Source organism: Variovorax sp. WDL1, from assembly GCF_001541225.1.
Taxonomy (GTDB): domain Bacteria; phylum Pseudomonadota; class Gammaproteobacteria; order Burkholderiales; family Burkholderiaceae_C; genus Variovorax.
In genome coordinates this window covers 1-50,432 of the sequence record NZ_LMTS01000025.1, presented here as the reverse complement: position 1 = coordinate 50,432, position 50,432 = coordinate 1, and the positions used below count along the sequence as shown (strand labels likewise).

Sequence of the window (50,432 nt, the reverse complement as noted above, 5' to 3'; positions counted from 1 at the left end):
CCCCCCCTGCCGTTGTTGCGGCTGCCCGCTCCCCCGAGGCGCCGGTCGCCGTCGCCCAAGCAGAGCCCCCCGTGAACATCGCGCTTGCCGCCCAGATGACCGAAGCATTGAATGCCGCTCCGACCACACTTCTGCCGTCTCCCGGAGCCCGCATCGGTGACACGGAAGATTTCGTCTACACGCAGGCCGTCGCGCTGAACAAGCCTTCGGCGCGCTCCGTCGCGCAAAGCATCGCGAACCGCTTCCACCTTCGCCTGGTCTGGGCAGCGCCGGAGATGACCCTACGCGGTCCTGTCACGTTGCTCGGCAACTCGGCCGAAGAAGACATGACGCTCCTCAAGAAGGCCATGGGCGTCTATTCGCCTGTGTCGCTTGACATCCCGACAGGACAAGGCGTCCTGATGGCGGTCGCCCAATCGGGTAGCGATTATCCGAACCTCGCAGCCAAGGCTATCTTGCCTGCGGCGCCCGGGAATACAGACCCCGCCGGGACTCACGTCGTTGCTGGCGGCAGCGTGGTCGGTCAGGTCCTCGGAGGTACAGGCGCGCAGCCGGTTGCAGCTGGCGCGCCGAGCGCCACGGATTCACCGGTTGCCGCAGTCGCCGCACTTGAACTCGTGGTCAACGAAGGTGAACCGCTGGAGGTCGCCATCGTCCGGTTCGCCCGTACCAACGGCTACACCATGGAATGGAAGGTCGACGGCGGCTTTGAGGCCAAGCGGTCGCTTACCTACAAGGGTGCCTCGGTTCGCGAGGTCCTCGCCAACGTCCTGCCGCCGCTTGGCGTGTCGGCAGACATCTACAAACAAGAGTCACACATCGTCGTTCGGCCTGCTGACGCGGCACTCGACTTCTAAGGAGCACCATTCATGTCGAAACGACTTCTCATCGCTGCTGCAGTTGCCACCCTCATCTCGGGCTGCGCGACGCCCTTCGCTACGCAGCAGCAGGCCAAGGACATCACGGACGCACGCGCTGCCGCCGCCGTGAAGGACTTCGTGAAGCAGGGGGCCAGCGGAAGCGTGCGCGAAATCACCGAGCCGCTGAACGATTTCCGTCGCACGGAAGCCCCTGCCAAGCGTGGCGACGTCTACGTGAAGGCGGCCAGCACGCCGTTCGCGCCTCTGGTGAGCGAGCTGTCGAAGAAGCTCGGCTACTCCGTCGCCTACGGCGAGGGCGTCGACCCCATGCGCAAGGTGACCGTGGACTTCAACGGCTCCTTCAGCGAAGACGCCATCCGCACCACCGCGTTCCTTGCGGGTTACGCCGCAGTCTTCGACCGCGACAACCGTACGCTGTACATCGCGGAGAACGCCACCTACAACTTCCGCCTTCCTTCGGCCGTCTTCAAGAGCCTGCAGGCCCAGTACAACGTGGGCGGTGACCCCGCGAATTCCTCCGCCTCGACGAGCGGTGCCTCGGGCGGCAGCGGCGGTGGCGGCAGCGCCGGCGGAACTTCGCTGAAGGCCGAATTCACCATCGCCGGCAAGGAAGGAACCGACGGCAAGGCGCTGATTAAGTTCATGTCCGACATGGCCGGCAAGAATGCCGAGGTGCTGGTGACGGACCAGGGCGTGGTGTCCGTGAAGGGCAACGCCCAGGCGCTACGCCGCATGAGCGACTTCATCAAGAACTTCGCGCGCGACGCCATGACCCAGGTGGAAATCGAAGCCTCGGTCATCGAGGTCTCACTCACCAAGGACTTCAGCCTCGGCATCCAGTGGGGCCGCGTGCTGAACGGCGCCAGCCGCGGCATGTTTGCCGGGGGCAGCTCCGACCTCGCCTCCGCTGCGGTCAAGGCCGCCGGCGGCGACATGAGCTCGCTCATTGGCTCCGCCGCGTCGGCCGCAGCCCAGGGAAGCCTCGGCGGCTACCGCACGACCGCCAGCTCGGCTGCCATCATCAATTCGCTGATGCAGTTCACCGATGTCAACATCGTGTCGCAGCCGAAGCTCGTGTCGCTGAACAACAACCCGGCGACGTACTTCGACGGTACGCAGATTCCTTACTTGGGCAGCGTCCAGCAGACGAACAACACCACGACGGGCGGCTCCACCGGCGCGCCGACGGTGTCTGGCTCCGTCTCGTTCGCCATCGACGGCGTGAGCTTCTCGGCGGTGCCTTCGGTCGTGAACAAGAGCTCGGTGCAAATCACCTTGCTGCCGGTGCTGTCGTCGGTCGGTTCGTTTTCGAACTTCCTGAACGGCACGCTGACGGCCCCAACGCAGTCAAACAAGCAGACCTACATGCGCGTTGTGGCCGAAAGCGGCAAGACGCTGATTCTGGGCGGTATTCGCTACAACAAGGACGTGAAGGACACGAGCATCGCGTCTACGACCGGCCAGAAGAGCACCTCGAAGGAGGTCGTCATCCTGCTGCGCGCCAACGTGATTCCTCCGACCGACAACGACATCATCATGAGCGAATCGCTCTAACAGGGGCGCCGCATGCTTCTTAACATCAGGAAGAAAACGCCGGAGGGGCTGAAGGCGGTCCCTCCGCCGGACAAGGACTTCTCGCTCTTCGTCGCCAAGTCGAAGACCGCCGACGGTGCGGAGAGCGTTTCTGAGGTGCTCGTGCCGCTGCGCGGCTCGGACGACGGCAGCCGGGGGCTCTTCATTCGCAACCCGAAGGAGGTGGTGGACGCCTCCGTGCGCGTCGAGCCTGCGCTGGATGTGCCGTTCACGGACACCAAGCCGACGAGCTCGCCTGGCCCGGCCTTTGAGGAGCCCACGAAGCCTGCGGGCCTGGGCCTGAAGTTGAAGGCCGCAGCGGCTCGGAAGCCCGTCGAGGAAACGTTCGAAGCAGAACCGCCGGTGGTGGCCGAGGGGGGGGGTCAACCGGACGCTGCGCCTCAGGCACCCGCGGCTCCCTCGGAAAGGGGCGCAGACCGAACTGATTCTGAGGTGGCGCAATCCGCTGCGCGTACGAGCCTTCAGGCGCGCTTCGCCAACAAGAAGGAACCGGCGACGGTGGCCGCGGCTCTACCAGGCGCAACTAAGAAGTCGTTTTTTGGTTTCGGCGGCAAGAAGGCCGGCGGGGCCAAGCCTCCAAAGGCCTCCACGAGCTCTGAGGGTGGCGCCCCTGCGAAAGCCGAAAGGTCGGCAGAGAAGGGCGACAGCGCCGGCAGGCCGGCAAAGCCCGCCAAACAGCCCCAAGCGCCCCGAAAGGTCCGCCAATCAAGGGGCGCCTTCCACCTGGTACTCGCACGTGAGGACGGCACCCGCGCGTGCTTCCATGTCTCGGCGCAAGGCCTGCTCGATGTGCCTGAAGGCGACGTGAAGGAAGCGGCAAGCCTCACCGCACAGGACGTCCGCTTCGCGGTGGGCCCGAAGACGACCTACCGGCAGGGCAGCGACCTGGCGCTCTCCGAAGGCGTTGGCGAGTCGGTGCGCATCATTAACGCTGCCAAGCAACTGGGGGCCATCTACGCGACATCGGTGGAGCGGCTGGAAGAGCTGTCCATGCGCGTCGGCCCAGGCCTGCTGCTGGTGGAGCGTGCGATGGTTCGCCGCGAGGTGCCGAAGGGCGCCCACATCGTCTTCATCCTGCTGGAAGATGCGGAGAGCGGCCGCAAGGTTGCAATCCTCTACTACCGCAGCGTGGACGGCGAGTTCAGCGCGCCTCAGGTCACGTTCAATCCTACGAACCTGGCCTTCACCCTGGCGCAGTTCCAGTCGGCACGCGGCCTGAGCCCGGATTCGCAGACGGTCCAGCTCTCCAATGCGGACCTGGTCGCGCAGTCTGGCGAGCTCCAGCTCTACCCGGCTGAGGCCGAGTGGAACGGCATCTCTGTCAGTTCGCTCTTGAATGGCGCCGTCATGGTCGCTGCCGCTGCGGCCATCGGTACCGCCGGTTATGCCGCGGTGCTCAAGACCGGCTTGGCCAGTACGAAGTCGTCCATTTCGTTTTCTCAGAAGAAGGCAGATGCCTTCGACCGAAAGAACCAGACGCTGATTGCAAGCTCACTGGTCAGTTTTGGCAAAAGCCAGTCGCTAGATATTGCTCGTCTCTCAGAACGTGCAGCTGCGATTTGGGCTCCTCGCTCCACCTTGGTGGTCGATGCGACCGCTGCGCGCGAAACCTATGTGGTGTCGATGCCCCTGACCACTGGCGGCTTCGTGAACAACAAGCCCAGCGCGCTCAGCGAACTGCGAAACGAAGAGATTCAACAGCTTCTGAAGCTCACCCCTCCAGAAGAGTGCACGAAAACAATGCCCGGGGTGAGCGGAGGTGTCAATGTCATCCAAGTCACAGTCAACTGCGAAACTCCTGTTGGTAGCGCTGGTCGCTATCGCAGCGACTAGCGGCTACTACGTCAAGCAGTGGTCGCAGGAGGCCGAGTCCGCAAAATCGCGCCTCGCATCCGTGCAACGCGCCGCGAAGGAAGCCGAGCGCGCCCATCAGGAGCTCAGCAGTCAACTCACGCCCGACACGTCTTCGAAGTCGCTCCAGGACGCGGTCACCGCGGTGATGCTTGACGTCTACAACCGTCGGCTGCCTCACGCAGTCACTGTGGCGTCCGTCGCGCCGGGCAAGTTTGCCGCGAGCGGCAGCATGTCGCCGCTGGACACGCTCACCGAAGTCATTCCTGGCACCAAGGTGCAGAGCATGCGGGTCAATATTCGCGGCACCTACTCGGACTACCTGGGCCTGCTGCGCTACATCAAGGACATGCAGGCACATCCGCTGAGCGTCGTGCACCTGAAGGTCCAGGACCAGGCCTACGAACTCGGGCTTCGCGTCTACGGCGACCTGACCCCCGCTCCCTGAGCCGAAACCAGAAACCATGGCAAAACCCTCTCCCTTCGACTTCCTCTCCGGCTCGCGCAGCAAGACGTCCGTACTCTCCCCCGCCAGGCCGGCGCACGCCGCCTCGCGCCCCCGGGAGCCCGAGCACGTCGTGCCTCCGGCCTCGTCGCGCGAGGAGGCTCCCGCGCGCACGGTTCGCGCCGCTGAACCCGTGGTCGTGAACACCGCACAAGTGCTGCCCCTACCGGCGCTCGAGACTGGCCGAGCGGTGGCATTGCGCCCCCAACATGCGCCACGCACGGACGAAATCTTCTCCAAGAAGTCGCTGGAGAAGATTCTGCTGGGCATGGGTGTCAAGCAGTCGCACGTCGACATCGCGCTCAACCGCGCGAGCGAAACCAAGGAGTCCCTAGCGCAAATCATGCGCGACTTCGGCTTTCTCACCGGGGAGCGCGTGGCCGAGGCCGTGAGCCTGCAGACAGGCTTCGAGTACTTCGGTGCCGAGAAGGTCGACGACATCAAGGCAGAGGACCTCGCTGGCCTCGAATTGACGGACTTCAAGAAGTTCGTCCCGGTCGGTCGCCGGCCGGACGGTACGCTGATGGTCGCTGTCCCCGACGCCGACACTGTCAACGCTGCACTGAACTCCTTCTACCAGGAGTCTCGCGCAGAGGTGGTGGTGGCCAGCGAGCACACCATCCAGAACGTCTATCGGAAGTTCTTCGCAAACACGGCTGAGGCCTTCGACCTGGCGGTCAAGGAGTACACAGAGAAGAGCGCCCTCTCGCGGCGTCAGGACGAAGACGACTCGACCCTTGGGTTGATTCGCACCATCTACTTCTCGTTGCTGCGCCATGCGTGCTATTCCGGTGCCTCCGACCTCTACCTGTACCAGTCGGAACACGTGGGCATCGTGCGCCTGAAGGTGAACGGTGTCGGCCAAATATTTCGCACCATCGACATCTCGATGTACAAGCGGTTGCTGACCAAGATGGTCCAGGACAACACCAAGGCGGAAGAGCTGCGGCTGCGTCCGAAGGAAACCGTCGTCGAGTTCACCGACGAGGACAAGAAGGAACACCACGACATCGCATCGCGCTTCGGCTTCCGCCTGGAGCTTGCCCAGTCCCGCGGCATCAACAGTGCCGTCATCCGGATTCTTGACAAGAACTCCGCCGCCACGGACCTGTCTCGGCTGCCCTTCGACGACCAAACCCGCAAGGCGCTGTCTCGCGTGTCCCGCACAGCCACAGGATTCTTCCTGGTGACGGGCCCGACCGGCTCAGGGAAGACCACCTCCCTCTACGCGCTGCTAAAGGACATCGATGCCGTCGAGCGCAGCATCCAGTCCATCGAAAACCCAATTGAGTACAAGCACGGGCTCTGGCTGCAATTCGAAGTGCGCAAGGACGCATCGAACGAAGGGGACGAGTACAACGTCTGGCTCAAGGCGCTCCTTCGGAACGCGCCCGACGTGATTCTGGTGGGCGAAGTCCGGGACAAGGAAGTCGCATCCATCTGTATGGATGCGGCCAATACTGGCCACTTGGTGTTCGCCACGCTGCACACGAACAGCGCGGTGTCGGCTCTGGCGCGCCTGAAGGCACTGCAGGTCGACTCGAATCTGCTGGGCGCCTCCTTGCTGGGCATCCTGGCGCAGCGGCTGGTCCAGACGCTGTGCGACGCCTGCGCCGTGCCCGACGACACGGTCGAAACGCACGAACTGCTGGCAGACGCGAGCTACCTCGGGAACATGGCGAAGAATCCTCGCCGCGCCGGCCGGGGCTGCCCTCACTGCAACTTCACCGGATTCCGTGGGCGCCGGATGGTCTATGAGCTTCTCGAAATGTCCCCAGCGGTGCGTGAGCTGGTAGAGCAGGGCGCAACGCCCACCGCTGTGGCGCGGGCGGGCCTTCCTGAGAGCAAGTCGATGTGGGCCTGCGGCCTGGGGCTCGTTGCCCAGGGCATCACCAGTCGCGAGGAACTCGAACGCGTTGCCAACAAGAGCGTTTAAGCCACAGCGCTAGACGTCAACCAACACATCGGCTTTCGACTCAATGGAACGCGCATACAACTACACGGCTAAGAACGGGCGGGGGATGGTCCTCAACGGGATGGTGCACGCAGCCAGCAAGCCGCTCGCTTACGCTCGTCTCAAGCGGGCTGGCTTCAAGCCACTGCGCGTGACGCTCAACGCTGGAGGCACCATCAAGGGCGTCTTCAGCAAAGAGTTCGACACCCAGGAGCTTGCCCGCTTCTACATCACGCTGGGCCGCCGCATCCAGAACGGCAAATCGTTGGGCGATGGCCTTGAGTCGGCCATCGACTATGTGAGCGACCCGCGCCTGCGTCAGGCCGTGATGATTATGCGGCAGGCGATGATTGACGGTCAGTCCGAGCACCAGGCAATGCTGGCCGCCGGGTTTCCCCGCCGGGATTGCCTTTCCATCAAGTCGACCGCCGAGGCGGGCAAGGCGGCCACGTCCTTCATCTCGCTAGGCGAGGAAATCCAGCGCACGGATGCCATCCGTCGCTCGGTGAGCTCGACGTTCCGCATCCCGAAGGTGATGGCGGTCTTCATGGTTCTCTTCATCTGGGCTGCCATCGTATTCATGGCCCCGATGACGTTGACCTTCCTGAAGCAGACCGGACTGCGGTTGAGCTTCTCGCCCTTCATCGCCAACTACTTTGAATTCGTGAAGTTGTTCAATGGTGGGCTGCCCCGACACACGACCACGACGGTTATCTCGTCGTGCTTGTACTTCGGCGCCTTCGCAGGCATCGCATACTTCCTGAGGTCGCAGACCTTCAAGGACATGCTCGACCGCATCGAGTCGCTGCGTACGCTATCCGTGAAGTCGGACCACGCCGCACTTTGGAACAGCTTCGTGCTGCTCTATGACGCGGCGATTCCTGCGAAAGAGGCGGCGGTCATCGTTGGCGACTCGGCAAAGCGTCTGGACTCCAAGCGCGCCTTTCACAAGATGGGCAAGCTCATCGACGCGGGCCGGCCGCTGGACGACGCCGTGACCAATGCGGGGTTCCCGCCGGTCGTCATGAACGGTATCAAGGCCGCAGTGTCCTCGGGCTCCATCGTGCAGGGCATGACAGAGATGGCCAAGAACCTCGAGGAAGACGTTCGAGTGATGACCGACCTGCTGCAAGAAAACGTCAAGTTGCTGTCGGTGTTGTTCGTCGGCTTGGGCCTGCTGCTGGTCTTTGTGATGACCTACTATCCCATGATGGCCTCGGTAATGTCGAACCTATAACGCCATAGGTTTCAGCCTAATAGCACTGTCAAGTAGACATCCCGCGCCTTATCGTGAGCTTTGTCAAGGCCCCTCGTTGGGGCCTTTGTCCGTGCGCTGCGCATGAGGGCGTGTTTCGAGCAGCTATTGCAAAAAAGCGGCCAGCTTGCCCTGATTTCTGAGGCGTGGTTGCTAGACGTCAGGTGCGAGTCCTGCGTGAGAGCGCGAGGCGAGTGCAAAGGTGCTCCAGCGTGCGGGCCTGATAGCCCGTGATTGCGGATGCATAAAAGTTCTTCCCTACACCACAGGCCTACATCGGTCTAAGGATTACCCTCCATGAAAACCCCCCGCAATCGTTCGCTGCGCCAGCGCGGCTTCTCCCTCATCGAAGCGCTGGTCGTGCTTACGATTCTCACCATCATGGCCTTGCTTGCGGCCAGCGCATTCGACGGCGCGCGCACGAAGGCACAGGCCATGCTGAACCTGGGCAAGCAGATTGGCGAAGCCAACATCAAGCTGAAGCTCGACACCGGCTGCTACGTCAAGAACGCAAAGGCTCTGTTCGACCCCGTCGCCGCCGCGGTTCCCGCGAACAACTACTGCGCGCGCACCTTCGGTACCAACTGGACGAGTGCCTACATGGCCAAGTACCCGACGGATACCACCACGGGCGCCATCAAGTTCGACAAGCTTGGCTCTGAAGTCACTGCATCGTTCCCTGATGCGCCCGAATCGGTCGTCATCAGCGGGACCACGTGGAAGCGCTACTACGTGCGCTTCTCGAACGTTCCGGTCGACGTCGTGCGCCAAGGCCTGAACGAGTGCAACGGCAACCCGGAATCGAAGGGCGACTTTTCCACGGACAAGTGCCGCACCGACGTGAACCTGTCCTCGGACACCCCGGGCACGTTCGACATCCTGTTCGACGAAACCCGCTAATCCAAGCCGGGAAGGACGCCATCATGAGCAGGCTGCGGCCCGTGCGCCAAGAGGGCTTCGGCCTGCTCGTGTTCGTCTTGATGGCGAGCGTGGTGGCCCTGTCCATCGTTCTGGGCTACTCCGGCCTGCTTACTCGCGAGGAAGCCAATCGACGCCCCGCCAAGATGCAGGCCCTGCTCGAGCAGTACAAGACCCAGGTCATGGGCCTGTACCAGCAGCACGCGACCGAGCTGGACAATCCGTCGGCCGGAAACGGCGTCACGTTCGGAGACATCTTCGCAGGCGCCAACATCCCCGTACGGCACGGGCTGAGTGGCGCCATGTCGAACCTACTGCCTGGCGAGTCGGGGTTGCTCTACCGGCGTATTGTGCTCTTCTATCCAAGCGAGACGGACGAGACGAATCCTCCCGACCTGGCGAGCTTCGCCGCGACTGGCGAATTCAAGTCATGCACAGACGAGTCGCTGCCGTGCAGCCCCCGGCAGTTCATCACGATGGACTCCCGCGACATCCATCGGGCGGCCCTACTGGAGACGCAGCGCCGCCTGGAGCGTGTGGCCCTGAAGGCGCAGGCCTTCTTCAAGGCACGCATGCTGCAGGACGCCGAGAAGAACATCTCGGTCAACTACTTCCGCACGCCTTTCGGTCCGTCGGGCCCGGGCGTGGCCGGAAATCCCTGCCTGACCGACGAGAGCATTGACCTTGCGAACCCGAGCTTGCGAGCAATCAACGAGCTTCAGTGCCTCGACACGTACCGCCCGCTGGTGTCCCTGGTCGGCAGCACGTGGGTGCCCCAGACCAATCTCCCTCTGGTCCTCGGCTTGGCCTCAGATGAGCTCGTGTCCGGATGGGGAGCACCCATCGAAGCCTCGAGTTGGCAGGACAGCGAGACCAGCGAACCGCCTTTCACGATGGTGTTCCGCGCGCCCAACCCCTTTGGGGGCTACGTGACCATGCGTGCCATCCAGCAAATCTAAACCACCCCTCTGATGCTCTCCGAACTCATTCAGCAAGCCGCCGCCGAGCCGCAGGTTACCGACATCATCCTGAAGGAAGGAGACCCCATGTGGGTTCGTCTCCAGGGCGAGGTGGTGCGCTCCGAATCGTCCAAGGTGACGCGGGACCAGATGCAGACGCTGCTGAAGAAGCACCAGCAGCATATCGGCGTTCCCGCCGAAAACATCCAGAGTGTTTTGGAGGAGAAAGCAGGGGACCTCGACTTCGCCATCAAGGTTGGCCAGTTCCGCTTCCGATGCAACCTGTATCTGACCAACGGTCGCCGCCTGGCGGTCGCAATGCGACGCCTGCCGGACAAGGCACCGCCGTTGGCGCAGCTTGGCCTGCCCGACGGCTACATGAAGCGCCTGCTTACGCAATCGAAGGGGCTGCTGCTCGTGACGGGCGCCACCGGCTCGGGCAAGACCACCACGCTCGCATCGACCGTCGACTTCCTGAACGAGTCAAAGTCCGCCCACATCATCACGCTGGAAGACCCGGTGGAGTACCTTCTCACCTCGGAGTCCTGCCTCGTCGACCAGCGCCAGATTGGCCGCGACACCAATTCGTTCTCCAACGGCTTGCGCGCTGCCCTGCGCGAAGACCCCGACATTCTGCTCATCGGTGAGCTGCGTGACTTTGAGACCATCAAGACCGCGCTGGCGGCAGCGACCACGGGCCACCTGGTGCTCGGCTCGCTTCACACCAACTCGGCACGCCAAAGTGTGGAGCGGCTCACCAGTGAGTTCGGCGCCGAGCGCCGCGACTGGGCCCACATGGTGCTCTCCCAGGCGTTGCTTGGCTGCGTGACCCAGACCCTCGTTCCCCGTGCGGACGGGAAGGGCCGTGTGCTTGCCGCCGAGCTGATGATTTGCACGCCCGACATCAAGACTGCCATCCGAGATGGCAAGACGTCCGCCATCTTCAACCACATGGACACCGGCTCCTCGTTCGGCCAGGTGCTCCTGAACACGACGCTGCGCAACTTCGTTCGGTCGGGGGTCATCACGGCAGATGAGGCGCTATACGCCTCCTACGACCCCGCAAACCTTCGAAAGGAGCTTGGCCTTGCTTAAGTCAACCCTCGGCGCCCGTCGCCAGCGAGGCTTCTCGCTCCCCGAGGTGCTCATCGCGCTTTCGGTCATCACCATCGTCTCGTTCATGGTCATCGGAGCCGTGGGCCCCTGGCTCGGCTTGAAGCAGAACATCGACAACGACCGCCGTATGCAGGACATTCGACAGGGCCTTCAGGCCGTGTACGAGACGCGTGCGTACGAAGCCGAGACGCTCCCGGCCGGCCAGTTCTTCGGCCTGGTGACCAGCACCATCGACGGCGCCGGCAACTGTAATCTGCAATCAAGCGCATTCCGCCAGCTCAATACGCTCATCAGCGACGCAGGGGCCCAGGCCGCGAAAGACGGCTACGGAAACGCATGGTGCGTATTCGTCTCCGGACAACTCCAGAAGCCCGGGGATGGCACAACGCTCTACTACCGCAACATCTCCATCGTCTCCGCGGGCTCGGACAGCCTTTTGGCGCCGGGCACGCGGATGGCTGCGGATGGTTTGATGAACTACAGCGGCGACGATGTCGGCATCACCGTCTCTGGCTACGACGTGCAGTACCCGAAGCTGAAAGAAACGCTGCGCCGGATGTCTCGCGTCGCCACATCTTATGAAGCGTACTTCAGCATGCGCTTCCTGTCCTATGCGGACCGCGACATCACGCGCGACTACTTCAGCCAGCGGTATGACGCCTCGAGCGCTGTCGCCAGCACGGAAGGCGGCTGGGCGAACGCGGACGCGCTACTGGCAAACATCGGCGTGAGCGCCAGTGACGCCTTCACCGCGTGGGAGCGCAACAACAACATCATCGTCGCGAACTACGACGAGCAGCTCGGCAGCCAGCGCGTTCGCTCACCCGCCACGACAGGTACGGGCATCTTGCCTTACACGGCAATCCTGGCGGCCCGGGTCCCTGCGCCGGCTGGCGTAGACCTCTACGTGACCCGCGTGGCAGTCGGCAATTACTAAACCCATTCGCTATAGCTGCGAGCAAACGGAAAATCTCATGACCAAACCTCTCATCCTCGCCCTGGCCCTGGCTGGCTTGTCCTCGGTAGCGTTCGCTCAGGCGCCTGCGAAGGCCCCCGATGCGCCCGCCGCCATCGCGGCGCCCGCTGCAACCCCTGCTTCGGCAGTTGCGGTGGCGCCAGCAGCCCCGACCCTGTCCTCGTTGACCGCGGGCGCGGTGGCCACGTTGGGTGCAGTGCCTTCGCAAGCCCCCGTGGCATTGCCGGGCACCTCCTCGGACCAAGCTGGCAGCTTCGTCAATCCGTTCAACGGCAAGCCGCTGTCGACCGAGCAGCTGCAGCGTGAGCTCGAGGTAGCGCGCTACCGCTCCCAGCTGCTGGAAGAGCGGTTGAAGCAGACGAGCACGGAAGCAGAAATCAAAAACGTCCCGATTCGCAAGGGTGTGGAAGCCGCTCAGGCATTGACGCAGACCAAAAAGGAAGAACTCCAGCTGCGGGATGTCGAGCAGTCCATGAAGCCGCAGCCCAAGCCTTCGGCACAGGAGCAATCTGGCGAGCCAAAGCCGGTCAAGAAGTCGGCAAAGGCGCTCGCCAAGGAAAAGGCAGAGGCCGAAGCTGCTGCGCGTCGCGCAGCGGAGATTCAAGCCGCCCAGGCCGCGGCGATTCCTCCGGCAACCTTGCTGTCGGTCATCTCGGTCGGTGGCAAGAACTCGGTCGTGCTCGACATCCGCGGGAACGTGGCTACCATCGCTGACGGCGAGATGAGCCCCGCAGGCCCGGTGAAGGTCATCAACACGCAGAGCGCCAACGTCGGCGGCCGCACGCTCAAGGTTCACGACCAGACCATCGGCCGCTTCGTGGTGTCCGACGCCAAGAAGGACCCCGTGCTACTGGGTGCGGGCATGCCGGTGGGCGGTGCTTCCTTCAATCCCGGGTCCAACGTGACCGCGCTGCCGCCGTCCATTCCGGCCAACAAGGCCGCGACGCTGCCGCCGCCCCCGCTGCCGGCCGGCTTGATGAACACGACGAACGCCAACAAGACCATGCCGTCGGTCGCCCTCCAGTAAGCGCTCGTACATCGCTCGCCGACACTGCTCTCGCCCGTTGCGCAAACCCTAACGGGCGTTGTCTTATGAGTGCGGCGTCGCTGATTCCTACACGGGGCACCCAAAGCCCGTCAGACACTCGAAGGAATCATGGAACTCTGCCTCATCTGGGCGCAAGCCCGAAGTCGAGCCATCGGTAAAGCCGGCACGCTGCCGTGGCGCGCGCCGGCCGACCTCAAGCACTTCAAGGACCTGACCGGCGGATACCCGGTCATCATGGGGCGCAAGACGTGGGAGTCGCTGCCGATGCACCCCTTGCCAGGCCGGCTGAACATCGTGGTCACCAGCAAACCGCTCCAGCACGAAGGCGGCTTCGCCTGCAGCAGCCTCGAAGACGCGCTTGCGCTGGCGGGTACCTCCCGCCCCGCCAAGGTCTTCGTCATCGGTGGCCAGGCGTTGTACGAGCGAGCGATTCGGGTTGCGGATACGCTTTACGTCACACAAGTCGACACAAACGTTATAGATGCCGATGCATTCGGCCCTCCTATAGACGCGAGTGTGTTTCAGCTCGATGCTCAAGTCGCGGTCAAGGACGGCAGCTTGAACCTGGTCTTCGAGACCTATCGACGGCAGCGCAACCCCCGCTGACCCTGCTTAAGCGCCCGGATTGACGTCCGGGTGCTTTTTTGCGTCCTGGAAATGCAAAACGCCGCCCGAGGGCGGCGTTCGAGGCGGGAGCTAGAGCTCAGGCGGCCACGGCGTTCATGGCATCGTTGGCGACTCGATTGGAGCGGCGTTCGACCAGCGCCACTTCGACAGCAGCGGTCAACTGCTTGCTCACGTACCCGGAGCAGTTCTTGTACATGCCGGTTTCGAAGCGGGCGGCAGCCTCGCGCACCAGCTTGTTCACGGAAGGCAAACCACCAGGAACCGCACGGCAGGCCTGGGTGACCAGGAGGGGGTTCAGGGAAACCGTGGTCACGCGGCCGTCGCTGCGCTTGACGCGGAACAGTTTGTAGAAGTACGTGGTTTTCGGCTGTTGCTTGGTGGTGGCTGCTGCAGTCATGTGATTCCTTCGGCGGTTGGGGTTGGGCCTAAAACGAGTGACAGTCGAATTCTGTCAGTGTTACGAATTATACGAGCACTGTCAGTATCAGTCAAGCGGCTAGTGGTATCGCTCGGACGTGTAGGCACCGCTGCACATAAACGATTCAGCTATACGGTGATGCCGCCTTTAAGCCCCGACACCACCTATGCGCCCCAAGCTCCTTAAAAGTTTCATCGTCGTCCTGCTGTTCTGGTTCCTCTTCTCCACCGTCTGGTGGACCCTGGCCTCGCCAGAGACGAACTACAAGGCCTTGGTCGCCCTGCAGAAGCTCCTGCCCTTCATCAACCTGAAGGTCCCGGCGGAAATCTCCATCATGGGGGCCTGGCGGGTGCAAATCTCGGTGCTCGCATACTGGACCGCTCCCATCCTGTTGGGGTCTGCCATGTTCGGAGCTGTTGGCCTGGGCCTGGTATGGACGCAGGCGGCGCGCCAGAGCAAGGAACGGGCAGAGCGGGAAGCGGGTTCGGGCTCCTTCCGCGAGGTCACTATCACCCGCGGCGAGCTCCCGCTGCCCAAGACCTGGCCGCGCGATGAATTGGACTTGGGCGCCGACGACGACTCGGCGCTGTCGCGCATGACGGAAAAAGAGCGTGTGCTGCTCGGCGACGTCCTCGGGACGCTTTCGGCGCACCCTGACGCATACCCCGGAGAAGGCGTGAGGGTCAGCCTTCTCGAGCACGCCCTCAACCTTGCCTCCAAGGCCTTGACCCATCGCCGGTACCCTGGCCTGTCGGCAGTGGTCGCAGCAGCCCACGAGCTCGGGAAAATTGAGGCGTACGTGAAGCGTGGCGATACCTGGACGGCCATCAAGGACCATGACCGCGAGGCCTCCCGCATCCTCGGTACGCTGACCTCGTGGTGGGCCCTGCCGGAAGCTGACCGCAATGCGGTGATGATGGCCGTCAAGTTCCACAGCCGCCCGCGCCAGATTCCTGATGTCAACGGCGACCCTGCCATCTACCGGCAAGCGCGCGAAATCCTGGATGCAGCCGATGGCGCCCAGGCTGAAGCCCTGACCGAGCAGAAGACCCAGACCCTGGAGAAGCTCGAGTTGCCGGACCTCATCCTGGAGGGCTTCCTCCAGGCGCTTCCGCAACTCTCGTTCCAGAGCCGCGGCTTGCCCAAGGGCGTGCAGGCCGTCGCCTGGAAAGTGAAGAACCGCGTCTACATGCTTGAAATCAAGCTGCGCGACACCGTGCTCGCGAAGCTGCCACAGGAAGTGCGCGGCGCACTTGCCCCCAATCCGAAGGAGCGCAGCCGCCTCCAGCCATTCACCCTGGCACTCTTGAAGGCCCTGGACGAAAAGGGTTGGCTCGTGCGCAAGCACGAGAGTACGAAGCTTGAGGTCAAGGAGGCGCTGTGGAACGTCAAGGCAGGCAAGCTGGAGTTCAAGGGCGTCATCATCATCGACGTGCCTGAGGAGTACATGACGCAGCTCCCGAAGGAGGACAGCATGTACGACGTTGCCATCTCCGGGACGCTCTTCACGCCATCGGCTTCTACAAACGCCGCGACCGTCGCAGGGACCGCCATCTCGAAGGGGGACCTGCTGGGCAGCGTGCTCAAGCCAGCTACGCCGAGAGAAAAGCCGCCTGCGCCGCCGGCCGAGGTTTAAACGCCTGTGCCTAGAACTATGAACCTCGCCCCTCTCTACCGATGAAAAAACTTCACCTTGCCGTCGCGGCGCTGCTGGCCACCGCCTCCGGCGTTGCGCTCGCACAGTCCGCACCAAATCCCTTCGCGCGCCCCGTGGAGCCCGCGCAGCCGGCCCCCGTGGTGGAGCAGTCGCAACCGGGAATGCCGCTGGCCACGCCGGGCGTCGTTCAGGCACCCGTACCGGCTGCGCCGGCAATGCCCATCGTGCTTTCCAAACCCACCATTGAAGAAGAAGTGGACGCAAGTCGAGTCGGCACGGTAAACGGCCTGCGCATCTACCGCGGCACCAACACGTACGTGTTCGAGAAGGCCGCTGACAAGGAACTCATCCGCAGAGTCTCCAACCCGGCCGCGCAGGTTGGCGCTCCCGCCGCGACCGTCGGGGCTCCGGTTCCGATGCCCGCGGCGCCCACTCCGCGCGACCTGCCGTCCAGCGTCGGCAAGCCTGCCCCGAAGAAATAAGGAACCCTTGAAAATGAACAAGACCCTGCGACTCGTCGCCGTGGCCGCAGCCGTCATGCTGGCGGGCTGCTCCACCATCACCCCCAAGGATTTTCCTGAGGACCTTCCGAATACCTCGCTGAAGGCGGAGCAGGCCATGTCCATCTCGGAGGGCTGGGACGCGGCACCGGTGGTGAAGGAGGGGAAGGCGTCCATCGTCATCATGACGCCGTTCTCCCTCCCGCCTGAAGTCAAGAACCGCAAGGTGCAGCTGAGCCTCGAGCCGGGTGCAACCGTCAAGGACGTGGTCGCCGTGCTGGGCGAGATGGGCGTTCCCATTCTGATTTCGGATGAACAGGCCGCCGGCAAGAGCTTCTACATGCCGCGCTTCAACGGCACCCTCGGCCAGCTGCTGAGCGCCATCGGTCGCGCAACGGATGTCTGGTTCACCTGGAACGAAGGCGCCGTCCTTGTCTCGAGCACCGAGCGCATCGCCGTGAGCGTCCCCCAGGACAACACCTTCGGTGAGGTGCTGGTCAAAGGCCTGGACGCCATTGGCATCAAGGAGCGTGCGGTTACGTGGCAAGCCGGCATGGCCTCGCTGGACGTCACCCCTTCGCAGTACCGCAAGGTTCGCCACTACCTCGGCCGCATGACGGACAACTCGGCCTTCGTGACGCTGCAGGTGGCGGTGGTGAACGTGACCCTGAACCAGAACGCCAAGCAGGGCGTGGACTGGGAGAAGCTCCAGCTGGCGGCACTGACTGGCGGCAACGTCCAGGATATCCAGGCCTGGCAGAAAGCGCTCAACCTGAACCAGCCCACGACCGGCACCGGCATCAACGGACAAACCGGCACAACCGGGACCAACGGCACGACCGGAGCGACCGGCACGACGGGCACGACGGGCACGACCGGCAACGCCGTCGCCGATGCAGCCAACGCTGTGGGCAGCATCGCAGGCGCAGTGTCCCAGGCAGGCTTCGCTGGCGGCGCTCTGCAAGGCCTCATCTTCACGCAGCGCTTCAACTTCTCCGGGATGTTCAACTTCCTGCAAACGTACGGCAACGCCGAGACCAAGCAGAACGTCCTGCTGAAGACGGTGGCCGGCAACAAGGTCGAGTTCAAGTCGCTCACCCAGATTCCCTACGTGAAGGAAATCGGCGTGACGCAATCGACCGGCGCGAACAACAACACCGCGCTGGGCTCGACGCAGACGGAGAAGGCTGACGACGGCATCACCGTCGAAATGACGCCGACCTATGACTCGGCTGCCAACACGGTGACGGTGGACATGAAGCTTGCCATCAAGGCCGTGATTGCCTTCAACGAGCTGTCCGCGGGCAACCAGCTCGGCAAGCTGACCCAGCCGACGACGGCGGAACGCAGCTTCAACGATATCCTGCGCATGCGCCCCGGCCAGACCGTGGTCGTCGGCGGCCTGGCCTACGACTCTATTTCGAACAGCTTCGGCTCACCCCTGTTCCTGCAGGGCACCAAGGCTGAATCGCAGACCCTGAAGCTGGACCGCCAGAGCATGTTCATCGTCGTGCGCTCGAGCGTGGTTCGCATCGGCCAGCTCGTCGAGGAGTCGGAGCCTGGCATGGAGGACTACCTCGAGCTCGCGCCCGGCAAGGCCAACCCGACCGCCGCCGAGAAGCGCAAGGCCGGCGGCCGCCTGAACGCGGGCAAGGCGGAGTAAGGACGCAGATGAACAACCTCCAAGAATCCCCCGCCCCGAAGCAACCTTCGGAGCCTTCGTTCGATGAGGAGTGGCGCGAGAGCGACTTCCTCCCCACGGGAGAGCAGCCGGTGAGCCAGGCCCTGGAGCCCATCGCAGAGGAGGCGACCGCCCAGGCCGCAGACGCGCTGCCGGTCATGAAGCCGAGGAAGCGCTTCTTCGGCAGCCGCATGAAGTCCGCCGTGAGCGAAGACCCGACCGCCGCGTCCCCGGGCGAGCCAACGACCGTGCTGCGCTCGGCTCCCATTCGAATCCTCATCGGCTACCTGCCGGAGGTCCGCGAGCGTGACGCCCGCGAGTACGCGCTCGGCGTGGCGGAAAAGCACTTCGACCAGCCGGCCATGGCTTTCTACGACGCCTTCAAGCTCGGGGACGGCTACGCCTACGAAGTGCACGAAGGCGGCGACGGCGTCGCCTACCTGCCGCAAATCATCAAGTACTTCGACAGCCTCGGCCCCTATCGCGCGGACGAGCCGGCGAAGGTGACCATCCGCACGGGCACGCGCCTCGTCGAAGTGGAGCGCCAGGCCACGGGACTGTCGGCCATTCTTCTGCCGGAATCGTCCACGAAGGAACCGACCGCCTGGCTGGCGCCGCGCGAGCGCATGTCGCCTGCCCTGAACCAGCGAACTCGTTTTCTGGTGCTGGGCGCCGTGTTCTTCGTGACCGGCTTCTTTGCCCTGGTGGGCTCCATGGTGACGCGATACCAGCCGTACGACGCACCGGTAGCCTCCGCCGTGAGCCGCGTGAACTATGACGACCTGCCAATCTCGCGCTGGCCGCGCCTGCAGTCCTTGCAGCCGAACTCGTACGTTGCAAAGGTGGAGTACGCCGACAAGCGATGGAAGGCGCTTGATATTCGGGACGCCCGGATGACGCAGGCTGCGCCCGTCGGTGCGCCGCCCCCGCCGCAGGTGGCGCCGCCAGCTCCAGACCTTACGCCGCCTCCCGCTCCCCCTACGACTCCCGCCGGGCAATAAGGACCGATACATGTCTCCAGAACAAAAACGCAAGTTCAACACCGCGGCTGGCTCGACGTTCATCGCCATCGGCGTGTTCGCATGGGCGCTGACCTCCTATTTTGCGGTGACCCCGAGCCAGGCACGCCCCGCGCCGACCTATAGCGGAGCAGTCGTCGACCTACAGTCGTGCGCGGGCACTCTACGCAGCCTGGGCTACAGGGATGTCGCCATGAAAGGCGATGACATCATCATCTTCGAAGAACTCTCCGACGCCCCGAAGGAGCAGTTGGAGCGCGCCACGCTGGCAGCCACCGTGTGCAAGCTCGAGATGAAGTCGTTCTGCATGGGAGAGGCCTGTGCGCGCCCTGGGATGAGCTTGACCGTGGCCCGTCCGCAGGCCATGAGAGAAGCGGCAAAGGCGAAGCCTGACGCGGCTGCAGCGGCCGCGAACCCGGGACCCGCGGCCTCCGGGTCGAAGTTGATGCCTCCAAAGGCGTTGCCCAAATCTTAAGACAACGGCCCGCACTAGCGGGCCTTTTCAATCCGATTGGGGCTGTACGCAAATAGGCCTCAACCATATAAAAACTGATATTCGTTTCTTAGTCGACTTTCTATACGGAGTATCAGCAGGCTGCGAGTGACGCATGTGCGTCAACCGACCGGCTGGTGAATTTTCCACTCCATCAAGGATTCGACACCATGTTCTCCCTCATCATCACCATCATCTCCATCGCTCTGGTCGCTGCTCTGGCTCTCGCCACCATCTACTACGGCGGTACCGCCTTTAACAAGGGTGCCGCTGAAGCCAAGGCCTCGCAGTTCATCAACGAAGGCCAGCAGCTGAATGGCGCTTCGCAACTGGCCAAGACCGACGTCGAAGCCGGCACGCTCGTGGCTGCCCCGGCCACCATCGACGACCTAGCACCGGCATACCTGGCGCAAGTCCCCGGCACCTGGGCGTCGGCCGACATGACTCTCGCAACCTCGGTCGTGCCCAGCAAGAAGGTGTGCGACGCCATCAACGTGAAGGCAGGCCTGCCGGAAGCCGGCCCGGCCGACGCAGCCGAAGAAGCAGCCAAGGCCTTCTTCTGCAAGGGCGACGGCGCTGCAACTCCGGTGTACACCATCACCTACAAGCTGTAATCGCATGCGGGGCATGCCCCGCACACGTACAGCGCACAGAAGCGGCCCCTTGGGCCGCTTTCTCGTTTGCGTCCTCCTGACACACCACCTGACGTCCCGGGAACCCTGCAGACTCTCGTCGGTCACTAGCAGGCCAGCTAGGCCGCATTCTCCTATGCATGTCCATAGTGCTGGTCGCGCGGGTCGTTTACCGGCCCGGTAGCGCGCCGGTCGCCGCAGTTCGCGGCCAAGCCCAGCGTTGAGGAAGAACAATACAACTCAGAAGGCCTCTGGCTTATGCCCCCCCGACGTTGCCATGCAAAGGGGTGTTTCAAGCCTTGCGACAGCGGCACGAGCGCAAAGAGAAAGCGGCACGCGATGCGTGCCGCTTTGCAGTTGGTAGCGGAAGTAGGATTCGAACCTACGGTCTCCTGGTAATGAGCCAGGCGAGATGGCCAGCCTTCTCCATTCCGCGGTAAGCTTTGATGGGACTGCGCTTCAGTCGATAGCACAGCAGACAGACTTGGCCTCATAGGCCGTATCGCTGCACTGCGGGACGCCTTCAATCCCGAGCTTTTTGTTGACGGCTGCGCAAGCTTCGCTGGACACCTCGGCACGGAAGGCGTAGTCGGTCGAGAACCTCCACGACTCCTGCGGCCATGCCTTCAGGTACTTGCCGTCTTGAAGCAGTGTGTCCTTGATTTGCTGCTCATCGCCGGTGGGCATCTGGCCATCGTTGTGAAGCTTGTAGAGTTCGAGTGCGCCGACCAATTGGCTGCCCTCTTGAAGGTACCGCGCACTTTGGGCGGCTGCCGAGCTACCTTTGCCCGCATCCTTCAGATAGAGGAGGGTGGCAACGGCAAGCACTGCCACTAGAGCAATGGCTAGGATTGTGACGATGAGCGAGAACATATTGAAGACTCCAAACCTGGTTCGGTTGCTTGTGTTGCTTGAGGGTTGATGCTGCTTGCACGTATAGGAACGCGTTTAGCCGAATACTCCGCCGGAGGCCATAAGCATTGGAAGGATTGCTTGGCCGAACAGAATGCCTCCGGCAATACACATGAAGAGGGCAGCGATGAGGTTCAGCATTGGCACGAACGACGCTAGCCGCTGTGCGTATAGCTCACGATACTGATTTGCTAGCGTGCCCAGTGTTCCGGCCACTTGTTCTCGGTCCGATGCGCTCATTAGGGATGCCTTGTCGGTCGGATGAAATGTGGTCATCACCTGGGGCCAACTGCGCCCCGTTTTTACCGCGGTAGTCGCGTTCATCAGGTCGGTGCGCAAAGCGCCCTTAGGAGCACCTACAGCAGAGAGGCGCAGCGCTTCTTCGGTGCGTACCCCGGACTTCACGAGCAAGCTCAGCCCGTACAGAACTATGAAGTTGTTCTTGGCAAGGATAAGGTCCTTGTAGTACGGAATCTTAAGGATGAAGCGGTCTGCGTGGACGGGACTGATTTGCCGGCCCACGGCTGCAAGCAGAAAGAAGAACAATCCTATGACCATCAGCACGGCCATGATGCAGCCGACCACAAAGGCCGTGGTGTTGATGAAGTCGATGTTCACGGAATCACCCGCGGCCTTGATTAGGTCGGACCCCATGATTTTTGGCCCGACGTAGAGCGTACTCACGACCGTGATGACGCCCGCGAAGACGAATGAGAAGATGCCGGTCGCCAGGCCCTTGGCCGCACCCTTCTTGACCTTCACGAGCTCGCGCTCAAACTCGGCAGCGTCGCGCAGCGCGCGCCAGGTCTCGCCTGAGCGAGCGCCAGCCTTGATGAGCGCCACAGTAGCTTCTGGGAAATCTGGTGCGCCGACAGCTTCCATGGCGTCCGAGAGGTCCTTGCCGGCTTCCACCTGGGCAAGCAGGCGGGCAGAGACCTCCTGAATGCGGCCCTTGAACGTATCGCGAAGCAGGGCCAGCGCTGCGGAGGTACCCACGCGCGAACTCAGCATGGCTGCCAGGCGGCTAAAGAAGATTTGGCGGTCAGCGACCGTGAGGCCGCGGCCGAGGTCCATGCCGACCTTCTTCTTGACCGTGACAATGCGACCCATCTTGCCCAGATGGTGCCGCGCCTCCTCGGCCGTACGGGCCTGGAGCTCAACCCGTTTGACTGAGTTGTTCTTGAGCTTTACGCGCCCTTCGAAGACTGGCATTTATGCTTCTCCCTTGTCCAGCTTCTCGAAGAGCATCAGCGCTTCTTCACCGAAAACGCGGATTACTTCCTTGCGGGTCGTGATGCCTTGCTGGCACTTCAGGATGGCATCTTCGAGCATCGTCGGCCATGAGCGCTCGCCGGCGAGCAGCTTCTTCACGTCTTCTTCAGTCGAGAAGTAGGCACTCTCAGAAATCACGGTCCGGCCGCCATACCCACTGTGGTAGCAGGCAGGGCACCCGTCGCCCTTGCAGTGCACGCAGGTAGTCCGAATGAGGCGCTGCACAAGGATGGAGCGCAGCAGGTACAGCAGTTCGTGCTGAGGCACCTCCAGGTCCCGTAGACGCGCGACCACGCCGAAGATGGAGCCCGTGTGCAGGGTGCCCAGCACCAGGTGGCCCGTTTCGCCGGCCTTGATGGCATTCCGGGCGGTTTCCGCGTCCCGGATTTCACCTACCACGATGACGTCCGGGTCAGACCGCATGAAGGCGCGGATACCGCGCGAGAAGTCCAGGCCGAGGGTTTCGTTCTTGTTGACCTGGCCAACGTACGGGATACGGTACTCGACAGGGTCTTCCATGGTGAAGATGGAGCTGCCAAAACGGTCCATCTCGCGGATGGAGGCGTTCAGTGTCGAGGTCTTGCCCGAGCCCGTGGGGCCGGCGATGAGGCACAGGCCGTCCGGGCGGGACACGCCCTTGCGCCATTCCGAAATGCGGGTGACACCCAGGCCGTCCAGCGAAGGCTGCACGCGGTCAGGGTCCAGCAACCGGATGACGATGTACTCGCTGTTGCCGGTCGGGATTGCCGAGACCCGGAGGTCGACCAGCTTCCCGTTGTATTCCATCTGAAAGCCCCCATCCTGCGGGACGCGCCGCTCGGCCAAGTCCATGCGGGAAAGGTCCTTGATTCGCGCAGAGAGGGTGTTGTACTCGTCGAGCGTGCCCTCGTGGGTGTGCGCCCGGCGACCGAGGTACCGGCTGAAGATGGTGTAGGAGTCATACCGCGGCACGATGTGCAAGTCGGAGACGCCGTCAGCGAAGGCGCGCCGCAGAATCTTGTCAACAAGAGAGTCGTCGTCCTGCTCCATGGCGCGCACCTGCTCGAGGTAGGAGTCGACCTTCTCGAAGTCGGCCGCAACGAAAACGAGCTCGGCTTCGGGGTAGTAGGGCTTGATTTCGGCAGCAGCCTGGCGTTCGGACTCAAGCGTCGCCAGGTAGAGCTTGCCGCCAGCTTCCGCGACGACCATCGTTCGGGTGCCCATGAGCACTTCGGCCGGGATGCGGGCGGTGAACAGCGACTCCCCGTGAATCATGTCGGGGTTGGTGGCGAGAATGGTCTCTAGAAGGGTGGCTCTGGAGATGAAGCCACCTCGGCAAAGGATGAGGCCGAGTCGCTCCTGTGTGATGGCTTGTTCTGCCTTGGCGGCGTGCAGCACCTGCTGCGTGATGTACCCTTTCTGAATCAGGTATTCACCGAAGCCAGTTCGTTTCGCGGGTGCGGGGGCCGTGTCGTTCATTGATGATGAGCTCGTATCCATGTGGAGCGTATAAGTCCGGCGTTTAAATCTTTAAACGGCGGCGCGTTTAAAACTCAAAGGCTAAAAAGAACACACACCACACTGAAATTGAGGCGCTGCCCCATGGAAAACGTAGAGCTCGACAACCTTGGCATCCTTCGCCAGACCAAGGTTCCGCATGAGCTGGACTGGATGACTGACGACGAGAAGCGCTTCATGCTCGTCCTGTTGGACGCAGGCGAGTTCGGCCTGCTGAAACGACAGGTCCTGAAGGAGCTGAAAACCCAGCCGGACCTCGCGATGCGCCTTTCCGCCCACGGCCTGGCCGACTGGGGTACCGACCGTCATGGCAAGGAGAGCTTCTTCGCCCTGTCGAACAAGGGGGAGGAGGTCGCCGGGATGCTCCTACGCATTGCTCGCAACGCCAGCCACGCGTCCATTCGTGAGCTCAAAGCGCAGGATGCCGCCGAAGTGCACAACGGCTAAACCCGGAGGCTAAAGGTTCGAGCGACCTCAATCGAACCAGAAGGACTCACCGTGCAAGACAAGACCTGCAACATCGTTGCTCAGTACGTACAGGCGCTGTATGCGACCGCGCACGTTCGCCCCTATGAGAACAAGAGCCAGGTGAGCAACGCCGTCAGTGTCGAGCTCACCTCGGAGGCGCTGGAGCACCCGGGTCACCATCGCGTGGAGTTGTCGGTGACTGTCGAGGCCACCAATGAAGAAGGCGTTCTTTGCTTCGAGGCCGGCGCCGCCCTGGAAGCCATCGTTGCGCACGCAAACCTCACCGACGAAGAGCTCGCTGCCATGCTCGAGCGGCAGATTCCAGGCCTGCTCATCGGAAACATCCGCGCCGCCATCTCCACTGCCACCATGCAGACAGGTTACGGCCCCATCACCCTGCCGCCCCTGTCGGGCGAGCAACTGCTGGCGCTTGCCCGCAAGAAAACCGGCGAATGAACGCAATACTCTGGATTTTCGTCGCGCTGGCCTTCGGCTTGATGGCCTTCGTCAGCATTCAGGATAAAGTTCCGGAGGAGCTGGCGTTCCTCAAGAGCGGGGGCGGCATCGTAGAGGGTCCGCTCCCGGAGCAGCTCAAGGAAGAGCAGCTCGATGGCTGGACAATTCGCCAGCAAGGCCCCGTGTTGGAGGCTACACGCCGAGCAACGGGCGACATGGTCGTCAACGGAACCTCGTACGACGTTCCCTCGTTCGGCTTGCTCTGCAACGCCGGCGCACCCGATGCCCGCATCGACTCGCGTATGGCTACGACTGGTGTCAAGACGACTCCGGTGGAAGTCGACGGCAAGGCCGCCGAATGGCAGAAGGGGAGCGGCCTGAACATCTTCCCGCCGAATCCGGTCGAGTTCACGCGCTACCTTGCCAGCAAGCCGAGCGTTTCATTGACGCTTTCCTTCCGGGACCTTGGGAAGCAGACCGTGGTGTTCGACACCCACCAGCTGAAGCAACTGCTTCGCGGGTTCCCGCAGTCCTGCCGCTGACTGCGGACCAAGCACGCGCGTCGAAGCGGTTGTTGGAGCGCCTGCTGTGTAACCGCTTTTCTGCCTGCCGCTGACGGCGCACAATCCCACCCGAGGGGGTCTGTATGGGCATTGACGACGTCCGACATTTCTTAGAAGACTGGAGCGGGCCTGCGCAGGGAGTGGAGGCAGTTGTCGCCGTAGTTGTAGTCGCCATCGCGGCCCGCAGGTGGTTTGTGCCCTGGTGGAAGCGCCGAGCCGAGCACGCTGAAGAACTCAAGCGGTCAAGCCGAGAGCAGCTCAAGGCCCGGGCAGCCGAGCTGTTGGCGTTCGACGCAGAGTCATCAGAGGAGTTGCGTCTTGGCAAGCTTGAAGAGGCTATGGAGCTGCTCCGGCGACTCAACGATACGGTAGGTCTGGCAAACGCTTGGGTTGCGGCGGCGGAAGTGCTGTGCGTGCCGGGTTCACCGGTCAGAGACGACGAGCGGTCTATTGAATACGCGCTGAAGGCCGGCGACTACTTCGAGAGTGCGGGTGAAGCCTATCGAGCGGCGCGTGCGTACCGGGTAGCCGCCCGAAGCGTTGAGTGGCGAGACGACAGCACCGCGTCTTTGGTGGAGGCAGCCACGTTGCGCAGCAAGGTGGCGAGACTTTATGAGTCGCTCGACTACGGCGACGCGGCTGAAGAGGAATGGAAAAGGGTGCGGGACCTCTACAGCGTGGCCAGAGAAAAAGATAGAGCAAAAGCCAATCTCATCGGCGAATAGTCCAGCCAGCGCTAGGCAAGCGAAGGGGTCCTCCGCGGTTGGATGCTGTGTTGCTTTCCGCCTTTGTGCAACACGGGGTTGCGGCGCGGCGGTCAATAAAAAGGGGCCGAAGCCCCCTTGCTGATGCCCGGCGAGTCGGTCAGGCATCGAGCGCGCTGGTGGCCTCGTCGTTCGCAGACACGGCGCCCGGCTTCGGCATCACCAGGGCGCGCACCTTGCCTTCGATTTCTGCCAGCAGGGTGGGGTTGTCGCGCAGGAAGTCGCAAGTGTTGTCACGGCCTTGGCCAATCTTCTCGCCCTTGTAGCTGTACCATGCGCCCGACTTCTCCGCCAGCTTGTGGGTCACGGCCAGGTCGAGCACCTCACCGGCCCGTCGCACGCCCTGCCCGAAGAGGATGTCGAACTCTGCAGTCTTGAACGGGGGCGAGACCTTGTTCTTCACGACCTTGACCTTCGTCTCGTTGCCGATGGCCTCGTCACCCTTCTTGATGGTGCCGATGCGGCGGATGTCCAGGCGCACCGAGGCGTAGAACTTCAGTGCATTGCCACCGGTGGTCGTCTCGGGCGAGCCGAACATGACGCCTATCTTCATACGGAGTTGATTTATAAAGATGACGAGGCAGTTGTTTTGTTTGACCACAGCGGTCAGCTTCCGCAGCGCCTGGCTCATCAGGCGGGCTTGCAGACCGGGCAGGGAGTCACCCATCTCGCCCTCGATTTCAGCCTTGGGCGTCAGCGCGGCTACCGAGTCGACGACGATGATGTCGACTGCGCCGGAGCGGACCAGGGAGTCAACGATTTCCAGGGCTTGTTCGCCGGTGTCCGGCTGGCTGATGAGCAGGTCAGAGAGGTTGACGCCGAGCTTTTGGGCGTACTGCACGTCCAGCGCGTGTTCTGCGTCCACGAAAGCGCACTGCAGGCCCTGTAGCTGGCCTTCGGCGATGGTCTGCAGGGTGAGGGTGGTCTTGCCCGAGCTTTCCGGACCATAAATCTCAACCACGCGGCCGCGGGGCAGGCCGCCGATGCCAAGCGCGATGTCCACACCCAACGAGCCCGTCGACACCACCTCAATAGCCACCGGCGGTGCGTCGTCGGAGAACTTCATGATGCTCCCCTTGCCGAACTGCTTTTCGATGTGTTGGAGGGCGGCGGCGAGGGCTTTTTGCTTGGCTTCGTTCATGGGGGGTGCGTACGGTAGGAAAAATGGAGGAGGGACCCAGTAGGCAGGGCCTTCGGGCAGAGAAGCATTATAGCTCCCAAGCGTTTTAAAGTCCAGCAAAGTTGCGTTTTAGATGAGTCGCCTTGAGGGCGCCGGTGCCGCGTCCCTACACCTTGCAGGACATATTTCTCAAGGAGCAACAAATGCAAGTCATCAACATTCCCGCAGGTAGCCTGGCCGTTCTGTCCGGGCTGCCCGGGGCAGGAAAATCGCACCTGTTGCAAAACAGTCGTTTGCCGCACGGCATCGTGCAGTCGAGTGACGCTCTGCGTCGCGCGTTCGGTGGTGAATCGGTCTTCATCGCGGCCGATGGCCACGTGATTTCCGAGCCGCTTCAATCGGTAAGCCTCCTTGTGTGGCAGACCATCGAAAAGGTGGTTGAGGAGCGCCTGAAGCAGGGGCTCACGACCATCGTCGACGCCACGCTCGTGGCGGACGAAATCCCCGGAAGCTTCGACCGCGCTCGCTTCGCCAAGATGGCCCAGCAAGCCGGCGTGCCGTTCAAGGTCATCATCGTCGATACTCCGATGGAGCGGGTGCTCGCCCAGAACGCGAGCCGAAGCGCTCGTGTGCCTGAGCGCGCCATCCAAGAGTTCCTCGAAGGTGTCACGGTGCCAGCGCAGGGCAAGGCCCCCGCGTACGTGCTTGGCGGCTATCAGCGCACCTCTCGCTTTCCTCACGAAGTCGTGACGTCCGACGCGGTAGTCCGCGTGGTGGCGCCTCTTCAGCTGGAGGGCGAAAACTGGGACATTGTCGGCGACATTCATGGCCTGCTGCGCGAACTGCGTGCCCTGCTCGAGAAGCTGGGGTACGAGGAGTGCCCAGACGGACTCCATCGCCATCGCGACGGGCGCCGGCTCCTTTTCCTGGGCGACCTGGTCGACCGGGGTCCGGAGAGCATCGAGACTCTGCGTTTCGTGATGCGTATGTGCGCGGCTGGGCTGGCAAAGGTGGTCATGGGTAACCATGACGCAAAGCTCGTCGCGTTCTGGGACACGGCCAAGCAGGAGAAGCTGGACTTCTGGCGCTCCTTCAGCAATGCCCAGACCGGCATGGAGCTGCTGCGTCTGCCTGAGGATGAGGGTGAGCGCATCATCTCCTTCCTGCGCTCATTGCCGCACTTCGCAATGTACGAGAACGACACCCAGCGGGTGGTGTTCGCCCATGCTGACGCCAAGGCGTTCAATCTGATACGAACCCCGCGCGACGAAGTGCTTCACGGCGCATCGAACTGGGGCCGGTTCGACTCAGACGCGGCCATGCAGCGCTACCTCGACACGTACGACTTCTGCTCTGCCGAGCTGGTGCCGCCAACCAAACGCCAGTACTACATCCGCGGGCACATCCCGGGTACGAGCTGGCAGGTGCAGGTGGTGAGCCTGGATGCACATGCGTTCCAGAACGGCTCGTTGCTCGCAATGCGGCTGGACGACTACCTGAAGGGCAAGAGTTCGGTGGTGCCTCTGCCCACGACGTACGACTTCAACGCGGTGCAAGCTGCGCGGGTCGCAGCCTACCTGGGGCTGCAGGAACTGGTGACAAAAAAGCTGGCAACAGTGTCGACCGACACCCGCTACGGCTTGCGCCTCTTCAAGTACGCCAAGTCGGTGTTCTACGAGCACCTGTGGGGTACGAACAGTGCACTTCTGCGAGCGCGCGGCCATGTCTACGACGTGGCTGGCAACATCGTCTCGCTTCCGTTCGACAAGGTATTCAACTACAAGGAGGAGGGGACGGGTCTCGACCTGGCGCCCGAGACACCGGTACGCGCGGTGGTGAAGCTCAACGGATTCCTCGGAGTCGTGAGCCCCCACCCTGTGATGCGGTCCGACCTGCTGGTGCACACGACCGGTAGCTTCGAAAGCGATTTCGTAGGCTACATCAAGGACTTCATTACCGGCCCGGTTCGAGGGAAGATGCTGAAGCTGTTCAGCAAGCGTCCTTTGACGCTGATGTTCGAAGTGTTGCACGAAAGCGACCCCCACATTGTTCCTTACGGGAAGGAAGACCACGGCTTGCACCTCATCGGCGCGCGCGAAATCCGACAGGGGTCGCCGCTGCTGACAGAAGGTGAGCTGGACGACCTGGCCGCAGAGCTGGGCTTCCGCCGTCCGGAGCACTTCGAGACGACGTTCGGAGAGCTGCTGAAGCTCAACGCCGCTTGTCATCACGAAGGACACATGGTGCGGTTGCTCGACGAGAAGGAGACGATGGTCCTGAAACTTAAAGGACCCGTATACCTCACATCGAAGTTCCTGGCTCGCATGTCTGATGGCAAATGGAAGCACCTGTTCGCAAATCCCGCTTCCTTCAAGCTGCGAATCGATGAGGAGTTTTACTCTCTCGTCGATACATTGACGACAAAGTTCGCACTGGAGGGCATCCTTCAGCGCGACGAGCAAGAGAAGCTTGCGTTGATTCGCGAACTCGTTCTGTAGCATTCTTCCGCGCCGCCCAGTCTGTCTGGGCGGCGCATTTTTTCGCAATGGAGGTCCCTCGTCCTGGTGCCGGCCGGACTTGGATGCCGTGCAGGCCGCCGCATGCAACGTGTGGACGAAGTTCGACAGCTCGTACGTGCAGCACTCGAAGCGGGCCAAGCTAACACCCTGCAATTGGAGCGCCGCGGCGTTTAACGCACGTCTCTACACGTGCAAACATGTTCCTCCCGGATGCCACAATGAAATCCCTCAACCGTTCCCTATTTGCCCTTTTGCTTGGAGCTTCTGTCCTTGCCCCGGCCTTTGCCCAGACAAGGTATACGCTTCGCGTCCCTACCCGCGGCATGGCGGTCGCGTCGCCGACCACGCCCGCCAGCCTCAGCGCGAGCCTGGCCGCTATTGATTTCGGCATCGAGGTCGGCGGCACCGGCCCGTACACGCGGACCGTGACGCTGTCAAACACAGGCGATAGCCCCGTAACGGGCCTCTCCGTCAATGGTGGAGGTGAGTTCGGGCTGTCCGGCTGCGCTGGGGGAGCCCTCGCAGCGAAGAGTTCCTGTGACGTGTCGGTGAGCTATACCCCCGTCGCGACCCTTACCGGTCCGCGCTCCGGTACGTTGTCGGTCGCTGCGGAGGACCCGGCGGTCTCGCTCGATATTCCCGTGACGGCCGATACCCGGCAGAACATCTGGGCCACTCGCTCGCCATACACGGCGTCCACCTTCTACGGTGTCCCGTTCTCTACGACCGTGGAGATTCACAACCCGCCGAACGGCAAGCCTCAGCCCTTGACGCTTGCCATGCTGGACGGCAATCAGGGCTGGGAGCTCGACCCGTCCCTAGGGACTTGCCCACCGAACGGGTCTGTGCTCCCAGCGCCTCATTCCTGCACCATCGGAGTCAAGTACACGGCAGGCGACCTTCCGGGGAATGACGTCCTGCAGGTGAGCTCGCTCTTCTCGATTCCTGTCAAGGGGACGCCTTTGGCCAGCCAGGTTCGAGTAACGAGCGGAGCCGTGGCTATCGGCCCCCTCGCTTTGGGGGCGTCGGGTACCGCGTCGGTCGACCTCCGCGCGGATGGCAGCATGGGTGCCACCTTCAAATCCTGGGCGTTGCCGGCAGGGCCGGGCTGGGCTCTCGACTACTACACCTGCACGTCCGCGCTTACTGGCTTTGGCGGCAGCTGCAGGTTCAAGGTCACGTACACGAACACGACCGGTGTCGCCCCCGTGAACCCGAGCATGTCCATCGTGACCAATGTCGGCAAGGTGACGATTCCCATCGCAGTGACCGTGAACTGAGGCAGCGCCGCTGGGCGACTGAGAACGCTCAAAAAGGGGCGCCCTAAGGGGCGCCCTGCTCTTTTCTCGCCCCAACCTCCGAAATGGAAAAGCCCCGGCGATTGCAGCCAGGGCTTGAATGAGGCAGGGGAGCTGGAGGCTCGTTGCTCAGAAGCGAAGGAGGTTCTTTCTGACCTTCACGCCGTAGTGTTCCAAGACTGCGGCCCGGAAGCGCTCCCACTCATCCTCCCCGGCGGGCGCATGGGTGCACATGAGGCACTCCTTGGCTCCCTGCATCTGGGCGGTGGCTGAGTTGTGAACGTCGATGCCGAACTTCTTGCTGAAACGTGCAACGCATGAGCCGTCCGAGGCATTCACCCAGACCGTGTCCCGGCTGCCGGAGACCTGGGTTTCGAATTGCAATGTTGTCATGAAGATGCGTGAGTAGCTGTCAAAACAGCGTGGATTGTCCTAGCGCCGTGTCCAAGCCCGCCTCGAAGCGGCGGAAGCCTGCGACCAGGTTGCGAATGTAGCGCGACTCGAGGCCTGCGCCTTCCCATGCTCGCGCAGCCTCGCTGCGGGCCTGGGTGAAGTGCGAACAGGTCGCGAGCCACTCAGAGCCGCCGCGGGCTTCGACCTCGGCAGCGAGGGCGGGGTGCTGGCGAAATTTGGCTGCAATGATTTCAACCATCATTTCGTCCCGGTCGGGGGCAACCTGCTTTGACACCTGGTAGGCCGTCTCCGCATCAGGGAAACGCCGGCCGTTGTAGTGGACGGGGTAGGACTGCTTGAGTACACCCTTTTGACGGGCCAGCTCCGTTGGGTTCGTCAGGGCAGCGCCCAAGGGGATTTCCGCACCGGAAAAGATGTTGAGAGGAGGGGCCAGGTTGGTCATGGGTCTGTTTCGGGCGAGGTGCCCTGGAGTTCCTGATGAGGCGTGTAGGGACCCCGGGGGTCGCAGAGGCAACAGAAAGGCCCCGTGAGGCGCAATGCCTGCGGGGCCGAGCTGGTTGCGGGAAAAGGACTCGAACCTCTGACCTCTGGGATATGAACCCAGCGCGCTGACCGACTGCGCCATCCCGCGAATTCTTGGAGGCTTCAAGCGTCTCCGACACTTCGTGTACGCACGGGTTTTATCCGCATATTCCACAACCTCGACGCGCTTTTGCGAGGTTTCAGGGGCCAGCCACCTTCCCGGGCAGCTCGCCGAAAATCGCGGCCGCCTACGGGTCCGAGCTCCTGGATTGTGTGCTGCCGCGCTGCGACGGCACACGTGGAAAAGAGCGCCCGAAGGCGCTCTTGAGAATCGCAGCTGCTACCGCTTACCCGCGGCCTTGTCCAGCAAGCGCATGAGGCGCAGGTTGGCGTATTCGGTACTCCGACCGTTGGCAATCGGTAGCCAAAGATTCACCGAAATCCATTCGGCCACCGCGGCGGACCTGCTGATGCCGCCATGGCAGTGCACAACCAGCTTCAACTTCTCGTCGCTGAACCTGTGCAGCGTCAGGAAGTCGAAGATTCGCTTCGCATCCGTGAGCGTTGGCACCAGCTCGCCGGCCCCCTGGCAAAAGCGCGCGTGCTCTTCTGGTGTTGGCTCGTCTGGCCAAGCTCCGGGCGCAGCCAGCTTCAACTCTTCGTACGTGTCCTCGAAATTGAGAACAAGGACGCTTCGAAAACCGCCAAGTGGCGGCCTGGCCTGTTCCTCCGACCGGTCGAGGATGGAGATGACCAGGGTGTCGAGCGCAGGCCGCACGCGCTTCATGCCGGCAAGCGAGAGAAAAATCAGTTCTTCAATCATGGGAGTCCTCCTATCGGGTATAGCAAGGGAGGGAGGCGCCAGCGCTGAAAGCACTTCGGCAGGTTCGCTTCTCGCTATAGGTTGGGTCATACACGGAGGACAACATTTGAGGAAAATCTATACGGGCATCGGCTCACGGGAGACGCCCGCGGAGGTCCTGCAGCTCATGGAGAAGCTCGGGGTCGCTTTCGCAAAAGCTGGCTGGATGCTCCGCTCAGGCGGGGCCGACGGCGCAGACGATGCGTTTGAGCAGGGATGTCTCGCTGTCGATGGCGCGATGACCATCTTCCTGCCCTGGAAGGGTTTCAACGGCCGTACTTCGCCGCACTATGGCGGTGACGACAGCGATGCGATGCATCTCGCGTCGACTGTTCATCCCGCTTGGGACACGCTGGGCCAAGGGCCCAAGAAGATGCACAGCCGAAATGCGTACCAGGTGCTCGGCCGAGGGCTCGATGAGCCGACGGAGCTTGTGATTTGCTGGACGCCTGATGGTTGTGAGTCGCGCAAGACGCGAAACCGCGGTACCGGCGGAACCGCCACGGCCATCGTCATCGCATCGGACCGCGGCATTCCCGTCTTCAACCTGCGCAACGACGACAGTCGCCATCGATTGAACGCCTGGCTTCACTCGGCCGGCATCGACTACCAGGTGCCGACCGAGTTCAAGCGGCCTTCACCGGTCCAGGTCGGCTTGTTTTGACGCCATTCACGAGCCCCGCACTTCGCGGGGCTCATTTTTGGCTAGGCTGGCCCTCTGCGCTGGCTACACTAGGTTCGGGCAACTGCAGCCTGTCGCGCGCACCCCGCAAGGGGCATGGTGAATGCAGAACTAGTTTTGGACCACTGCCCTGTGGGCGGAGCCTCCGACAACTCGTAACGCGCGCATCGAGGTCATCAATCGAGGCTCCGCCTCTCAAGGAGCCAGTAATGGAAATTCGCATTGACGAAATCAAGGTTCGCCAGATGGTGAGCCGTGTACGCAACTCTCTCGGCGTCGACGCTGTGTCGCACAGCAAAGCATTCGAGGTTGTCTCCCAGGTATTAGGCTACCCAAACTGGGACACGCTTAGCGGGATGCTGAAGCGCGAGGCGCAGGCCAGCTTCAAGATGGACAATCCTGTAACGCTGTACCTGAGCGCGTTTGCTTGTGATGAGTTCGGAGAAGCTCCGCGCTGGGCAAAAGTCACCCTCGACCAGGCATTCATGGACCAGTTGCTGGCCATGAGAACGCGATGCATCGAGCAAAACCTGGACCTGCAGGCCACGAGCGCAGAGCCCGAGGCCTGGCAAGAAGACGGAATGTTCCCCCGGCGTGTAAGCGGCACCGCCGTATACGTCAACAAAGGGGGCTGGTGGTTCCAGGGGTACCCGAAGCACTGCAACTATGCCATCGAGACACGGATGGTGGAAATTGAGACGCTGCTCACTGTCCTCAAAACTCGAACATCAAGCGAGTACCTGGCGTGGCACGGGGATGTCCTCGTCTATGAGACAGCTGGGGACATGCAGCCGTTCGTGGAAAGCCTCATCGAAGAAGGTGAGCTCGAGGAACTGACTCCAGACCGATAGCCGATTGTGATTGCAACGCCGCCCAGCACCGCTGGGCGGCTTCTTTTGTGCCGCCGCGAACCCCAGACGCAAGAAAGCCCCACCGCTTGGCGCGTGGGGCTTCACCGATGGCTTTGTGCCTAGTGCAGTTGCTTAGGCGAGCCAGGCAGCGTAGAGGGCTCCGGGATGATGGTCGGCGGCTGGAACACCACAGGGGGCAGCAGGATGGTCGGGAAGCCGCTGCGCGAGGTCGAGCTCGACAGGAGCTCCCGGATGTAGGGTACGAGCTGGTTGGGCACCCAGATGGCCAGGATGTGTTGCTTCGAGGCCTCGTCATGGTCGACGATTTCCACGATGCCTTCGACGACGTACTCACCTGTCAGGACCTCGGCGCCTTCGACGCGGCCCTTCAGGGTCAACGCCACTGAGGCGGCGTAGCGGCTCTTTTCGGCAAGAGCGCGCCAGGTGTTCGCAATGTTGACCTCGAACTCGAACTTTCCGACGGCCTCCTGCGGAAGCTTCTTGGTTTCAAGGCGGGACGTACGCGTGAGGATGGCGTGCAGGTTCAGGGTAGGCTGGGTCATCGCAGATTGAGGGGAAAGGCGCCAAGCGGCGGCGCCCGTCCCCTGTGAAGCAAGTGGTTTTAGTTGGGCCCGATGGGCGACTTACCTCAGCAAGTCCAGTCTGCCGGCCTGAACTGCCTCCAGTGGCGCCTTGCGCCCAGTCCTGTGGTCAGTGACGATGCCGTGCTGCGCGCTGTATGTGCGAACTTTGTCCCCGCGTTGGCCGGTGCCGACCTGGCGCCGCTTGTCCGAGGCGGCCGCGGCCGACAGACCGGAGTCCCACAACTGCTTCAAGCGCCGGGCCATTTCCACCCGCGCCTCGCGCCGGTTGTCGGCCTGAGAGCGGGAATCGACGGTAACGGTGATGCCGGTCGCGCGGTGGGTGAGGACCACGCAGCAGTCGGACTTGTTCCGGTGCTGGCCACCTGGTCCGGTGGAGCGCTTAAACCGCTCATCGAGCTCAGCCTCGTCGAGAACGAAGGCCTGCTTGCTCGTTTGCCGAACGGCAATGGTGACAGTTGAACTGTGTACCCTTCCGCGCCTTTCCGTGGGCGGGACACGTTGCCAGCGGTGGCCGCCGGCTTCGAGGCTCAGGTCTGCTGCGAGCGCTTCGCTGACCACAACCTCGAGGTTGAGTCAGCCCTTGGCGCGGGAGACGTGATGAACCTTCCCGCCGGCGCGGACGATGTGGTTCGACAGAATGCGAGCTTGGTCTTCGACCAGGAGGGCCGCATCTTCGCCGCCTTCAGCGGCATTGAGCTCAACGTTGAGCGTCAACGTGGTTTCGGTAGACGATTTCAGTTTCATGATGAGTCCATTTGAAGGAGGTGAACGGGTCCTCGCTGCTGGTCGGCTTACGAGGGACCCAAAGGGTGTAGTGACACGAGAAAGAAAAAGAGGACCCGAAGGTCCTCTGGAATGGTCAGACGGGAACGTTGGTCTCGAAGACCTTCACGAAGTAGCCGTGCTGAGCGGCCCATTCACTGACATGGTAGGCCTCCGATTCGAACTGCTGGTTGCGCTCGTCGCCGAGGCGCAGCTGGATGGTCTCGCTGGAGTCTGTGTAGACCTCGCTGTCGGTCGCGCCGGTCACAGGGTCGGCAACGACGACGCGGCAGAGGCGCACCTGCTCCGAGAAGTCGCCTTGGTCCGCAAAAAACAGGTTTTCTGCATCCTGGAGCGCCTCACCGAACGCGGTGCGAGCGGCAGTTTCGGTTGCGCGAAGCTGGCCGATGACCTGCTCGCCGTTATCGCGCAGGTTCTTGAGCCGTTCCGCCTCTGCGTACTTCTCATCGCGCACGGCAACGCGAAGGAGGCTGGTAGCCTCCTGCGTTTCGGCTCGCGCCGTCGAGGTGGCAGCAATGGCTGCGTCCACCGCGCTACGTCGCTGGGCGAGGATTTTCTGGGCCTGCTCGAGGGTGGTCGGCTTGGCGCGCTCCGGCGCCTTCGGAGGCTTGGCTGCGGCGTTGCGTGGTGCGTTCACGGGAGCGGAAGGTTTCTTTTTGGTCATGGTGTAGCGTTGTGAGTTGGCCTACGGCGTATAGGGGAGGCCTTGCAAGCAGTCCGGCCGCGCTTGCTCAGGCGCGATGTGGCGCCACGTGGGTGCGGTACGGGAGGCCGGCCAATGGCTACACGACGCAGGAAAACAAAGGAGCATCGACTTGCACATTGCGGAAAAGCAGACTTTCGAACGGATGGTCGAGATGGAGGGTGACGCCTGGCGAAAGGCTCAACTGGCCAATCCCAATCAGCGCTACGGGTTCCATGTCTTGCTGACGGCTTGGCAGGAGCTTCAAGCTCTGGACCCGCTGGAGCCCGCTGCAGGCATCCGAGACATCGTCGCCGAGCCCGTCATCTACGGTGAAGGCGGCTACCACCGGTATGTCGTGTCAGACCAAGGCGAAGTGCGCTTCTCGAAGATGCACGCGCGCCAGGTCAACGTTGAAAAGGCAGTAGCCCTGGGCTTCTCGCTCACTTGAATTCAGCCGACCCTTCCGGGTCGGCTTCTCATTGGCCGCATTGGTCTCCGCGGCCGGCTTCGAACCGGCAACCAACAAGCTTTTAAAGCGAGCGCGTCTGCCAATTGCGCCACGCGGAGGATGAAAGCCCTAGACCGGGTCGGCGGACCAGGGGAAGGCTTAGGAACGAGAAGGGCGCCCGACGGTGGCCCGATGCAACGAACCCCGGTGGGTCTCAGCCCTTACGGAACCTGGCCTGCGCTTCAGCAACGCGGACCCGGAGCGTCTCAGCCAACGATTCTCCCTCATCCTCCAGAGGAGTATTGAGTGCCGTCAAAAGCTCAGCAAGGCGGTTCTGCCAAAAGTGCAAGGCAGCCGTGCCGAAGAAGACCTGGATGACCCAGGAGACGACCAGGAGCGTCGTCACATACAACAGGCTGGCGCGGCCTCCCAAGAATAGGATGTCGTAAACCAGGGATGGGGCGAAGCCGGTGGCGCTGGCTACGAACGCCTGACGAACCGTCAGCGTCTGGCTCGGCGCAAGTTGGCGAAATGCGAGCTGGCCAATAAGTGCGGCTAGGGGCACGCCGAGCGCGACCACGAGGATGTCACCCAGCGGAAGCGAGAGCAACGGGAAGCGCAGTAGGAAGGCGCTCAGGCCGATAGCCGCCGCGGTAGCCCAGAACGCCCGACCGGCATAGCTCGCCTTGTCAGCAGCAACGAACTCGGCGCCTTGCTTGAGGAAGGACCCGGTTCTGGCTGCAACGTCGAACACGCGGCGGCCGGCCTCGGTTGCTTGCGCGGCAGCTTGTTCGGCGGTCTCGCGCCACTGGTCGGAGTTGGATTGCATGGTGGAAGGGCTTCGAAGCGCACGGGAGGGTTTGGAGCTACGGATGAGATGGTGGACGGGCCGCGAACGGGCTGGAAGATGGTGCCACTTGTCCGATTCGAACGGACGTCCAACTCCTTACAAAGGAGCTGCTCTGGCCTCTGAGCTAAAGCGGCGGGAGAAGGTGGTCTAGTCGAGGGCTCGCTCGAGCGCGCTGATGGCAGCGAAGCCAATCAGAAACTGGGCAAATAGGACGCCGAGCAATGCGCCGGCCATCCAAACCAAGCCTTCGTCGGTAGCCAGTTCGGCTGCTTCGCTGAAGCCGAAATCCATGAGGCCCACCGCGCGAAACAGGAGACTGAGCGAAGACCAGACAAGGAGGGAGCCAAAGCCGAGGCTGCAGGCAATGAAGGTCTGCATCCAACTGTAGCTTGAAGACATGCTAAGACGTCGGTAGACGAGCAACCCGGCGCAGGCTGCACCCGGGACGGCGATGAGCCAGACCCAGAGAAGAGGAAAAGGAAGGATGCCCACGAGGAATGAAAGCATCAAGTAGGCGGCAGGGATGGCCGCTACGCTCCCCCAGTACGGCAGGCGCCAGTTGTCGTCGTTGGCCCCAGCGAAGGGACTCTTGGCCTTCGGCGGAGTCGCGGGGAGGCGGCGGGTCGATTTGGGGGAATAGGCCATAGCGAGAATATGTGAGTTCTCCCGTGTAGGCCCCCGTCTTATACCTGGCGCGCCCTGAGCAGCGCCTCAAGAATGACGTTGCTGGGAATCGCAGCAGGGTGCTTCAGCGCGTCGAGAGTCTCACTCGTGATGCGCCTGAGGTCGCGCTCAACGTGAGAGCGCAACGCAGTACTGGAGGCGCAGGGCGTTCCCGCTCGATAGGCCGCGTCGCGTCGATAGAGGGCGCTACGGGCTTGTTTTGATGGGAGGGTGACCATGGGGGCCTCCTTGCCTGTAGGTCGTGTTGCGAAAAATGGAGCGCCCTGCAGGAGTCGAACCCGCATGTTTCCCTGTAGAAGAGGGATGCCTCAGTCCATTCGGCCAAGGGCGCGCAAAAGAAAAAGCGGGGCTTCGGCCCCGCTTTTGCACTTAGGAGTGCAGCCGGCTGTGCTTCGGCACACGTGCGAGCAGGAAATCTGCTTGGCTAGCCAAGATGTTCCGGCTCTCAAGGATGAGCGACTCAAAGCGGCTCGGCCTGTACGGTAGGTAGAGCAACGGCATGCCTGCCTGTTCCGGCGTGCGGCACCCCTTGCGTTGGTTGCAGGGGTGGCACGCACTCACGAGGTTCTCCCACGAGTAGGCCCCGCCCTGCGCGTCAGGGGTGACGTGCTCTGCCTCGAGCTTGTCGTGGCTGAAGCGTTCCCCGCAGTACGCGCAGATGTGCAGGTCACGCTTGAAGAGGCGCCGGCGGTCGAGGGGCGCGTAGTTGAAGTCGGTGACGACATGCGACTTGCTGTCCACAACCAGGATGGAATGGACTTCAAGAATCGACTGCTTGCCGGTCTTCGCGTTCATGCCGCCGCGCAGTGTCATCGCGACGTCGCCGAAGGACGTCTGCACGATGCCTCGAGAGAAGAGGTTCAGGGCCTCAGCCGCTCCAATCCACCGGTCAGGCGTATATGCGCGGTCGACGGCCAGGATACGGGGTTCCATACTTGGCTCCAGGTTCAGGTGGGGAGAGATTCGCGCCCACGCCGGCTGGCGAGGACTGCGAGAAAAGTTCGGCTACCCCCTGCCTCGTCTAGCGACTGGAGCTGCGAAAAGTGGGGCTCCGGGTTAGGTTGATGAGAGGCGTCGCACGCGTGCGCCTTAGAGTTCGAAAGGCGCCGGCAGCCCATTGGTGACAAAAAGCTGCTGCAGCGCATGGATGGTCATGCCGGTCTTGCGAGCAGCAAGGCGCGCGGAGCACCAGCCGCAGTCGATAGCGCGGTGAAGCCTGACCACAGAGTCATAGTCCTGCGCCGTGGCCGGCGTCCAGCTTGTCAGCAGTCTGATGATGGAGAGGGTGCGGTCAACGCCGGCGGCAACCTTGGGGTCGCGAAGCTTGAGAGCAAATGTGGCGTAGTCGCTCTCCTTGACGTGGGCCTGGATGGCCGGGTCGGGCGTCAGTTCGCAGAACACGTTCTTTGCATGTTCGAGCTCGGCTGGGGTCAGGGTCGCTGTCGTCATGGTGTTCTCCGGTGAATTGGTACGCGACGGTGGTCTCGAACCACCGACCTCTTGGATGTCAACCAAGCGCTCTACCCCTGAGCTAGTCGCGCGAGGAATGGTGCCCACGGTCTGAATCGAACAGACGTAAGCCTGCCTACGATGCAGGAGCACTACCACTGTGCTACGGGGGCGGGTATGGGTCGTGAAGGGAGGGGGTTTAGCAGCAGCTGCTGGTTACAGCTGCCGATGTGTGGAGCGCCATGCAAGGTTTGAACTTGCGACCGAGGGTCTAGGAGGCCCTTGTTCTATCCACTGAACTAATGGCGCGCGAGGGTGGTGGGCCGCCCCGGTTTCGAACCGGGGACCTTCGGATTAAGAGTCCGTTGCTCTGCCAGCTGAGCTAGCGACCCGATGTGGTGAGACTCGAACGCGCAAGGGCGCCGTCCGAAAGAAATGTTGGTGTGGTGGGCCGCCCCGGGCTCGAACCGGGGACCTACGGAGTAAGAGTCCGCCGCTCTTCCAGCTGAGCTAGCGACCCACGAAATTTGGAAGCAAGAGAGTGCTTTGGGTTGAACGACGAGATTCGAACTCGCGATGGAAGGGTCACAGCCTTCAGCCTTGGACCGCTAGGCGACGTCCAACCCAAAAAACTCTCGAACGGGGAGGGGAGGCCAGCGCGACGGTGCGCTGACAGCAAATTGGTGGGAGGGAATCGGGCGTCTTACCCTTCCGCTTGTTCGCTTTTCAGACCACCCTCCCGGCGGCCTCGCGGCGGTCGTTTCTCTTGCGCAAGATTGATGGCGGAGAGCCAGGGAGTCGAACCCTGTCGCCTATTCATCACAGACGCCTGCTTTCCAAGCAGGTGCATTGACCGTCCTGCCCGCTCTCCGTGTGGTGTAAGGGCGCTACCCCTGAATTGGCGGAAGTGGAGGGATTCGAACCCCCGGGCCGTCTTGCGACGGCCAGCTGTTTAGCAAACAGCCCTCATAGGCCTCTCGAGCACACTTCCAAAAACATGTTCTAGCCTGGCCGACGGTTGTGTCGGTGCGGGCTGACCCAGCCAGGCCGGTGCGCCTTTGTTGGGGCGGCGGCAAGGGCCGTGGGATTTTCGGCACCGACTGGAGACAAGGTCGATGCCAGGAGCATCGCTCGAAGTTCAGGGAGCCTGTCGCGCGGCGTCAGAACTGAACTGTTGAAGCACCACACGCCGGCAACTTGGTGAAGGTGCCTCAGCTGATGGTGCAGAAGGCAGAGCACCTCAAGATTCTCCTTTTCGTTGTGCCTGCGGTTGCCGTCAATATGGTGTACGTGCAGTACCGGCCGGAACGCGCACCCGCAGTCCGCGCATTTCGCTCCTGGGGTTTTCGCCAGGTCTCCGTATCGCGACTTCGCGGTGCCGTAATGAGAAGGCTTTACCTGAGGCACCGCTCCACCAATCTTCTTGGCGGCTGACAGGCATCGGTGCGAGCAGAACACCAGGCCAGACTTCGCCGCATCAATTCGGCTTTTCGTGGCGCTCACGGTCGTGCCGCAGACTGGGCAGGGGACACTGAAGCGGCTTCTTGCGAGGCCCGCGGCGGTCGAACACGCCAGCGAACAAAACGCTTGCTTCGGCCGACTTGCCGACACCGTCAAGCGGCGCACGAAACTCTTTGAGCAGTGTTCACACTCGTGCCATTCGCCCGGTCGGGACCTTCCGCTCTTCTCGACGAAGCGAGGCGGACCGGGCAGGGATAGTGGTGGCTTGCGAGACACCCATCGTGAAGCGTGTCGATTTAGCCGCCGGTGAACGGCAAGGATGCGCCTGGGCTCAACAATGGCGCGGACTTCGGAACGGTGGTACCCGGTGTCTGATTCGAACAGACGACCCCCCGCATGTAAGGCGGGTGCTGCTAACCAACTGAGCTAACCGGGCGTTGCAGGGAATCAAAGCTGCCCAAGCCCGTCAGGACGACAAGGCTGACTTCAATTGCCAGGTGTGGGACCTCCACGGGCCTGGGCAGGTTGATGTATGGCTCCAAGGGAGGGCATCGAACCCCCGACCACGCGAGTAACAGTCGCATGCTCTACCAGCTGAGCTACCTTGGAATGGAAACGTTGTGGATGGTGGAGCTGACCGGAGTTGAACCGACGACCTCATCGCTGCCGGCGATGCGCTCTTCCAGTTGAGCTACAGCCCCGTGAGAGGGGGGAGATAGGGCCCGTCTTGTTAGCACGGGGGATGGGTAACCTTCATTGCCTGTTTCCAGGCACCAGGCGGTATCGCGAATCCCCCCTGGCTGAGTACCCTCCGGGTGTCGCTGGCGTTGCCGACAACGTCTCTCCGGAGCTACGTATGAAGTCTCGGCGCGGCGCGGTACTCACCCTGCTCCCTACAGTCTCAGCGTGTGCATCTGAGCGGAAGCGGGCTTTCCCGCGGCTTACATCACCTCAACCACGCCTTCTGAGCCAAGAGTTCAACTTGGGACCTCCGGACTTGTCCGGTGCTCTGAGCTTCCTTGAGCTATCTCAATGCGTGGAGGTCGTGACTTACGGACGACCTGTCGACAACTCCCCCGCCGACTGGGTTAACTGATGCTGCATGCAGGGCTCGCACCTGCGTCCTGGGCCAATCGCCCCGCTCTGACCATCCGGCAAGGTTTGCCGAACTTGTCCGCGCACACCGCGGCCGTGATTGAGCTATTGCGCATCAGAGGCCTCGCGGCCTCCCGTGGACACTCACCCTAAGGTGCACCTGCCATCGGGTCAGGTGTGAGACGCGGGCCTGCTTGTCGGGGAAGGCTCTTGCGAGCGTTCGGCGAATCGGCGATTCCGGCTTCTCAAAACTTGGTGCTGACGAAGGGCTTCGAACCCCTGACCTCTCCCATACCAAGGGAGTGCTCTACCAACTGAGCCACATCAGCGTTTGCCGCTCTTGCGAGCAGCGAGCAACCTATAGGGCGCCGTTTTATACGCGGGCAGCGTCTCCGCGAGGCTGGCCGGAGCCGGCCGCGCAGGCCTGGAAGATTCCGGTGAACTGCTCGACGAGCTTGTCGGCAACCATGTTCATCCGCTTGATGAGCGCCACGCACTCGGCCCGGGTGGTGGGCCGGTGCGCCGGCGCGGTGCTGAGGTCAAAGTCTTGCATCGTGTGCTCCTGTCATTGGCGCTTCTTGTCCTGCTCGGCCTGGCAGGCCTCGAAGACAGCGTCAAGTTGTTCGTTCACCTGCTGGATGAGGCTGAGCGCCTCGTCGAGGAGGGCGATGTAGTCAGCCTTGGTCTTGGGCTTCACCATCGCGTAGATGTCGAATCCGAGGTCCATCATGTTGTGCTCCGGGGTCTATGCCCGCGCAGCACCTGCGCGGGTCAATGAAGGGGACGGGGCAGGGTCAGTGTGGCCAAGAAGGCCTTGACGCTTGCCGGCAGTTCGGACTGAGCGCGGGGAGCGGCGACGACATGGCCTAAGGCCAGTGCAGCTTCTGCTCGCAGGAGCTCGTCGATAACAACGACCGGGGAGACGTCAGCCTTGGCGGCGACGGTGAGATGGATGCTTTGGAGGCCCTGGGCGTGCTCTTTGGAGAGCCAGGCCGCGAAGGCATGCGATGTAGCTTCGGGAAGCTGCGCCGATGTGGTCATGGTGCGGTCCGTTCAAGAGACGTGGGCTGAGATGGAGGCGGCACCCGGAGTCGAACCGGGCTACACGGATTTGCAATCCGCTCCCTAACCGCTCGGGCATGCCGCCATCGAGGGATTCAATAGGCCGGTGGGGTATCCGTCACCCGGCTTCCACCAGGCTCCTTCCCATCCTCCGTTTGCGCAGCGTGCACATTAACACCCGTGCGGGGATTCTGACCGCTGCGCCCCTGTCGGGCTTGCCTTACCTATCGAAATCTGGTGGAGGTGACAAGAATCGAACTTGCGACAATCTGCTTGCAAAGCAGGCGCTCTACCAATTGAGCTACACCCCCGAAATCCGTTGAAACATGTGGTGCGCGTGAAGGGAATCGAACCCCCACGCCCTTGCGGGCATCAGGACCTAAACCTGGTGCGTCTACCAATTCCGCCACACGCGCATTTCCGTTCCAAATAGCTGAACACCAGAACGCGTCCGCTACCTCGGTCCACGCCACCCCCGGTATGAGGGGACACCCCTCAGGAAGCCGGGTCCGGCTAGCGACGGGCACTGGTGCACAGCTATTTGGAGTCTCTCTTCGAGACGTTGTTGATGGTTTAGAAGCCGGTTTTATCCGTTGCTGAGATGGTCGGCGCGGCCGGATTCGAACCGGCGGTCTCCTCGTCCCGAACGAGGCGGATTGACCAGACTTTCCCACGCGCCGTGGTTGTTGGGCCGGACCGGGGTCCGGGTCGTGGTGCCTTGGTGAGAGGCGAATTGGTCGGCCTGAGAGGGTTCGAACCTCTGACCCCCTGCACCCCATGCAGGTGCGCTACCAGGCTGCGCTACAGGCCGATTGAGTGGTTGCCCAAGGGAGGGATGAGGCCGCGCGCTGCGGGGTGTGCCGCGGCGGCCGGTGATGGTAGAGAGTGACGGATTCGAACCGACGTACCCTGGCTTATGAGGCCAGCGCTTGAAACCAACTCAGCTAACTCTCCGTGTTCTTGGTGTCAGCCCTGAGGGCTGAGGCCGAAATGCTTGGCCGCCTTGGCCAGGATGTCGTCGATGACTTGTTCCATGATGTCCTTGTTGTGGTTGATGTTGGTCGGGGAGACAGGATTTGAACCTGCAAGGCTTTCGCACCGCGTCCCAAACGCGGCCCGCTACCAGGTTACGGTCTACACCCCGAGAGTTGATGATTAAGAAGTGGCCCAACCAGAACGATTCGAACGTCCGTCTGCGGGGTTTCAAGCCGCTGCTATGCCTCTCTCAGCTATGGTTGGATGGGTATTGTTGTTAAATCCGGCGCGCGTGCCTCAGGACGAGCTGCCGTGCGAGTGGTCGAGCCGGCGGGATTCGAACCCGCCTTACGGGGCTACCCGGGAACTACTCCGGGCGCAGACTTGTGTTGGATGACGCGCTTCCCTTGCTTGTTGAAGGCCACCTTGTTGCCAAGGCCGCTATAGGTGCTTCTGCAACCGTGCCACGTATCTGCCTTGCGAGCTCGCCGTACCGTGTTACCGGGCCTCGTTCCGTTCTACGAGGGCACCTTCCGTCAGTGCATCGGCCCGAAGCTGGTACTCCGCGGCGCCGGCGCGCCGATGGATGATTGTTGGGGGTGCGTGAACGATTCGAACGTCCGGCCACCGGTCCCAAATGACCGGTGCTCTACCAGGCTGAGCTAACGCACCCGTAATGGGTAGCCCGCCGGAGGCGAGCTTGTTGGCAATGGTGTCCCATTGCGCTGTACGAAGAAGCCGTCTTCTGGCTGCTTGGCACAGGACACTGGTGGAGGCGTAGGGAATCGAACCCTCGTCGTCCGGGTAAAAGCCGGATGCTCTGAACCTGCTGAGCTACGCCTCCTCGTGTTTTCGTGCTTTCGGTTTTCGTGCCGAGCCACGTTTTCGCTTGTTGGACATTTCGTCTCCTTGTGAGCGGTTGATGATGACGGTGGCAGGGGAGGTCAGATTCGAACTGACGAACATCCTGGCTCAGAACCAGGCGGCTTAGACCACTTGCACACACTCCCCGACAGAACTCTGCGCCCTGACTTGTGGCCAACACGACTTGCAGGCACGACCTGCCGCTTAAACTTGGCTCTCTATGCTCCCTATGCCAGAAGTCTTCGTGCATTGCTTTGAGTGCCGCCGTCACTTTGGAACGCTCAGCGCCCTGAATGGACACCTGAGGGTTCATCTTCCTAGCCATGAAGCCTTCCTCGTGAACTCAGCGAGGGCCAACAGGCATAGGGCAGCGTTGCGGTTCGAAGCGGAAGAAATTGCGCATCAGGCGAACCCGAAGCGCTGCCTCCAGTGCTCTGAAGTGCTTCCGTACAAGGTGATTCGGGACGAACCTTCGACGCGGTTCTGCGGCAGGTCCTGCGCTGCAAAGTGCACCAACAGCGCACGTGGTAGCCGAAGCCAGGAGACGCGGCACAAGATTGCGGCCGCCGTTTCAGCTTATCGGCGCGCCAAATCGCCTCCGAGACTACCCGTCGCTTCGAAGCGCCGCCGCGTAACCATTGAGCGCTCTGCGCCAAAGACCGTGCCGGCTAAGGCAGTAAGGCGGTTAGTTCGGCTCGACCGCCTCAACAAAGCCTTGGTCGCCGGTCCATACAGCCAGCTGTTCCACTGCTCGTGCTCACATTGCGGCAAGGTCACCGTAGGCCGCTGTAAGTCTAAGTTTTGCGTGGAACATGTCGGTTTGTACGGAAGGGAAGGTCGCTACCGCTACGCCTTCACGTTCAATCCCTTCTCGCTTCCTGAGGTGTTCGGCGAGACAACGCTGCGCAGCTTGGCCGAAAAAGGGTTCTGGTCTCCCGCGAATCCTGAGGGTCTTACAAGGGACCATCGAGTATCCGTGAACGAGGCCATCAGACGAAACCTTGACCCGTTCTATATCGCCCACCCAATCAACTGCGAGCTCATGACGTGGCATGCAAACAACCGGAAGAAGACAAAGAGCAGCATGGCCTACGATGAGCTTGTGGCCATGGTAGACCGCTTCGAAGCGAGGAGGCTTTGCTCAGTGGGTGCAGCAGTCGACCAGACAATGGCAGGCGGTGAAGGATTCGAACCTTCCTAAGCTGGGTTTGGAGTCCAGTGCACGGCCACTGTACCAACCGCCCGTACGAAGAGATGGTGCCAAGGGCAGGAATCGAACCTGCGACGCACGGATTTTCAATCCGCCGCTACTACCAGCTGAGCTACCGAGGCGAGAGTTGTTTGGGGTGAGTTGAGATGGTGCCCCAGACGGGACTCGAACCCGTATGCCTTGCGGCGCTGGTTCCTGAAACCAGTGTGTCTACCAGTGTTCCACCACCGGGGCGTGACGTTGACGGCGCTCGAGGCCTTTGAGCCGAGCTGCCAGAGTTGAGGGCCGCGTTCAGAGAACGGGTTCTCGTGTGTTGGTGCGCTCGGCGAGGGTCGAACTCGCCTGCCTTGCGGCGCCTGATTTTGAGTCAGGTGTGTCTACCGAATCCACCACGAGCGCGGGGTTGTGAAGCGCGATGTCAACCTGTTGGCAGGGGCAGTAGGAATCGAACCTACAACCTTCGGCTTTGGAGGCCGCTGCGCTGCCAGTTGCGCCATACCCCTACAGGGATGACATCGATGATGTTTGGAGGAGGGCATCGGATTCGAACCGATGGAGGATTCTCACCCTCGCCAGTGTTCAAGACTGGAGCCTTAAGCCGCTCGGCCAGCCCTCCGGAAAAGGTGTTTTATGAGCCGACCGGATTGTGGGATTGCGGCCCCGTGCACCGGTTTTCGGACCTGGAATCAGAATCCGCGGAGCATGGGACGTCGAACCCCCATGCCTGCATCCGACGCTCCCCCTTCGACCTCCAAAGGAACGCACGTTCATACCGTGGTGCGGCTCATAGAACACTTCTGTTCATGCAGCAGCGCTCGTGAGCTGAGCACTCCTGCATGAAGCCCCTTCAGGGCGTCACGCACCCGGTCTTCCCCGGGTGCCCGCGGCTTGTCGCCACTGAGAGGTCTCGTCGCCCTGCGCGTCCGCAGGGTTAGCCTGTAAATCCAGGCGAGGTGTTGCGCTGTATCGCACGGCCCGTTGGAGCCATGCGAGCGTTCCGAGACTATTCTGGTGCCCGAGGCGGGACTCGAACCCGCACGGCCTTACGGCCACTACCCCCTCAAGATAGCGTGTCTACCAGTTCCACCACCCGGGCAAATGGGAATCGTATTGGAGCGGGCGACGAGATTCGAACTCGCGACAACCAGCTTGGGAGGCTGGAGCTCTACCAGCTGAGCTACACCCGCATTACGATGCGGACGAGTGAAGTGCAGCGGGATGACCCCGGCCCCGTACTTCCAAGTCCTTCTTTTCACGTGTATCAAGAGCGTTTATCGCTCCCGAAGTGTTGGTGGTCAGCCCCAGACTCGAACTGGGGACCTATCGCTTATCAAGCGATTGCTCTAACCGACTGAGCTAGCCGACCGTGTTGACAGGCTCGCCGCAGTGCGACGAGACGAATTGGCAGAGGAGGCAGGATTCGAACCTGCGGATGCCTGAATCAAAATCAGGTGCCTTGGACCAGCTTGGCGACTCCCCTAGAAAACCTCGAAAGCACTTTGTGGGCAGTGATGGATTCGAACCACCGCGTCCTTTGGGGAAGCAGGGTTACAGCCTGCCGCAATCAGCCACTCTGCCAACTGCCCACAAAGTACTCTCGATGCGTCTTGCGACGACTTGTATGTGGCGGAAGATGAGGGATTCGAACCCCGGTCTCCTCGCAGAGCCGCCTGTTTTCGAAACAGGCGCCATAGTCCACTCGACCAATCTTCCAGGTGCCTTTGACGCTGGCGGGCGGCCTGGTGACGTGGCGTGGAGCCAACCTGCACAGGCTTCGGTCTCGAGCTACTCGAGCAATCTGGAGCGGATAGAGGGAATCGAACCCTACGTCTTAAGCTTGGAAGGCTTCAGCTCTGCCATTGAGCTACATCCGCGTGTTGATGATGGTGGGTGTCCAGGGGTTCGAACCCCGTGTGCCGTAAGGCGTCGAATTTACAGTCCGATGCAGTCAACCCATGCTGCTCGACACCCGCGTTTTTCGCTCCGGTTACGGTTCCGGATGCCACCTTGTCTACATGGCCGGTTTAGCAGTCGCCAGCTACTGCCGGCGACCAGGTTGTGGAGCGGATGAGGGGGTTCGAACCCCTGGCCTCGACCATGGCAAGGTCGCGCTCTACCAACTGAGCTACATCCGCGTGATTTTCGAACTACCGGGCGCCAAACTGTGCCCGCCAGTATCGGAAGTTCCTCTCGTAGCAGCGCTCCATCTGTTTCACGGTGAAAACTCACCAACCGTCCAGGGTGCGGGCCTGGTGCGGAGCTATAAACCCGATGGATGGGCCCCTTGAGCGCCCGTTCCTGTTACCAGGTGCACTTCGCCTTGGGATTTTTGCATGCGCTGCTACGAAAGGGCTCTTGCGAACCCTTCCGGGGACCACCTCCTGCGGTGTGCAGGCTCGACATCCGTTATAGATGCCAGGCCGGTCCCTTGTGTTGCTTGGGGAATGTTCGCATCGTCCTATCTGGTGTGGCATCCAGTCGCGACCGCTTTCTGTCGAAAGTTGCGGCTGGAGGGGCACGCCACGGCACCACGCCCTCGAAGCATGATGTGTTTCCGCAGCTACGGCAGGTCACCGTACCAGGACTCCGCGGGTAATTCCCGCAATGAATTTTTAAAGAGCGCGGCTGTTAGGCCGGATGTCGACGATGCGACTGACCTTTCGGTCACGAAGCAATGAAGCTTCGGGCTGAACCTCTTCGGTTCTGCCGGTCGGGATACGCTCTTCGGGGATTCCGCCCGCTGGGGGCTGGTGTGAAACCTGGAATCAACTCTTTGCGGGTCCCGCCGGTGCTAACCTGACGGGACTGCTGGAGTCTTATTCGTCAGGTAAGCCGGTTGTTGCTGTTAAACCATCCCTGGATGCTGTTGCCAATCGAGGCGACTGCGAGGACGGAGCACTTGGGCGTTGAGGGAAGCGACGGTTGCTGATAACCGCCTGGCAGCGCCCTGGGGGCGTGCGCAACCACGCTGTGCAAGGAGCACATCGCGGTTGTCAGGTTGGTCATCTGCGTTTTCATGGCTGAAAAGTCGTCGTTCGTTGAAAGAGTTTGGTTGTGCAGCTTTCGCTGCGGTTTCCGTTTTAAGGCGGTGATGAGCATTATAGCTCACTGGGTTTATACGTCAACAACTTCTTACAAAATTATCAGTCGGTGACGTGGATGGCGAGTGTAGCCGCATGTTTTATCCGTCGCAACCATTTTTGCGTAGGTAGAAACCCGCATTCATCCGCAATGTTGTGTTTTAGGTGCGTTAGGCGCCCGCCAGCAGGCTCGGGCAGCTATCCCTATAGAGGGCACCACAAGGAAACTCATGACAATCCTCACGCACCACAAACCGACCTCGGCCTTCATCGGCGCCTCATGGGCTGCCCTCCTCATCGGCATACTCGCATACCTGGTCGGGCTCTGGAACAGCGAACTGCAGGTCAACGAGAAGGGATACTACTTCGCGATTCTGATGTTCGGCTTGTTCTCGGCCGTGTCGCTCCAGAAGAGCGTGCGCGACCGAGCAGAAGGTATTCCGGTGACCGACCTGTACTTTGGAATTTGTTGGTTTGCCATCGTTTGCTCCCTCACGCTGCTGGCAGTGGGACTGTTCAACGCGAACTTCCAGCGCTCGGAGAAGGGCTTCTATGCGATGGGGTACGTGCTCAGCCTGTCCGCTGCGGTGACCGTGCAGAAGAACGTGCGCGACTCGGGACCCAAGGAGAAGCGCAATGTGCCAGATGACGTTACCGGCCTGCATGACAGCGTGTAACCCTGAGGTGCGGTAGCCTACCCGCCCTTATTGAAGAAAGCCCCCGCCTCGTGAGAGTGCGGGGGCTTCTTGCATGGCTGTGCCGCGGCCTAGGGAAACGCTGATCAATAGGTCGCGGCGGGCACGGCCCGTGCATGCGTGAAGACAGAGCAACTCACAGCACCACCGAGATGGACCAACTCAGTTTTGCCAGCGCCGAGTACGCGATGAAGAAGAAGCGC

49 protein-coding genes and 43 tRNA genes are annotated in these 50,432 nt (G+C 62.0%); 29 read left to right on the top strand and 63 right to left on the bottom strand.

The genetic code is table 11. The features are described from left to right. Positions 1-71 precede the first annotated feature (71 nt). From APY03_RS42295 to APY03_RS02445, 12 genes are all read left to right on the top strand, one after another. On the top strand, positions 72-857 hold the full coding sequence (locus APY03_RS42295) for a hypothetical protein (RefSeq protein ID WP_198161204.1): 786 nt from the start codon (positions 72-74) through the stop codon (positions 855-857). A gap of 12 nt (positions 858-869) precedes the next feature. After that, positions 870-2,435: a type II secretion system protein GspD gene (locus tag APY03_RS02495; protein ID WP_068673542.1), complete on the top strand. Its 1,566-nt coding sequence runs from the start codon at positions 870-872 to the stop codon at positions 2,433-2,435. Between the two features lie 12 nt (positions 2,436-2,447). Continuing rightward, positions 2,448-4,307, top strand: a complete 1,860-nt coding sequence (locus APY03_RS02490; protein ID WP_068673540.1) for a hypothetical protein — start codon at positions 2,448-2,450, stop codon at positions 4,305-4,307. Beyond that, a complete protein-coding gene (locus APY03_RS02485) occupies positions 4,240-4,773 on the top strand; it encodes a hypothetical protein (RefSeq protein WP_146039481.1) in 534 nt (177 codons plus the stop codon). The genes APY03_RS02490 and APY03_RS02485 overlap by 68 nt, the downstream gene beginning before the upstream one ends. A 16-nt stretch (positions 4,774-4,789) precedes the next feature. Next, entirely contained in the window at positions 4,790-6,766 is a 1,977-nt protein-coding gene (locus tag APY03_RS02480) for a GspE/PulE family protein (RefSeq protein WP_068673536.1), read from the top strand. Between the two features lie 43 nt (positions 6,767-6,809). Continuing rightward, positions 6,810-8,021 (top strand): type II secretion system F family protein, encoded by a 1,212-nt coding sequence (locus APY03_RS02475; RefSeq protein WP_083944114.1) that lies wholly within the window; start codon positions 6,810-6,812, stop codon positions 8,019-8,021. 315 nt (positions 8,022-8,336) lie between these two features. Next, the gene (locus tag APY03_RS02470; RefSeq protein ID WP_068673532.1) at positions 8,337-8,939 is read left to right on the top strand and encodes a type II secretion system protein; all 603 of its coding nucleotides are present in this window, start codon (positions 8,337-8,339) and stop codon (positions 8,937-8,939) included. Positions 8,940-8,962: 23 nt separating this feature from the next. Then, positions 8,963-9,916, top strand: a complete 954-nt coding sequence (locus APY03_RS02465; RefSeq protein ID WP_068673530.1) for a hypothetical protein — start codon at positions 8,963-8,965, stop codon at positions 9,914-9,916. Between the two features lie 12 nt (positions 9,917-9,928). Continuing rightward, positions 9,929-11,011, top strand: coding sequence for a type IV pilus twitching motility protein PilT (locus APY03_RS02460; protein ID WP_068673528.1), 1,083 nt, complete (start codon positions 9,929-9,931; stop codon positions 11,009-11,011). Beyond that, positions 11,004-11,969, top strand: a complete 966-nt coding sequence (locus tag APY03_RS02455) for a type II secretion system protein (RefSeq protein ID WP_068673525.1) — start codon at positions 11,004-11,006, stop codon at positions 11,967-11,969. Before APY03_RS02460 ends, APY03_RS02455 begins: the two co-directional genes overlap by 8 nt. A 37-nt stretch (positions 11,970-12,006) precedes the next feature. Continuing rightward, complete coding sequence (locus APY03_RS02450; RefSeq protein ID WP_068673523.1) at positions 12,007-13,035, top strand: hypothetical protein; 1,029 nt, start codon at positions 12,007-12,009, stop codon at positions 13,033-13,035. A gap of 129 nt (positions 13,036-13,164) precedes the next feature. Next, a complete protein-coding gene (locus APY03_RS02445) occupies positions 13,165-13,662 on the top strand; it encodes a dihydrofolate reductase (RefSeq protein WP_068673521.1) in 498 nt (165 codons plus the stop codon). 97 nt (positions 13,663-13,759) lie between these two features. On the opposite strand, the gene APY03_RS02440 is transcribed toward APY03_RS02445, so the two are convergent. Continuing rightward, a complete protein-coding gene (locus tag APY03_RS02440; RefSeq protein WP_068673519.1) occupies positions 13,760-14,080 on the bottom strand; it encodes a hypothetical protein in 321 nt (106 codons plus the stop codon). Between the two features lie 187 nt (positions 14,081-14,267). On the opposite strand from APY03_RS02440, the gene APY03_RS02435 reads away from it, so the two are divergent. From APY03_RS02435 to APY03_RS02410, 6 genes are all read left to right on the top strand, one after another. Further along, the gene (locus tag APY03_RS02435; RefSeq protein WP_068673517.1) at positions 14,268-15,737 is read left to right on the top strand and encodes a hypothetical protein; all 1,470 of its coding nucleotides are present in this window, start codon (positions 14,268-14,270) and stop codon (positions 15,735-15,737) included. Between the two features lie 41 nt (positions 15,738-15,778). Next, entirely contained in the window at positions 15,779-16,240 is a 462-nt protein-coding gene (locus APY03_RS02430; protein WP_068673515.1) for a hypothetical protein, read from the top strand. Positions 16,241-16,253: 13 nt separating this feature from the next. Beyond that, the gene (locus APY03_RS02425; RefSeq protein WP_068673513.1) at positions 16,254-17,921 is read left to right on the top strand and encodes a hypothetical protein; all 1,668 of its coding nucleotides are present in this window, start codon (positions 16,254-16,256) and stop codon (positions 17,919-17,921) included. An 8-nt stretch (positions 17,922-17,929) separates the two neighbouring features. Continuing rightward, positions 17,930-18,940: a hypothetical protein gene (locus APY03_RS02420; RefSeq protein ID WP_068673511.1), complete on the top strand. Its 1,011-nt coding sequence runs from the start codon at positions 17,930-17,932 to the stop codon at positions 18,938-18,940. 10 nt (positions 18,941-18,950) lie between these two features. Next, positions 18,951-19,433 (top strand): hypothetical protein, encoded by a 483-nt coding sequence (locus tag APY03_RS02415; RefSeq protein ID WP_068673509.1) that lies wholly within the window; start codon positions 18,951-18,953, stop codon positions 19,431-19,433. A gap of 188 nt (positions 19,434-19,621) precedes the next feature. Beyond that, complete coding sequence (locus APY03_RS02410; RefSeq protein ID WP_068673507.1) at positions 19,622-20,065, top strand: hypothetical protein; 444 nt, start codon at positions 19,622-19,624, stop codon at positions 20,063-20,065. A 376-nt stretch (positions 20,066-20,441) separates the two neighbouring features. On the opposite strand, the gene APY03_RS02405 is transcribed toward APY03_RS02410, so the two are convergent. The 4 genes from APY03_RS02405 to APY03_RS02390 all read right to left on the bottom strand — a co-directional run bounded on the left by APY03_RS02405 (position 20,442) and on the right by APY03_RS02390 (position 23,725). Then, positions 20,442-20,519 (bottom strand) — tRNA-Met (locus tag APY03_RS02405). 23 nt (positions 20,520-20,542) lie between these two features. Further along, positions 20,543-20,956, bottom strand: coding sequence for a hypothetical protein (locus APY03_RS02400; RefSeq protein ID WP_068673504.1), 414 nt, complete (start codon positions 20,954-20,956; stop codon positions 20,543-20,545). A 75-nt stretch (positions 20,957-21,031) separates the two neighbouring features. Then, the gene (locus APY03_RS02395) at positions 21,032-22,207 is read right to left on the bottom strand and encodes a type II secretion system F family protein (protein ID WP_068673502.1); all 1,176 of its coding nucleotides are present in this window, start codon (positions 22,205-22,207) and stop codon (positions 21,032-21,034) included. Next, positions 22,208-23,725 (bottom strand): GspE/PulE family protein, encoded by a 1,518-nt coding sequence (locus APY03_RS02390; RefSeq protein WP_068673500.1) that lies wholly within the window; start codon positions 23,723-23,725, stop codon positions 22,208-22,210. It abuts the gene before it with no gap. A gap of 123 nt (positions 23,726-23,848) precedes the next feature. Between APY03_RS02390 and APY03_RS02385 the strand changes: the two genes are divergently transcribed. From APY03_RS02385 to APY03_RS02370, 4 genes are all read left to right on the top strand, one after another. Next, positions 23,849-24,211 carry a hypothetical protein gene (locus APY03_RS02385; RefSeq protein ID WP_068673498.1) on the top strand — a complete coding sequence of 121 codons (363 nt, stop codon included), beginning with the start codon at positions 23,849-23,851 and terminating at the stop codon, positions 24,209-24,211. Between the two features lie 51 nt (positions 24,212-24,262). Beyond that, on the top strand, positions 24,263-24,688 hold the full coding sequence (locus tag APY03_RS02380; protein WP_068673496.1) for a protein-export chaperone SecB: 426 nt from the start codon (positions 24,263-24,265) through the stop codon (positions 24,686-24,688). A gap of 41 nt (positions 24,689-24,729) precedes the next feature. Further along, on the top strand, positions 24,730-25,230 hold the full coding sequence (locus tag APY03_RS02375; RefSeq protein WP_232324133.1) for a hypothetical protein: 501 nt from the start codon (positions 24,730-24,732) through the stop codon (positions 25,228-25,230). 104 nt (positions 25,231-25,334) lie between these two features. Next, positions 25,335-25,976 carry a hypothetical protein gene (locus APY03_RS02370; protein WP_068673492.1) on the top strand — a complete coding sequence of 214 codons (642 nt, stop codon included), beginning with the start codon at positions 25,335-25,337 and terminating at the stop codon, positions 25,974-25,976. A 139-nt stretch (positions 25,977-26,115) separates the two neighbouring features. Here the strand turns inward: APY03_RS02370 and recA are convergent, their stop codons facing one another. Continuing rightward, positions 26,116-27,156: a recombinase RecA gene (gene recA / locus APY03_RS02365; RefSeq protein WP_068673491.1), complete on the bottom strand. Its 1,041-nt coding sequence runs from the start codon at positions 27,154-27,156 to the stop codon at positions 26,116-26,118. A gap of 182 nt (positions 27,157-27,338) precedes the next feature. Here recA and APY03_RS02360 point away from each other — a divergent pair, with 182 nt between their 5' ends. Beyond that, the gene (locus APY03_RS02360) at positions 27,339-29,633 is read left to right on the top strand and encodes an AAA family ATPase (RefSeq protein ID WP_068673489.1); all 2,295 of its coding nucleotides are present in this window, start codon (positions 27,339-27,341) and stop codon (positions 29,631-29,633) included. A gap of 239 nt (positions 29,634-29,872) precedes the next feature. Beyond that, entirely contained in the window at positions 29,873-30,934 is a 1,062-nt protein-coding gene (locus tag APY03_RS02355) for a choice-of-anchor D domain-containing protein (RefSeq protein WP_162487201.1), read from the top strand. Positions 30,935-31,081: 147 nt separating this feature from the next. Here the strand turns inward: APY03_RS02355 and APY03_RS02350 are convergent, their stop codons facing one another. The 4 genes from APY03_RS02350 to APY03_RS02335 all read right to left on the bottom strand — a co-directional run bounded on the left by APY03_RS02350 (position 31,082) and on the right by APY03_RS02335 (position 32,711). Continuing rightward, entirely contained in the window at positions 31,082-31,345 is a 264-nt protein-coding gene (locus APY03_RS02350) for a hypothetical protein (RefSeq protein ID WP_068673485.1), read from the bottom strand. 19 nt (positions 31,346-31,364) lie between these two features. Next, positions 31,365-31,808: a hypothetical protein gene (locus APY03_RS02345; RefSeq protein ID WP_068673483.1), complete on the bottom strand. Its 444-nt coding sequence runs from the start codon at positions 31,806-31,808 to the stop codon at positions 31,365-31,367. Between the two features lie 112 nt (positions 31,809-31,920). Further along, positions 31,921-31,997 (bottom strand) — tRNA-Met (locus APY03_RS02340). Positions 31,998-32,228: 231 nt separating this feature from the next. Continuing rightward, the gene (locus APY03_RS02335; protein WP_068673481.1) at positions 32,229-32,711 is read right to left on the bottom strand and encodes a hypothetical protein; all 483 of its coding nucleotides are present in this window, start codon (positions 32,709-32,711) and stop codon (positions 32,229-32,231) included. Between the two features lie 106 nt (positions 32,712-32,817). Between APY03_RS02335 and APY03_RS02330 the strand changes: the two genes are divergently transcribed. Together APY03_RS02330 and APY03_RS02325 are read left to right on the top strand one after the other, a co-directional pair. After that, on the top strand, positions 32,818-33,414 hold the full coding sequence (locus APY03_RS02330; protein ID WP_068673479.1) for a hypothetical protein: 597 nt from the start codon (positions 32,818-32,820) through the stop codon (positions 33,412-33,414). A 227-nt stretch (positions 33,415-33,641) separates the two neighbouring features. Continuing rightward, positions 33,642-34,283 carry a glyoxalase superfamily protein gene (locus APY03_RS02325; RefSeq protein ID WP_068673477.1) on the top strand — a complete coding sequence of 214 codons (642 nt, stop codon included), beginning with the start codon at positions 33,642-33,644 and terminating at the stop codon, positions 34,281-34,283. Positions 34,284-34,402: 119 nt separating this feature from the next. On the opposite strand, the gene APY03_RS02320 is transcribed toward APY03_RS02325, so the two are convergent. The 4 genes from APY03_RS02320 to APY03_RS02310 form a co-directional block, all read right to left on the bottom strand. Continuing rightward, positions 34,403-34,846: a protein-export chaperone SecB gene (locus tag APY03_RS02320; RefSeq protein WP_068673475.1), complete on the bottom strand. Its 444-nt coding sequence runs from the start codon at positions 34,844-34,846 to the stop codon at positions 34,403-34,405. A gap of 81 nt (positions 34,847-34,927) precedes the next feature. Continuing rightward, positions 34,928-35,446: a peptide chain release factor-like protein gene (locus tag APY03_RS02315; RefSeq protein ID WP_068673472.1), complete on the bottom strand. Its 519-nt coding sequence runs from the start codon at positions 35,444-35,446 to the stop codon at positions 34,928-34,930. 15 nt (positions 35,447-35,461) lie between these two features. After that, positions 35,462-35,632: a hypothetical protein gene (locus APY03_RS41155; protein ID WP_157103366.1), complete on the bottom strand. Its 171-nt coding sequence runs from the start codon at positions 35,630-35,632 to the stop codon at positions 35,462-35,464. Positions 35,633-35,747: 115 nt separating this feature from the next. Continuing rightward, positions 35,748-36,308 (bottom strand): hypothetical protein, encoded by a 561-nt coding sequence (locus APY03_RS02310; protein ID WP_068673470.1) that lies wholly within the window; start codon positions 36,306-36,308, stop codon positions 35,748-35,750. 178 nt (positions 36,309-36,486) lie between these two features. Between APY03_RS02310 and APY03_RS02305 the strand changes: the two genes are divergently transcribed. Continuing rightward, positions 36,487-36,804, top strand: coding sequence for a hypothetical protein (locus APY03_RS02305; RefSeq protein ID WP_068673467.1), 318 nt, complete (start codon positions 36,487-36,489; stop codon positions 36,802-36,804). 41 nt (positions 36,805-36,845) lie between these two features. Here the strand turns inward: APY03_RS02305 and APY03_RS02300 are convergent. The 33 genes from APY03_RS02300 to APY03_RS02140 all read right to left on the bottom strand — a co-directional run bounded on the left by APY03_RS02300 (position 36,846) and on the right by APY03_RS02140 (position 45,392). Continuing rightward, positions 36,846-36,923 (bottom strand) — tRNA-Leu (locus APY03_RS02300). 95 nt (positions 36,924-37,018) lie between these two features. Continuing rightward, positions 37,019-37,633 (bottom strand): hypothetical protein, encoded by a 615-nt coding sequence (locus APY03_RS02295; RefSeq protein ID WP_068673465.1) that lies wholly within the window; start codon positions 37,631-37,633, stop codon positions 37,019-37,021. A 79-nt stretch (positions 37,634-37,712) separates the two neighbouring features. Further along, positions 37,713-37,788, bottom strand: a tRNA-Thr gene (locus APY03_RS02290). A gap of 13 nt (positions 37,789-37,801) precedes the next feature. After that, positions 37,802-38,299 carry a hypothetical protein gene (locus APY03_RS02285; RefSeq protein ID WP_068673463.1) on the bottom strand — a complete coding sequence of 166 codons (498 nt, stop codon included), beginning with the start codon at positions 38,297-38,299 and terminating at the stop codon, positions 37,802-37,804. A 293-nt stretch (positions 38,300-38,592) separates the two neighbouring features. Next, positions 38,593-38,669 (bottom strand) — tRNA-Arg (locus APY03_RS02275). Positions 38,670-38,707: 38 nt separating this feature from the next. Further along, positions 38,708-39,271 carry an HNH endonuclease gene (locus APY03_RS02270; RefSeq protein ID WP_068673459.1) on the bottom strand — a complete coding sequence of 188 codons (564 nt, stop codon included), beginning with the start codon at positions 39,269-39,271 and terminating at the stop codon, positions 38,708-38,710. A gap of 156 nt (positions 39,272-39,427) precedes the next feature. Then, on the bottom strand, positions 39,428-39,787 hold the full coding sequence (locus tag APY03_RS02265) for a hypothetical protein (protein WP_068673457.1): 360 nt from the start codon (positions 39,785-39,787) through the stop codon (positions 39,428-39,430). Positions 39,788-39,804: 17 nt separating this feature from the next. Further along, a tRNA-Val gene (locus APY03_RS02260) sits at positions 39,805-39,879 on the bottom strand. 6 nt (positions 39,880-39,885) lie between these two features. Continuing rightward, a tRNA-Thr gene (locus tag APY03_RS02255) sits at positions 39,886-39,960 on the bottom strand. Between the two features lie 60 nt (positions 39,961-40,020). Beyond that, positions 40,021-40,096 (bottom strand) — tRNA-Arg (locus APY03_RS02250). A gap of 7 nt (positions 40,097-40,103) precedes the next feature. Next, positions 40,104-40,179 (bottom strand) — tRNA-Lys (locus APY03_RS02245). Between the two features lie 52 nt (positions 40,180-40,231). Further along, a tRNA-Lys gene (locus APY03_RS02240) sits at positions 40,232-40,307 on the bottom strand. Positions 40,308-40,334: 27 nt separating this feature from the next. Then, positions 40,335-40,410 (bottom strand) — tRNA-His (locus APY03_RS02235). A 157-nt stretch (positions 40,411-40,567) separates the two neighbouring features. Beyond that, positions 40,568-40,658, bottom strand: a tRNA-Ser gene (locus APY03_RS02230). Positions 40,659-40,686: 28 nt separating this feature from the next. Further along, positions 40,687-40,778: transfer RNA gene (locus APY03_RS02225), tRNA-Ser, on the bottom strand. Between the two features lie 828 nt (positions 40,779-41,606). After that, positions 41,607-41,684, bottom strand: a tRNA-Val gene (locus APY03_RS02220). Between the two features lie 97 nt (positions 41,685-41,781). Continuing rightward, positions 41,782-41,857: transfer RNA gene (locus APY03_RS02215), tRNA-Asn, on the bottom strand. A gap of 16 nt (positions 41,858-41,873) precedes the next feature. Continuing rightward, a tRNA-Ala gene (locus tag APY03_RS02210) sits at positions 41,874-41,949 on the bottom strand. A gap of 647 nt (positions 41,950-42,596) precedes the next feature. Beyond that, positions 42,597-42,672 (bottom strand) — tRNA-Thr (locus tag APY03_RS02205). Positions 42,673-42,716: 44 nt separating this feature from the next. After that, positions 42,717-42,896 carry a hypothetical protein gene (locus tag APY03_RS02200; RefSeq protein ID WP_068673455.1) on the bottom strand — a complete coding sequence of 60 codons (180 nt, stop codon included), beginning with the start codon at positions 42,894-42,896 and terminating at the stop codon, positions 42,717-42,719. A gap of 12 nt (positions 42,897-42,908) precedes the next feature. After that, complete coding sequence (locus tag APY03_RS41150) at positions 42,909-43,073, bottom strand: hypothetical protein (protein ID WP_157103365.1); 165 nt, start codon at positions 43,071-43,073, stop codon at positions 42,909-42,911. A 41-nt stretch (positions 43,074-43,114) separates the two neighbouring features. Beyond that, positions 43,115-43,384 carry a hypothetical protein gene (locus APY03_RS02195; RefSeq protein WP_068673453.1) on the bottom strand — a complete coding sequence of 90 codons (270 nt, stop codon included), beginning with the start codon at positions 43,382-43,384 and terminating at the stop codon, positions 43,115-43,117. Positions 43,385-43,416: 32 nt separating this feature from the next. Next, positions 43,417-43,490: transfer RNA gene (locus APY03_RS02190), tRNA-Cys, on the bottom strand. A 150-nt stretch (positions 43,491-43,640) separates the two neighbouring features. Continuing rightward, positions 43,641-43,716, bottom strand: a tRNA-Ala gene (locus APY03_RS02185). A gap of 18 nt (positions 43,717-43,734) precedes the next feature. Next, positions 43,735-43,821 (bottom strand) — tRNA-Leu (locus tag APY03_RS02180). Positions 43,822-44,007: 186 nt separating this feature from the next. Beyond that, positions 44,008-44,085 (bottom strand) — tRNA-Pro (locus APY03_RS02175). Between the two features lie 54 nt (positions 44,086-44,139). Beyond that, positions 44,140-44,216 (bottom strand) — tRNA-Pro (locus APY03_RS02170). Positions 44,217-44,281: 65 nt separating this feature from the next. Further along, a tRNA-Ile gene (locus APY03_RS02165) sits at positions 44,282-44,359 on the bottom strand. Between the two features lie 104 nt (positions 44,360-44,463). Next, positions 44,464-44,549, bottom strand: a tRNA-Pro gene (locus APY03_RS02160). A 19-nt stretch (positions 44,550-44,568) separates the two neighbouring features. After that, positions 44,569-44,644: transfer RNA gene (locus APY03_RS02155), tRNA-Phe, on the bottom strand. A 330-nt stretch (positions 44,645-44,974) separates the two neighbouring features. Continuing rightward, positions 44,975-45,052, bottom strand: a tRNA-OTHER gene (locus APY03_RS02150). Between the two features lie 95 nt (positions 45,053-45,147). Continuing rightward, positions 45,148-45,224: transfer RNA gene (locus APY03_RS02145), tRNA-Lys, on the bottom strand. Between the two features lie 88 nt (positions 45,225-45,312). Further along, positions 45,313-45,392: transfer RNA gene (locus APY03_RS02140), tRNA-Gln, on the bottom strand. 657 nt (positions 45,393-46,049) lie between these two features. Here APY03_RS02140 and APY03_RS39960 point away from each other — a divergent pair. Continuing rightward, positions 46,050-46,445, top strand: a complete 396-nt coding sequence (locus APY03_RS39960) for a hypothetical protein (protein WP_146039482.1) — start codon at positions 46,050-46,052, stop codon at positions 46,443-46,445. Here APY03_RS39960 and APY03_RS02135 read toward each other — a convergent pair. From APY03_RS02135 to APY03_RS41140, 16 genes are all read right to left on the bottom strand, one after another. Further along, positions 46,414-46,488: transfer RNA gene (locus APY03_RS02135), tRNA-Trp, on the bottom strand. The genes APY03_RS39960 and APY03_RS02135 overlap by 32 nt on opposite strands. Before the next feature lie 11 nt (positions 46,489-46,499). Next, positions 46,500-46,576 (bottom strand) — tRNA-Phe (locus APY03_RS02130). Between the two features lie 25 nt (positions 46,577-46,601). Next, positions 46,602-46,688, bottom strand: a tRNA-Leu gene (locus APY03_RS02125). An 80-nt stretch (positions 46,689-46,768) separates the two neighbouring features. Then, positions 46,769-46,853: transfer RNA gene (locus tag APY03_RS02120), tRNA-Leu, on the bottom strand. Between the two features lie 28 nt (positions 46,854-46,881). Beyond that, positions 46,882-46,957, bottom strand: a tRNA-Trp gene (locus APY03_RS02115). A gap of 23 nt (positions 46,958-46,980) precedes the next feature. Continuing rightward, positions 46,981-47,070: transfer RNA gene (locus APY03_RS02110), tRNA-Ser, on the bottom strand. Positions 47,071-47,463: 393 nt separating this feature from the next. Beyond that, positions 47,464-47,550, bottom strand: a tRNA-Leu gene (locus tag APY03_RS02105). 15 nt (positions 47,551-47,565) lie between these two features. Then, positions 47,566-47,641, bottom strand: a tRNA-Gly gene (locus APY03_RS02100). Positions 47,642-47,743: 102 nt separating this feature from the next. Next, positions 47,744-47,820, bottom strand: a tRNA-Ile gene (locus APY03_RS02095). Between the two features lie 36 nt (positions 47,821-47,856). Beyond that, positions 47,857-47,934 (bottom strand) — tRNA-Gln (locus APY03_RS02090). A gap of 22 nt (positions 47,935-47,956) precedes the next feature. Next, positions 47,957-48,040, bottom strand: a tRNA-Tyr gene (locus APY03_RS02085). A 38-nt stretch (positions 48,041-48,078) separates the two neighbouring features. Then, positions 48,079-48,167, bottom strand: a tRNA-Ser gene (locus APY03_RS02080). Between the two features lie 86 nt (positions 48,168-48,253). Next, a tRNA-Gly gene (locus tag APY03_RS02075) sits at positions 48,254-48,328 on the bottom strand. A 10-nt stretch (positions 48,329-48,338) separates the two neighbouring features. Continuing rightward, positions 48,339-48,425: transfer RNA gene (locus APY03_RS41145), tRNA-Tyr, on the bottom strand. Positions 48,426-48,513: 88 nt separating this feature from the next. Next, positions 48,514-48,589, bottom strand: a tRNA-Gly gene (locus tag APY03_RS02070). A gap of 688 nt (positions 48,590-49,277) precedes the next feature. Next, the gene (locus tag APY03_RS41140; protein ID WP_146039483.1) at positions 49,278-49,553 is read right to left on the bottom strand and encodes a hypothetical protein; all 276 of its coding nucleotides are present in this window, start codon (positions 49,551-49,553) and stop codon (positions 49,278-49,280) included. A 211-nt stretch (positions 49,554-49,764) separates the two neighbouring features. Here APY03_RS41140 and yiaA point away from each other — a divergent pair, with 211 nt between their 5' ends. After that, positions 49,765-50,211 (top strand): inner membrane protein YiaA, encoded by a 447-nt coding sequence (gene yiaA / locus APY03_RS02065; RefSeq protein WP_068673451.1) that lies wholly within the window; start codon positions 49,765-49,767, stop codon positions 50,209-50,211. Positions 50,212-50,432: the final 221 nt, after the last annotated feature.

Excerpts from the sequence above, each read along its gene's own strand:
- APY03_RS02440 (WP_068673519.1), bottom strand. The coding sequence starts at position 14,080 with ATGACTGCAGCAGCCACCACCAAGCAACAGCCGAAAACCACGTACTTC.
- APY03_RS02285 (WP_068673463.1), bottom strand. The coding sequence starts at position 38,299 with ATGGCCTATTCCCCCAAATCGACCCGCCGCCTCCCCGCGACTCCGCCG.
- APY03_RS41155 (WP_157103366.1), bottom strand. The coding sequence starts at position 35,632 with ATGAAACTGAAATCGTCTACCGAAACCACGTTGACGCTCAACGTTGAG.
- APY03_RS02390 (WP_068673500.1), bottom strand. The coding sequence starts at position 23,725 with ATGAACGACACGGCCCCCGCACCCGCGAAACGAACTGGCTTCGGTGAA.
- APY03_RS02295 (WP_068673465.1), bottom strand. The coding sequence starts at position 37,633 with ATGCAATCCAACTCCGACCAGTGGCGCGAGACCGCCGAACAAGCTGCC.
- APY03_RS02270 (WP_068673459.1), bottom strand. The coding sequence starts at position 39,271 with ATGGAACCCCGTATCCTGGCCGTCGACCGCGCATATACGCCTGACCGG.
- APY03_RS02460 (WP_068673528.1), top strand. The coding sequence starts at position 9,929 with ATGCTCTCCGAACTCATTCAGCAAGCCGCCGCCGAGCCGCAGGTTACC.
- APY03_RS02490 (WP_068673540.1), top strand. The coding sequence starts at position 2,448 with ATGCTTCTTAACATCAGGAAGAAAACGCCGGAGGGGCTGAAGGCGGTC.
- APY03_RS02325 (WP_068673477.1), top strand. The coding sequence starts at position 33,642 with ATGGAAATTCGCATTGACGAAATCAAGGTTCGCCAGATGGTGAGCCGT.
- APY03_RS02200 (WP_068673455.1), bottom strand. The coding sequence starts at position 42,896 with ATGCAAGACTTTGACCTCAGCACCGCGCCGGCGCACCGGCCCACCACC.
- yiaA (WP_068673451.1), top strand. The coding sequence starts at position 49,765 with ATGACAATCCTCACGCACCACAAACCGACCTCGGCCTTCATCGGCGCC.
- APY03_RS02465 (WP_068673530.1), top strand. The coding sequence starts at position 8,963 with ATGAGCAGGCTGCGGCCCGTGCGCCAAGAGGGCTTCGGCCTGCTCGTG.
- recA (WP_068673491.1), bottom strand. The coding sequence starts at position 27,156 with ATGAACGAAGCCAAGCAAAAAGCCCTCGCCGCCGCCCTCCAACACATC.
- APY03_RS02495 (WP_068673542.1), top strand. The coding sequence starts at position 870 with ATGTCGAAACGACTTCTCATCGCTGCTGCAGTTGCCACCCTCATCTCG.
- APY03_RS02370 (WP_068673492.1), top strand. The coding sequence starts at position 25,335 with ATGGGCATTGACGACGTCCGACATTTCTTAGAAGACTGGAGCGGGCCT.
- APY03_RS02375 (WP_232324133.1), top strand. The coding sequence starts at position 24,730 with ATGGCCTTCGTCAGCATTCAGGATAAAGTTCCGGAGGAGCTGGCGTTC.
- APY03_RS02360 (WP_068673489.1), top strand. The coding sequence starts at position 27,339 with ATGCAAGTCATCAACATTCCCGCAGGTAGCCTGGCCGTTCTGTCCGGG.
- APY03_RS02385 (WP_068673498.1), top strand. The coding sequence starts at position 23,849 with ATGGAAAACGTAGAGCTCGACAACCTTGGCATCCTTCGCCAGACCAAG.
- APY03_RS02400 (WP_068673504.1), bottom strand. The coding sequence starts at position 20,956 with ATGTTCTCGCTCATCGTCACAATCCTAGCCATTGCTCTAGTGGCAGTG.
- APY03_RS02445 (WP_068673521.1), top strand. The coding sequence starts at position 13,165 with ATGGAACTCTGCCTCATCTGGGCGCAAGCCCGAAGTCGAGCCATCGGT.
- APY03_RS02450 (WP_068673523.1), top strand. The coding sequence starts at position 12,007 with ATGACCAAACCTCTCATCCTCGCCCTGGCCCTGGCTGGCTTGTCCTCG.
- APY03_RS02435 (WP_068673517.1), top strand. The coding sequence starts at position 14,268 with ATGCGCCCCAAGCTCCTTAAAAGTTTCATCGTCGTCCTGCTGTTCTGG.
- APY03_RS02420 (WP_068673511.1), top strand. The coding sequence starts at position 17,930 with ATGAACAACCTCCAAGAATCCCCCGCCCCGAAGCAACCTTCGGAGCCT.
- APY03_RS41140 (WP_146039483.1), bottom strand. The coding sequence starts at position 49,553 with ATGCTCATCACCGCCTTAAAACGGAAACCGCAGCGAAAGCTGCACAAC.
- APY03_RS02355 (WP_162487201.1), top strand. The coding sequence starts at position 29,873 with ATGAAATCCCTCAACCGTTCCCTATTTGCCCTTTTGCTTGGAGCTTCT.
- APY03_RS02475 (WP_083944114.1), top strand. The coding sequence starts at position 6,810 with ATGGAACGCGCATACAACTACACGGCTAAGAACGGGCGGGGGATGGTC.
- APY03_RS02470 (WP_068673532.1), top strand. The coding sequence starts at position 8,337 with ATGAAAACCCCCCGCAATCGTTCGCTGCGCCAGCGCGGCTTCTCCCTC.
- APY03_RS02265 (WP_068673457.1), bottom strand. The coding sequence starts at position 39,787 with ATGACGACAGCGACCCTGACCCCAGCCGAGCTCGAACATGCAAAGAAC.
- APY03_RS41150 (WP_157103365.1), bottom strand. The coding sequence starts at position 43,073 with ATGATGGACCTCGGATTCGACATCTACGCGATGGTGAAGCCCAAGACC.
- APY03_RS02485 (WP_146039481.1), top strand. The coding sequence starts at position 4,240 with ATGTCATCCAAGTCACAGTCAACTGCGAAACTCCTGTTGGTAGCGCTG.
- APY03_RS02425 (WP_068673513.1), top strand. The coding sequence starts at position 16,254 with ATGAACAAGACCCTGCGACTCGTCGCCGTGGCCGCAGCCGTCATGCTG.
- APY03_RS02410 (WP_068673507.1), top strand. The coding sequence starts at position 19,622 with ATGTTCTCCCTCATCATCACCATCATCTCCATCGCTCTGGTCGCTGCT.
- APY03_RS02195 (WP_068673453.1), bottom strand. The coding sequence starts at position 43,384 with ATGACCACATCGGCGCAGCTTCCCGAAGCTACATCGCATGCCTTCGCG.
- APY03_RS02395 (WP_068673502.1), bottom strand. The coding sequence starts at position 22,207 with ATGCCAGTCTTCGAAGGGCGCGTAAAGCTCAAGAACAACTCAGTCAAA.
- APY03_RS02350 (WP_068673485.1), bottom strand. The coding sequence starts at position 31,345 with ATGACAACATTGCAATTCGAAACCCAGGTCTCCGGCAGCCGGGACACG.
- APY03_RS02320 (WP_068673475.1), bottom strand. The coding sequence starts at position 34,846 with ATGACCCAGCCTACCCTGAACCTGCACGCCATCCTCACGCGTACGTCC.
- APY03_RS02430 (WP_068673515.1), top strand. The coding sequence starts at position 15,779 with ATGAAAAAACTTCACCTTGCCGTCGCGGCGCTGCTGGCCACCGCCTCC.
- APY03_RS02480 (WP_068673536.1), top strand. The coding sequence starts at position 4,790 with ATGGCAAAACCCTCTCCCTTCGACTTCCTCTCCGGCTCGCGCAGCAAG.
- APY03_RS02335 (WP_068673481.1), bottom strand. The coding sequence starts at position 32,711 with ATGATTGAAGAACTGATTTTTCTCTCGCTTGCCGGCATGAAGCGCGTG.
- APY03_RS02415 (WP_068673509.1), top strand. The coding sequence starts at position 18,951 with ATGTCTCCAGAACAAAAACGCAAGTTCAACACCGCGGCTGGCTCGACG.
- APY03_RS02345 (WP_068673483.1), bottom strand. The coding sequence starts at position 31,808 with ATGACCAACCTGGCCCCTCCTCTCAACATCTTTTCCGGTGCGGAAATC.